The following is a 57,671-nucleotide window of genomic DNA, read 5'->3' on the forward strand; positions in this document are numbered from 1 at the left end:
CAAAAGTCGATTGCATGGACTGCATTCATTTCCATACCAGCATTTGCCATGCGTTTCAGTGTATCACGGTTAGCGTTGTTGCTATTGTTCGTGACTGAGGCGGATTTTGTGATTCCGAATCCGGCAAGCCCGAAAAACCAACGAAGCGTTAAAAACACAACTGTGGTTACGGCGATGATGGTCAGGCAAAAAATCATGCCAGCGGCAAGGTTCAAACCATTTCGACGGATCATTGCACTACAAGCAAGATACGCTACCCCGCCGCCCACGGCGAGCGACGAGAGGCTCACGAACCAACCGACAATCGTAAACCGACTGAAATCGATATCGAGTTCATTTATCGCAGTGCCAATTCTCTCAGCGATGTCTGGTTTGTCACTCATGCCTACTCTACGGAGATTCACGGTTGCTGACGATCGGCGGTCGTAACCGGGCGTCCGCGACTGACTTTCCATTTGAAAACACGCTGCCGGTCGCTCCGGTTCACGACATGGTTACGACGTTTTGATCGGTTCAATGGCATGCAGATGTTTGAGTCGCGTCGTCCGCGTCGTCCGCGCCGTCCACATTCCGGTGCCCCCGTGAATCCAGGTTCTCGGCCTTACGATAACGCATCCATTCTTTGTCCAGTCGTTTCAATTCTTCGTCGGTGATGGCGTCAATCTTTTTCAATGCAAAAAGAAGAGAGCGTGGCGAAATCGGCAGCAACGTCATGGCATGTTTTACGCCGCAGGACAGACACATCATCATCGGTGACCGAATATCCCGTTGATCTCGAATGTCTGTACGGAGGGATGTCATCCGCTCGCAGAACGCGATGACTTCACTCCAGGCCGGATCGTTGGCCCAAAAGCGGTCCAGTTCGGTGAGCATTTCCGGAAACCAAGCTCGTTGGGCGTCACCGGATGGCATGTTAAAGTTCCCTTCAAGTCGTAACGGCAGTCGTCACCGAGGACCGCCAATGTAGTTTCCATTTCTAAACGTGCCATGCGGTCTTTCAGTTCATCGCATGGTTCCGCAAATTCTTGGTTACCAAGATTTGGACGATCGTCGCCATTTCCTGTCGGACTCGTCGGGAGGTAGCCATAGCCTTGGTACGTCTGCATCACCCAAGGTAACGCCTGGATTCGCAAACGAAAGCATAAATCCCGATTCGTGCGGTCGGACAAGACACAGTATACCGGACATTTGTCCGTCGAGCGTTGAGAACCAACTGTGAATGAGATTTGTTTTCATACTCTGGCGTTCTAGAGTTGGTGTTACGATACTTGACGAGCGTGGAATTCCGCGTTTGTCGATACTCGTAAGGCATTTCGCAACAGCGCCACCAACGAGATCAGGGATTGCACAAAGGTCTTCTGCCCGCCTGCCGTCATCAAATTTCCCTGCAACCCCAAGTCGAATCTGTGGCATGCCGAATAGATATTCGTTCAGCTTCCCATTCCGATAACACGCCGGGGCGGTCAGCCAGTAAGAACGTCAAGAGTTGATAGCCTGATGACTGATGGTCGCCAGAATAGTCCTCTTTGCCCAGGACATCGCGATCAGGTCGGTCAAACCCTTGGGACTCGCCAGGGGATGTTGCTCCGTGAAAAGGTTGAAATCTGCCCAGTTCACATAGCTGCTCTGGCTTCGACGGCTCAAGTGGCGTTTCGCCATCCGACGAACCTTGCTGTGGAACACCATCAGCATCGGCCAATTGTCATTTCCTCTTCAGTTTGAAATTCCCGGCTCGCGATCGGCCGCAGTAGTGAGTGAATCCGAGGAAGTCGAATACCGCTGGCGCGCCTTCACCCAGTCGCTGGCTATCGCGACGGGCAAAGCGGCCAAACTGGATCAACTTGGTCTTCTCCTCGGCGATTGATAACGAGAACCAGGCAAGTCGCTTGGGCAGGACCGCTTGGTATCTCCTCGCATCTGATTCCAGCTCGAGGCCGCACACGAAATCATCGGCGAAACGCACCAGGTACGCTTCACCGCGAAGCCGCGGCTTGACCTCTCGCTCGAACCACTGGTCCAACACGTAGTTCAAGTACACATTGGCCAGCAGCGGGGAGAGACTCGCCCCTTGCGGGACACCGTCTTCGGTTGCCGTCAACTTGCCATCGATCATCACGACAGCGCGTTGGACAAGTTTGTCCGTCACTGAGTACGGCCGGTGCCAAGTCTGAATCGCGTGAAATCCCGACCGCCTTCCCTCGATCGATATTACTCGACTTCGTTCCACTTGATTGGCCTTCAAGCTTCAACGGTAGTATTCGGTCGTCCGAATCCCTGAGTGTCATTTGTCTTCGTCGCTTATTCCACTTCTCGGACATACTCACTCGACCACGATTGGAGATCGCGGATCGATCAAGAACTTCAGGGTCTCACCGGTTACCTGACTGACGTGATGTGTAGCGCGCGTGAGCCGACCAAGGTGAACAGCAAGCGTTCTTCGGGCGCCGACTCCGGGTCTCTCCACGAAGCTCGCCAGTGACGCGTCGCGGAGTGTTGCCTTGGGGCATGCACAAACCTTGGGCACTGTAATCACCTGATTGGGGCCAACAGATACCAAATTTTGGAGCTATTCCCGTCCACAGCCGCGCACACCACCCACAGTCCATTCATCCTCACTACCTTTCTGCCTGTCTCGATCCCAACAGTCCAGTGCTTCAACGACTGACTTCGACCACCAGTCCTATACAGCCGCTGCAACACTCAATACTGGACCTGTGGCTAGCAGCTACCCAGGCGGGATCTCCCCCCGCTCGTCAATCAGACCTTGCCAGTCCGCACGTGCATCCCATTGCTCTGCAAGCTCTTTCGATTTGCAACGGTTGTCCCCGTGCTCTTGCAGGCCTGATTGAAAATCGCTTGCGCCCCTAACAAACTCCTCATCGCCTGCCGTAACCGGGCACGAACGGAAGACTTTGATTTCAGTTGCCGCGTGAATGAGTGCTCCGGTTCACGGCTTTGTTATGCATCTTCTTCGAGAACGGCCATTACGTGCAGCGGATGAAAAGAGATCGTGTCCCCGCATTTCAGTTTATCGAAATGGTGTGGATCATTCTCGACGGTGCCGACGTAGTAGCCATCATCATCAAGGTCAGTAATGAGAACCCACATGCGTTCTGTTTCGTGATCGTTTCGCTCTGCGTCCTCCGCTGCAAATCGAAAGAGCAGCTTAACGTATTCACCAACCGAAAGATCATCCAACTCGTTGGATTCGTTGATCAGGTTGATTCGATGCGACCATCGAACACTGGACTCCAACGCGGGCTGCTCGATGGGGTGAGCGTCTCGGAGAGACGCAGATTCGTGATGTGGTGTGTTGGGGTTCGTGCCCCCTCATCCCCAGCCCTTCTCCCCCAGATCCTGACTCGCTGGAAGCTCGCCAGGATCCGGGGGAGATGGGAGCCGTGGTGGGAAGATCGGTGCATTACCGGCATTCGCGAAATCCGCGTGACCGCAGGATGCATCGTCACCATTTGCATGAGGACATCAGCACCACGATGATCTACCTGCACTGCTTGAATGACCCTGAAAAGAAAGTGGTCAGTCCGCTGGATCGACTCAATGAGCGGAACGCGGAGCAGAGTGAAGTGCAAGCGAGTGTTCCGGAGCGGATGGCAATGCCGGAGGGCAATCTCAGGATGCCCGAAGCGGACCTGGAGGGAGTCCCATCTAACGAATTCAACAGTATCTGTCGCTGCCTCCGCAGCTTGATGGGGTGATTGTCGGTTGGACGTGGGGCTGACGCCCCACGCTTTATGCTGTCGCTGCTTCCGCAGCTGGAAGCGGTCGCACGCAGAGGAAGCACAATAACTCAGGGCGACGCTGCGATCTGCTCTGGGCTTTTTGTCATTTCCCTTTGGGACGGAATCGATTACGTCCAGAGGGACGTGAATAATTCCCACCTTCTCGCAGAGACGGTGCTACGTGATCCACTGAAGAAACCGTGTGGCTTGTATGGTGGTTGGTCGAGGCCTTGCGGGTCTGTGACATCATCCTGCCTTCGATTCTCTTGCCGGTAGATTCGAACTGGGTGACGCTAGCCCAGATTATTCATGCGGATGATTGATTATAGCGCAAACAGATCCTTGACAATGAGTTGTGACATCGTTGGGAAATGCAGATTGTTTTTCATAACCCGACGCGTAAGCGAGGGATACTCGGTAAATCCCTCGCTTACGCGTCGGGTTATGAATAATCGGGGCTAGGCGGTTGGCTACCTCGCTGCGCTCGTTGCGTTAGCGTCTCGGAGAGACGCTTCTACGTGACGTGGTGTATTCGGTTTCGTGCATCTTCGTCCCCCAGCCATTCTCCCCAAGATCCTGACTCGCTGGAGAAATCGACGGCATTCTGCAACGCTGCCAAAACCATTCTCGATACGACTTTGCAACACGGAACGCAGCTGTGCTTGGAATGACTGGTCATCAGCCGTTAGAAAATTCCGGCTCCGAATCCTTCATCACCGTTCCCTTCACTGCTGTCCGATTCCAACGGCGGTTGCCTCGCCCTGTCATCGGACTGCATGATCTTTTCGGTGGCCGGAGGCTGTGTGGTCTCCGATTTCGGTGGGCCGACCGACGAATGAGCCGGTTCGATGATGTGATCGACCAACGTGTCCTCGTAGTCAAAATCGTCATCGTAGCGTGACCGATAGTCGGGTTGCTCGTAACGCTTTAACTCCGCAAGAAACTCGGTAATGACGGCATTCTGAATCAACTCTCGACACTGACTGTTGATCGGATGGGCGACATCCGCGTACAGCTTCTGAGGTGAATCGAATCCGCCGTCGGCTTGGAAATCAAGCTTGTTTCCACAGTTGTTGCAGTACTGGGCACGCAAGTGATTCTTGTGATGACACCGATTGCAGTGCCCGGTCAACTTGCGACTGGGCATGGCGACGAAAGGACCGTTGGTCCCGTCAATGATTTTGAGATCGCGCACGACGAAGCAGCCGTCGATCGTGATCGAGCAAAATGCTCTCAAACGATCCTCGGAGGACTCCATCAACTTGATCCGAATTTCCGTGATCTCCACGAGCCGAACTCCCTCGCCGACAAACCCACCCGTGCAAAGTTGGCTCGTCGATCTAATGACATGGCGTCTGTGATCTTGATCAGCAATGCTCCCCAAAGGAGCAATCCCTTATGACGCGTGCCGCACCCTTGGGGCAGTCGTTGTGGTGTGTGTGGCCCAAACGAGTGCCCCCGGTTGCAACATCGCGCGTAGTCTCGCTGCGGCCCTGCGTGCCTGCCCGATCGTATCGGTAATCGCAAAGCATGCCGAACCACTTCCCGTTAATTGACACGTTTGCAATCCAGACCGCCACATCGATTCTAGCATTTCATCGATCTCAGGCCGGATTTCTCGTGCCGGCGCAGTCAGACGGTTTGTCATCTTCTCGCCAATCAATTTACGGTTTCCCGACGACAATGCTTTCAAAAACGGCTCTGGATCAATGGTTTCCGAAGGAACAGTGAGTCTTCCGTAGACCTCCGCCGTCGATAAACCATGCCGCGGGTATGCTACGACCACCGGCAAGGGTGAACGCAAGGACACGGGGTTGAGCAACTCGCCTCGGCCACGGGCGCGAGCCGCCACGGTTGATTCCGATTGTCCTGGAAGCCCGAGGAAAAACGGTACATCACTGCCAATCGTCGCCGCGATCGCGGCCAACTCCTCGACACGTTCGGCTGCGGGGCCAAGCTCCGGTTCGCACAAAAGGGATGCGCACCGAAGTGCACTGGCCGCATCGCTGCTCGCTCCACCCATCCCAGCACCCGCAGGAATGCCCTTGAACAAACGACTGTGAAATCCGCACCTGACACCAAAATGTTTGCGGAAAGCCGCCAACGCTCTGATCACCAAATTATTTTCATCGCTGGGGATCTGCGCAAGATGGGAGGACTGGGGTGATCCGGAAAGTTTTTGCGTCCAAATTTCGCTCGATGGCATCCATTGAGCTTCCATGCTCAGTTCGTCCGAAGAATCCAACCGTTGGATGAGCAGGTGATCGCGGAGATCGATTGGAACCATGACGGTATCGATCTCATGAAAGCCATCGCAGCGACGAGCGGTGATCTCGAGGAACAAGTTCAGCTTGGCAGGTGGCGACGTTTCAACAGCGGTCTGGACGTTGGTCGGAACGGTGGTTGCAAGTGGCATGACGTCGTGCTTTGAGAAGAGCAAAATCGCAGAAACCGGGAGCGTTTTCTAGCGACACTTCTCTTAGTCTACGTTTTCGACTTGGAACGTCGAGCGACAAAAACGTTTGCGACTTGGAAAGTCGAACGACTATGTGGAGACGCCCAATAATCGCTCATCCCAACTCGGTCAGTCGCCCGCTGCTATCACCGATCGATTCGGCTGGTGTACCCATCTTATCCAGCATGGACAAGAACAGGTTGCCCATCGGCACTTCTTTGCCTGGCACAATGAAACGACCTGTTTCAATCTGACCGCCAGCGCTGCCGGCGAGTACGATGGGCAAGTCATCGTGCCGGTGACGATTGCCGTCGCTGATGCCGCTGCCGTAGAGCACCATCGATTGATCGAGCAGCGACTGCTCTCCGTCTGAGATCGAATCGAGTTTTTGCAAAAAGTAAGCGAATTGCTCGATCAAGTAGTGGTCGATCTTTTGCAACTTTGCAACCGTCTCCGTTTTGTCACGATGGTGACTCATCCCGTGATGGTCATCGTTGATCCCAAGTTGCGTGTAACGACGATTGCCGCCTGCGTTGTCCAACATCAAGGTGGCAACTCGTGTGGTGTCGGTTTGAAAAGCAACCGCCATGAGATCGAACATCAGCTTGGCGTGTTGTTCGAACTGATCAATGGGGCCGAACGGGACCTCCAAATCCGGCATCGCCGCCGCGTCTTCTTTCTCGGATCGTTCAATACGTTGTTCAATTTCGCGGACCCCCGCAAAATACTCGTCGATCTTTTGCCGGTCGTTTTTGCCAAGTCGCCCCATGATCTTTTCCGCATCGCCACGAACAACGTCCAAGATGCTGCTGCGAAAACGATTGGTTTTGCGTCGCTTGGCGGAATCCCCGTCGCCAAACAGGCGTTCAAATGCCAGGCGTGGAATCGTCTCCTTGGGCATCGGCTGGTTCTCATTTCGCCAAGAGATATTGGACGAGTAGGCGCAACTGTATCCCGAGTCACAACTGCCGGCGTTGCGGCTGCCGACCAAACCGAGTTCGATCGAAGACAACCGAGTCTGTCCTGAGAGTTGTGTCGCAGCGACTTGATCGACCGAGACGCCCAGTCGGATACTGCCACTGGTCTTCAGGGGGCGTGCGGCTGTCAAAAAGGTCGATGCGCACCGCGCGTGGTCACCCGCGCCATCTTTGTACCCGCGTCCGTTGTCATGTGCCAAATCGGAGATCACATTGAGCTTGGACTTCATCGACTCCAGCGGCTGCAACGACTTCGAGAGCTGCCAGTCCTTGCCGCTGCCGGTCGGCTTCCAGTCCGGCACGATAACGCCGTTGGGGACGAATACAAATGCCATCCGAACAGGCCGTTGGATCGAATCGGCGGATGCGAATGCGCTGCGACTCAGCGGCGTCATGGCTTCCAGCAATGGCAAGCCCAATGCAACGGCGGAGCCACGCAGGATCGTTCGACGATCCATCAAGGGTTTCAGTGATCGGCTGTCCATGATCAGTTCTCCGTTGCAGGTGTTTGGAATCGAAACGGTCGACTGAGCACGACTTGCGTGATCAGGTCGACCAATCGGTGATTGTCTTCGCGTGTGTTTTCCATGATTTGGTCGATGACACATCGATCCGTGGGGGCCAGCTCGCGGCCGATGGCAAAGGTCAACAGCCGCCGGGTGAGTGTTTTGGAAAACGCGGTTTGCTCGCTCTGGCTCAACATCCGGCTGAGCTCACTCGCCGAGTTGAATTCGCGTCCATCAGGCATCTCACCGGACGAATCAATGGGGTGTCCATTCTCCATCGTCCTGAACCGGCCAATCGCATCGAACTGATCCAAACCGAACCCCAGTTGGTCCATCACTCGATGGCAAGACGCACAGGTCGGTGATTGCCGATGCAATTCCAACTGCTCTCGAAACGTTGCATCAGCCGATGCGACTTTCGCTTCGTCCAGCAATGGAACCCCGGCAGGCGGTTCCGGGGGCGGTGTTCCAAGAATATTTTCAAGGATCCATTTTCCGCGTTTGACGGGACTGGTCCGAGTCGGACTGCTGGTCAATGTCAGAATTCCGGCGTGGGCAAGCAGTCCGCGACGTGGGGTAGCGGCAAGCGAGACCCTTTGAAATCCGTCCGCATCGAAATCCAGCTCGTAGTGTTTGGCCAACTCGCGATCGACAAAGGTGTAATCCGCGGTCAGGAATTCTGAGACCGGCTTGTTTTCGTGCAACACATCCAGAAACAGCAACTCGGTTTCGCGAGCCATTGCGTTCCTGAGCGACGGTGTCAACGCAGGAAACTTCTCAGCATCCGCCGTGTGCTCCTCCAGGTTTCGCAAACCCAACCACTGGGCGGCAAACTGAGACGCCAACGCATCGGACTTTGGGTCACGCAACATGCGAGTGATCTGCGAACGCAACATCGCCTCGTCCAGACGCCCCTTGTCGGCCGCCTGCAACAGTTCGTCGTCAGGAGTGCTGCTCCACAAGAAATAAGCCAAACGTGTCGCCAACTGATGTTGCGTCAACGCGACGTCTCCGCTGTCGTCTGGTTTTGCATCGGCGGGCGGTGTCTCGACACGATATAGAAAACGTGGGGAGACGAGGATCGCCGAAATCGCGACTTGCATTCCGACATAAAACGACTCTCCTTGATCGGTCGCCATCTCGACCAACTGGGCATATGGCGCGACGTCATCGTCACTGACCGGTCCTCGGAACGCGAGTCGCATCAGTGGTTGCAGGGAGTATGCCGCCGTCTTGCTCACATCGCTGTATCGCCCTCGTCGGCGGGGAGCGACACGGCGGACCAGCTTACTTTGGAATGGCGGCAGTACATCGGGCTCGTATCGCGACGGCCCGTCGATCGAAATCGCACGAAACATGAACGGATGGTCGGACTTGTCAAAGTTGCGTTCGGGCGGAACCGGTGTGCTGAGCTTTTCCAAGACGGATTTCATTCGCTTGCCGTCCAAACGATCCAGCTCTTCGAAACGCGACTCGCCAACGACAAGCTCTCGATCGTCATGAATCACATCAAAGAACAAACGTTGCTCGCCGGCGGGCAAATCCAACTTGGCAGAGAAACTCTCTGACCCTCCGCTGCCACCGTAATACTTCAGCTCACCGGTTGCTCGCAGGATTCCTGCTGCGTCAAAGATCGCGACGGTGCGTGGCTTATCATCAGGCAACGTGTTGCCGCCACGCACAGAGATTCGATACTCGCCAGCAAAGGGCGGTTTGATGTCCAGCCAGATAAAACTTTCTTTGTCGAGAAATCGACCGTTGAAGCTGCCGACTTTGAAATTGCCGTAAACCGGTAAACGATCCGGCGCGACGTCCAGATCAAGTCGTGGCAAGGTGTCTGGATCAACGATCGCCGCGGAGGCGACTCGTTCCGCCGCCGCCATGTATTTTTCCAACAGCATCGGCGACAACGACAGCACATCGCCGTTGTTATCAAATCCCGCGCCAACTTCATCGGACGGGAAATCATCCGCAGGTTGGATGTCGATGCCGAACAGATCTCGAACCGAATGGTTGTACTCCGCTCGATTCAATCGACGCGCGGTGACCTTGCCCGATTTGGGCGTCAGATCACAACCGACGGCGTAGAGTGTCGACTCGATCGAATCCACAAACCGCTTGCGTTCGTCGATACTGGGCAGTTCGCTGTCATCGGGCGGCATCGCTCCAAAGCGAACCATTTCCAAGACGCGGGCGGTAACGGCGGTCGCATTGGAGTCCAACGTTTCGAACCCGCTCAAATCCAAACCGGCCTCCAGATTGTCCTCGCTATGACAATCGATGCAAAACTGCTGCATCAGTGGCCAGCCGGTGGCTTTCCAATTCTTCAATGCGTCCCTGCTATGGTCAGAGCTCTCATTAGACGACTCGGATGTGGCATTGGCTTGGGCAGGAGCAGCGAGATCACCCGACGGCTCGCCGGCTTGAATGCCGATGCCGAACGAAAGAATCACCGCGATCACCGTTGAGACGGCGATTCGGCGAACGCCACGTCGTGGCGCAGCGCAAACAGATGGAGAGATCCGTTGAGCGGACAAAGGCGAGTCTGCAGGTTTGAAGGCAGGACCGAAGTGTGATCAAAAGGGCGATAGAGCCCTCGCCAGAACATCAAGGTGACGTCTGACCAGCACGCATCGGCTGAAAGGGGTAGGTTTGAAATCCCATTGTAGCGCTCTGGCAAAAGGTTTCCAGCCAAGCAGCGGCAATTGGGCAAAATAGGAGGATGCTTACCAGGCTCTTATCGTCGAATCTCAGGTAAAACGCCCTGTTTATGGCATTGTTTCCAGCAAAACGCCCTTCAGAGGGGGGGCTTGGATAAGGGGAATCGGCGAAAACCGCCGCTCCGAACTACTGTCATGCATCAACTTCAACAGATGACGTGTGCACAGGGCCGGGACTTTGACGCTCCCATGACTGAATCATTGAGGCTCAGAATGGAGCGATTTTGTGTCAGGAAGAAAAAGGCAAGACAGCCAAGAAGGCTTTCTCAACATCACTTCTGATCAGCTGCAGTTGAAGCGTCGGCAGCGTAAGATTCGAGAAAGTTGCATTCGCTACATCGGTGAGTTTCAACTCGCCGCCGATCCCTGATGTGTTTCGTTTGAAAGAATCCGTGCTTGTCAAAATACTCTGGATCGATTGACACCCACTCTGTCGGGGTTAGATCGACTTCAAGGACAGGCATATTCTTTTCAAGAAGAAATCCCGCAATCATCTCACCACCGCACTTTGGGCACACGCGTTTTTTCATCGGTTCCTCCAATGACATCGTTGAATGTTTCTGGATGGGCAGCTACTCATCCACATCGTACTGATTGGCTCAAGGCTTCTCGTGCAATCAAGTATACATCACCTGCTCCGAGCTTGCCTTTGCACCCTGACTGAGCGGCTATCCATTTAGGGCGGCTGCTTCCATTTTCAAAGCAAATGAAGAGTTGGTCACTTTCCAGGATCCCCGGGATCTCATTATCGTTCTCTTTAGGAGGAACGTCTGTTCTTACGAGTCCGACGTTCTACATAGCACATTCCAACGAACACCAACGCCAGCAGAATCGTTGACTGAGGAAGTCCGAGAGGGCGTGGTAGCAGATAGAGAAAAGGAAAAACAGAATCGATCGTTCGAATGCATCCCGGAACACAAAAACTGATCACGCAGAGAAACAGCATTCGCTTGTCGATTTGAGAGGCGGGCTGGTTCATTATTCTGGTTCATTTCTCGGCGGAGCGTGTTTCTCGGTCGTGGATTCGCCAGTACGCAAGTGACGGTTGAGAAAACCCAGGACCTGCTGCCGGTATGCTTCGCGGTCATGATTCAGCAAATCAACGTGTGCCGCACCGTCGGCCAGCCAAAGACTTTTGGGTTCGGGGGCCGCCTCGAACATCGCACGCGTTTCGGATTCCGTCGTGTGTCGATCCGATGTTCCAGAGGCGATGCACACTGGGCACTCGATCTGAGAAAGGTGGTCGATGGGACGAAGATCCGATGGAGAAATCCCCAGACGCAGTTGAAGCTGAATCAACAAGAGCGATGTCGGGATTGGCGAAAGCGGCCCCAGTTTTGCGGAAACGCGATTGTCGATTGCAGCGTGTATGTTGGGATAAACCGACTCGAGCACCAGTGCGTCGAGGTCCAACGGTGAAGCCAACAAGGCCGCCGCGCCACCGAGGGAAACGCCAATCACACCGATCGGTTCGCCCGGATGTTCACGGCGAGCGTATTGAACCGCGGCGCGTACATCGTGTTGTTCCAGATGCCCAACCGTGATGACCTCGCCAAGGCTCTCGCCGTGCGATTGCAGATCAATCATCACCGTCGCGTATCCCGCGTCGTGAAGCAACCTCGCACGCTCGACCATCGACAGACGAGAACCCCGGATGCCGTGTAACAATACAACCACCCCATGACCGCGATCGGGTCGAGTGTGCCAACCAGAGATCGTCGAACCGGAATCACTGGTCAGAGCAATGGTTTTTGTGTTCCATCCAATCGGAGCATCACCGATCACACAAGGACACGGCGCCACGAGGGCGCCAGCGACGAACCAGGACACGATCAAACCACCGGCGCACAGACACGACGCAACCGTCAGTAAACGTTTGATCGTTTTTCGTGTGGGTGACATCGCTTTGTTTTTGTTCTTATCGTTTGATTGACCAGCCCAAGCGTGGGTTGGTCAAAAGTTGGCGTTGACATTGTTTTTCCAGTCCGTGTTTTTGTCCCATGCATCGCAATCAGAGTGAGCCTCAGGCGCTAGCCGTGGGCCGGCACCACAATCCGCCTCAGGCCCACGGCTAGCGCCTGAGGCTCACTGGGGGCCACCAGCTGCGCCGGGAGAGGTGACAGAAACTCGCGGAACGCCATAGTGCCACAACCCCGAATTTTGAACAGCCCAGCGTAGGCCTGGGCTGTCAAAGCATTGGTCTTGACAGGCAACTTCCATTGGCCGGTTTTGTTGCTCCATTTGGAAGATACGCCGAAGGCGTTTAACAACATAGCTCAGTGAATCGCGTGCATAATCCAGAACTAGCCTTCGTTGCCGGTAGCTCCGGTCTCGACTGCTGGGGCTGCGGAGCCCTTGACGGCTTGGCGGACGGTGCGGTCGGCAACTTCTTTTTGCAACCTTGCGATCGCCTGGGCGACCGGCATGCTGCCGAGATCGCCGTCGATGCGGTCTCGCAATGCCACGTGCCCCGTCTCGGCTTCCTTGGGTCCGACGACGGCCATGTAATTGACCAAGTCGAGTTGCGCGTTGCGAATCTTCGCTTGCACTTTGCCGCCGGTGGAGTCCACCGTCACCTTCAAACCGGCTTCGTCCAACTGACGGGCCACCGCCACTGCGTAGTCGAGCGACTTGTCGCTCAGCGGCAACACGCGGATTTGCTCGGGCGAAAGCCACATTGGGAACGCACCGGCGAAATGCTCGATCAACATGCCGGTGAATCGCTCCAACGATCCGAACGGTGCTCGGTGAATCATCACCGGGCGGTGCGCCGAGTTGTCGCTGCCGTTGTACTCCAACTTGAAACGCTCGGGCAGATTGTAGTCCAGTTGCACCGTTCCCAATTGCCACGATCGTCCGATGCAGTCCCTGACCATGAAATCGGCTTTGGGGCCGTAGAAAGCGGCTTCGCCTGGCTCCTCGTTGAACTCCAACCCCGAGTTCTCCAGCACGTTGCGTAGAGATCCTTCCGCATTGTCCCACTGTTGCTCAGAGCCGACATACTTGCTGCTATCCGGGTCACGCAATGAAAGCTGGACACGGTAGTCATCCAGTCCGACCGACTTGAGAACAAACTTGGTCAGTTCGATCGTCGCACGGAATTCATCTTCGACTTGATCGGCGGTACAGAAGATGTGCGCGTCGTCTTGGGTCAAGCCACGAACGCGGAGCATACCGTTGAGTTCACCGGTTTGCTCATGACGATAGACGGTTCCAAACTCAAATAACCGCAGGGGCAACTGGCGATAGGAACGCGGTTGAGCTTTAAAGATATGACAGTGGTGCGGGCAATTCATCGGCTTGAGCAAGTATCGCTCGTTATTGTGCTGCCATTCGTTGAGCACAGCGATCTTTTGCTCATTGGTCATCGATGGTTTGTAGTTGGGCAACTCGACACCCAAGGTCTCGACCGCCGCCATCAGTTTGTCTTCGCCATCGGCATCGATCGTGCCGGATTCCAATCGACGACTCCAGGCGTCGAGCAGTCCGCCGACCTCGCTGCCGAACAGTGGCGCGAATTGGCTGTCACGATAATAGGGAAAGTGGCCGCTGGTTTCGTACAGTTCCACGCGTCCGATGTGCGGGCTGTAGACGGGATCGTAACCTCGTGAGAGCAGTTCGGTTCGCAAAAAGTTCTCCAGGGTGACACGAACGCGAGCCCCCTTGGGTAACCACAAGCACAACCCCTGGCCGACTTCGGGATTGATCGCGAACAGCCCATGCTGCTTGCCCAGCACACGGTGGTCTCGACGCTTGGCTTCTTCGATCTGCTCGAGGTAGTCCGCCAATTCTTTCTTGTCAAAGAACGCGGTGCCGTAGAGACGTTGCAGTTGACGCCCGGAGGTATCACCTTTCCAGTGAGACCCCGCGATGCTCATCAGTTTGATCGCTTTGATCTTGCCCGCATCGGGAATGTGGGGGCCGCGGCACAAGTCCACGAATTCACCTTGGCGATAAAAGCTGACGGTGTCTTGATCGGCCAAGCCGGTGTCGATGTGCTCGACCTTGAGATCTTGGTTCAGATCGTCGCACAGTTTTCTGGCTTCGTCGCGGTCGATGACGAAACGCTCAAAGGGTTCCTTGTCCTTGATGATCTTTTTGATCTCGGCTTCGATTTTGGGAAAGTCGTCTTCGCTGATCTTTTCCGGGATGTCAAAGTCGTAGTAGAAGCCGCCTTCGGTGGTCGGGCCGAACGCCAACGAGACTCCCTCGTAAAGTCGCATCACGGCCCGAGCCATCACGTGGGCCGCCGAGTGACGCAGCACGTCCAGGGCGTCGGGGTCGCGGCTGGTCAACAATTTCAACGAGAGCGGTCCATCACCGGTGGCCAGCTCACCCAACGGACGGTCGGCATCGACGATCTTGCCATCAACTTCGGCTGCGATGACGCTGCGAGCCAAGCCTTCGCTGATCCCCTTGGCCACATCCATCGACGTGGTTTGGGCGGGGTGCTCGGCGAGGGTTCCGTCGGGCAATTGGACTTGGACGCTGGGGGCTGCGGTGCTCATGTTTTTCTGGTGTTTTGAGAGGAAATAAGTCCTGGCGCTCGGAACGATTGAGGCTGGACCAGACTCAAAGGATGATGGGGGTAACCGACTAACGTCAATCCCGATTGATTCACGTTGGAGGGCGAGGCGGAGCCGGACCTGACAACGGCCCTTGAATCTGCGGTCTCGCTAGGCCTTTTGGAGGGTAAAATAGGTCGAATGGTTCGTTTCCAGGGATCGCGACGGGCTATCACTTGCCTGGCGGGGTTTCAAGCGGGTGGGGTTTCAACGGGCATCGTTTCAACAACCAGGGTTTCAGCAGAAGGTGTTTCCGCGTGATACACTGAACGCACCGCTTTTCTTTTCCCGTTCTCTGACCAGACCTTGCTCTGCGTATGGCGTCCGCTCCTGAAACACACGAGTTCCTGGATCCTCCTAAAAATCCTGGTGACCTGGGGACGCTGGGAAAGTACCGCGTCATCGACCAGCTCGGCAAAGGAGGAATGGGGTATGTCTTTCGCGCCGAAGACTCTCGGCTGAAGCGGACCGTGGCGTTGAAGGTGATGAATCGACGGATCGCCGCAACGCCGGGGAGCCGCAAACGGTTCATCAGCGAGGCCCGTGCGATGGCCGCGGTCCACCACGATAACGTGGCGACGATCTTTGAAGTCGGGGAGCATAACGGCACGCCCTTCATGGCGATGGAAATGCTCCGCGGCGGCACACTGGAAACGATCAAGAAAGGATCGGCGTTGCCGACCTACGAAGAATTGATCGGCTACGCCCGCGACATGACGCGTGGCTTGGCCGCTGCACATGCCAACGGAATCGTCCATCGCGACATCAAGCCCGCCAACATCTGGATGGAAGAAGGCACCAAGCGGATAAAGATCCTGGACTTCGGCCTCGCCCTGGCTCACACACCCGTGGATCAACTCTCTGGTCGCGGTGCAGTGATCGGAACACCAGGCTACCTGTCGCCAGAGCAAGCCAGGAGCGAACCGGTCGACGACCGCAGCGATTTGTACAGTTTGGGCGTGGTGCTGTACGAGTTGGCCACGGGGAAGTTGCCTCTGCAGTCAAAAACCGTTGCCGAACAATTGATCGCGATCCTGGCTCATCGCCCAAGACCCGTTCGCGATTTGAATCCAGACATCCCGCAACCCTTGGCCGATCTGATCGAGCGACTGCTCGAAAAAGAACCTCGCGACCGCTACCCTTCCGCAGCGATCCTGGAAACGGAATTGGAGAAGGTCGCGGTGGAATGCGAGTCCAAATCCGAAGTCGCTCAAGCGATCAACAAACTGCAACTGGGACTTGAGCAAGTCGTCAACAAGAAAGAATCCGGTGGTTCGCTGGATGCTGGAAAGCTGGATCTGGATGCAGTCTCAACGGCGTCGCAACCCGATCCGTTTGCGGCCATGCCCGATCCGTTCGCTGCCTTGCCCGATGTGTTCGCGACAGCACCTGTCGCCGGCGGCAGCGGAGTGACCCCGGGGGCCCCTTTGGCCCAAGGGACGACTGCAGCCATGCCGAGCGGTTCGACATCCGGCATCCATCCCGCTGTGAAGCCTGGATCAGTCGCCGCGTCCGGTGCTCACCCGGTTCGTCCCACCAACCCATCATCAAAGTCCGCGACAACGCAAGGCGTTTCGTTGCTGAAGAAGTTCTTGCCTCTGATTGTGATCGCTGTCTTGGCGTTGGTCCTGATTCCTATCTTGATCTACGTTTTCACTGTAGGCGGTGAAAAAGAAAACCGGATCATCACTCAGGACGGCAGCCCCGCCGCGGTCTCGAACACGGCGAGCCAACCGACACGCCAACCAAACCCACCCAATCCGACTCCCAACGCAACGCCTAAATCACAACCACCGGCTGATTCGCAACCACGTGATCGAAATCCACGTCGAGACGGCAACAAGAATTCTCCTCCACCCGCTATCGAGATCACCGTTCCGAGTATCGACAGCGTGATCGCGCCCGGTGCGATCACCCTCATCGATCCGTCAATCCAAAACGGCTCTTTTGAACAAAACCGCCCCGGAAATCGAGGCGACGGAACCGGCTCCGTTCCCGGTTGGAACGCGATCATTCGCGGCGAGGATGCTGGGTGGCAAGAGGTTGGCAGGGAAGGAGCAAGTGAAGGAAAGGCCGCCGCGTACGTGGGCGCCGACACGGCGATCGAACTTTTCAGCGATTCGCTCAAGCGAAATGTTGCCGTCGGTGATCAGTTGCGATTGACGTACGACGTCGGAGGAATCGGCAAAGGAAGCAGTCACTACGTGGTGATCTTGGGTTTTCGCGGCGGAGGCAGCCATCGATATCGATTGGATGAATTTGACGATTCGACGGACGTATCGCAGGGGCTCCGAACAAGAGGGCACTTCTACACCGTCACCGAGAAAGAAGCCGGCAAGACACCGTTTGTCAGGTTCATCCTTTCCAATAAAGGCAAACCACGTGAGCGAGCGTTCCTGGACAACATCCAGCTCACCGCGCAGTCGGCAGAGGACGCCAGCGTCGCGTCCGCGTCGACACCTGCCCCGTCAACCATCGCGGCAAATTCGCAGACGCCGCCAATGGAATCAGAGACGCTACCGACTCAGCGCCCCGATCAGCCTGATCCGACGAATAACCCACCGTCCGATGCTCCAACCTCCAACGTGAACACTCGAAGCGTGACGATGAAAACATCGGACGAGGGCGGAGCGGACGCGACCGTCAAGAAAGGCGCGAGCGTAAAGAACCCGCTGGGCGAAAGCAATCACTTGGTCGTGCAATCACGCAACTCCGTCGAACTGCAACACATCTACTTGCGATTTAACCTCGATCCCTTGCGAGGCGGCAGTGATACCTCAGAGAATTTCGCCCAAGCCAACCGACGTCAGGGCAACAAGAAAGAAGCCGATGAGGTTCCACTGGCATCGGCGTCATTGCTGATGGAATTCAACATGCCCCAACGCCCCGTTGGCGCTACACTTCGCGTGTTCGGTTTCGACGATCCACGCAGTGACATCTGGCCCGAAGATCGTTTGGTGTGGACCAATTCGCTGTCCAACGAAGGCCTCGAAGCACTCACGCCACTGGCTGAAATCACCGTGGGATCATCCGACAGCAACGTGCTCTTGATCCAATCTCAACCATTGACGGATTTCTTATCCAAATCAAAGAACCGAACGATCACGCTGATCGTCACAGGGGAACTTGGCAACGCCGCCGTTTCCTTTGCCAGCCGAGAGAACAGCGACACTCAGCCGCCCACACTGACCGCCGACGTGATCGAGTAAACACGTAGCCGCGTCCCTTGGGTCGTGCGGAAAACAAGTGTCGCGAAATCCACGAAGCAATTATCGCTCCGCGTGGTTTTTGCAAAGAGCCAGAACACCTATTCTTCTCCACGCCCCGAAGGGGCCGAACATGAAAGCCCAGGGCAGAGCGCAGCGCCGCCCTGGGGAATGGAACACCTGCTCCTACCTTGCCCTGAAAGGGCAAAACACCGTTCTCAATCCCAAAACGTACCGTTCGTCAAACTCAATTTCGCGTCGAGAAAGACATTGTGACGCCCACTTCGGGGCTTGGTGGGGTAACGACGCACAGTAACCCAGGGCGACGCTGCGCTCTGCCCTGGGCTATTTTGTCATGTCCCTTCGGGACGGAATCGAATACGTCGCTTTGGGACGAAAATAGTACCCACCACAAGTCTCCCGAGACGCGAACTTACAAGCCTCGGCAGAGAATCTCAATTCACCGCGATCGTCAGCCAGCCGTTCTCGGCGGTGACGTATCGCGGACGATACACGCGATTGCGAATCGCGTCGTTGGTCACGGTCGGTGGAACCGTCCACGGTTGATCCATCAAGTACTCCGGAAACACATCTTCAAATCGCTTGCGGATCGTGTTCCGAATTCCGGCCTGAAAGATCTTGGAGCTTCGCGAACCGGGAAACTCGATGCTCACGTCCCCGTCTCGCTTGAGCAACACCACGCCGTCGGTCGTTTTCACGGGAATGTAATCGGCGGTGATCTCCAATGCGGGGATCCGTCCTTCAGTCGACTTCTTTCCTTGAGAAAACCGTGTGCCACGCACGCCGATGCGGATCTTTCCCTCACGGGCTTCGAACACGACCGGGCGACTGCGAGTGAAATCAATTTCAAACGGTTCCTTGGACTCCTCGTCGTCACTGTCGGCATCACGGTTGCTCGCCGCCGAGGCGTTCTTGCCCCGTCCCTCCAGCAGTTTTTGCAATTCCTTTTCTCCGATCGTTCGGCCGGACAGCACGTGTCCGATGGAATTGTCGATCAGCGATTCGTGGATTTGAACGACCGCCTCGTATCCGCCCGGCGCAGGTGGCGCCGATGTGGGTGAGGCCAACTGCCAATCATGACGCAGCATCGCATGGGCATAGACACTGTCGCTGGTGGAACCGATGTTTCGCGAGGGTGTCGGCAGATCCAAACGCAACAGCCAAGGACGCAGTTGGTCCATCGGATTGGGCAACGGCTTGGACAACGCCTGCGAAGTTTCGTCGGCAAACTGCGTTCCGACTTGGCTTTGCAGTTTTCCCAATGCGATTTGGTCAGCCTTGGGCTTTTGCTCGGCAGCCTTTTTTCTGGCGATGCGACGCACCAGACGCAACGGGTGCTCGATGGCGTTGATTTGAGTGGACAACGTTGCGGTGGTCTGGGTCGGACTTGCCACCACACCACTTTCACTGACCGTGATCGTTCGATACGAGTAAACTTGGCCCAACCCCGTGGTTCGCAAACGCACCGGGCCGTTGACGCCGGTGTTGTTGCTGGTGACCTGACCTGTCAATGCGACTTGCACGCGAACCGCACCGTCGCTGGGAATCAAACTGGCGGTCACGTTTCCCATCATGTGCGCCGTTCCGCTGATCGACGTGCCAAGGATGCATTCGCGAACCGGTCGGCTTTGGTTGATGCTTCTCTGCACCGCCCGCTGCACGAATGCTTCACCCACCATCACGTTCGCATTGGGCCTTGAGAACTGCTGACGCGCCTCTTGGAGCAGGCTGACGTCTTGGTTCATCTGTTGCAAAATGGACAAGACCAACGTCAGCCGCGCCGCGTCGTCGACCGATGGAACCGAATCGACCTCGGACCATTTTTCCGCCAAGGCCTCCAACTGACGCGTGACCAATTTGACCAACGCTTCTTTCTTGCTCAATCGATACGCATTGGCCAACCGCTCGGTCGCGTCCCGAACGCCACGCACGGCGGTGACTTCTAAACCAGGGGCGACGCCGATCGATCGGTCACGAATCTTTTGGGCGGCGGAGAGCACTCTCTTTTCGTCTTCTGCCTGCAACGCTTTGATCATCTCGGTGATCGCGAGGTAGTCCGTCCAAGCCTGGGCGTTTGATGCGTCTGCTTTTTGCTGCAGATGTTGCTGCAATTGGTACAGAGCCAGATGCAAAGCCTCTTCGGCGGCATCCTTGTCGGGAATCCGATCCGCATCCAACTGCTCGATGGACGACTTTGCGGCCTCAACCATCCGGTCACGCTGCCACTGAGACAATTGGGCAACCGCCGGCTGGCAGCACGCGACCATTCCGATTGCAACGATCGCCAGGGTAATTCGATTCATATCTATTGAGAGTCTGTAGAAAGGTCGCCCCGAGGGTGCGTCTGGGTACGCCACTGGGTTGCGCTACTGGGTTACTCGATGGATGCAGTCACGCATCCACAGCTGGAAACATAGCGAATCCTGGTTAACTTTGCAGGTCCCGTTGGGTTTGCCAGCGATTCTCGGTCAGATGACTTCACATTTTGGCAAAAATCGCCACGGAAGCTTCATCGAAGAGCTTTGAACCCGTTGCACAGGTCAGCCAGGGGGCCTTCTTTCCAGTCCCGGCAGGCAGCCGGTCGTCCCACACAGACCTGCAGCAGGAAGTTGCCTTGGGGCATTTCGATGCGTCCGTACAGGACCCGTTGCCGATACGGAAATCGCCACGCTGAAGCTTTTGATGGCAAATCCGACGACGTTTTCTGCTCTCTCTCATTTTCCTCCATGTCAACCATCCAGTGCACGGTGACATCGGTGTACTGGATTTCTTGCCAGGCCGCAGGAGAAACCAATTCGTTCTGTCCGATCGGTTTCAATCGGGCCAAGCAACCGCTGGCCGGATGTATCACGACCAACCCCAAATCAGGTTCCCCTGTCACCTGCAGCACCGTCCATCCACCTGCCGGTGTGAATTGCAGTCCGCCGCCGTCAAGAGGAACACTCTCGTCATCAATGCGAGCGATGTTTCGGATCGGCTCGTGGTTTCGTTGCGTCAGCATGTCTGATTCTTGGGACTGAATCTGCAGTCGCCCAACGAACCCGATCCCCAACAGGATGATGGCAACCATTGCTCCGACAGGGCTGAACGTCAATTTCTGTGGTTGATCGGCTGACATCACTTTGGCAATTCGATCACGCCGTCCCAGGTCGCGGGCGGCACGCGATTGTGTCCCAGCATGGTTGCGATCAAGACATCCTTGGGGCGATCCCACGGTGGCAACTGATGCAAGTGAACCATGGCACTTTCCCAGTCGCCCACAACCATGGCATCCAACCCACTTTCGTAATCCGCAATGTTTTGGTCCGTCAGCACCTGCTCGCTTTGACTGGGGGACGACAACAGTTCGCTGATCTCCAGGACGGACGCAAAACCGGCCGGACGCACCCGGGCCAATCGCCGCAGTCGGGGACGCACAATGTTCTCACCCGAAAAACTCAATCCCAGCGCAGCGATGGCGGTGTCGTCGTTGAGTTGATCATGTAGCGATTGCGCAAAGACTTCGTCGACGATGATCGCCGCACCAAACGCTTTGGTCATCCCCTCCAACCGGCTGGCCAAATTGACCACCGGCCCGAACGCGGTGACCTTGACTTGATCCACCGTGCCGATTCGTCCGGCGACGGCTGCTCCCGAGGCGAGGCCGATGCCGCATCGAAATCCGTCGGCACCTTGCGCGGCGTACTCTTCCCGTATCCGTGTCGCCGCGATCATCGCTCGCAACACGGCATCGGACTGCTCCAGAGGCCAGCCCCAAAATCCCATCGCGGCATCTCCGTGAAAGTCACCGATGACGCCGTCCATGCCCAGGATGTGACGCGTCATGACTCCCAGGGCGTCGCTGACGTTCTCCAAGAGTTTCAGCAACTGCCCCGAGTCACGCTCGCTACGTCGGGAAAAACCTCGCAAGTCACAGAACATTACCGACAGATTGGCTTCACGCGGCCGCAAGGCTTCGTCACTATCTCCGCGTGCCAACGCGTCCATGACAACGGGCGCAAAGAAATGACGCATCGCCGACTGCCTACGTTCCAGACGCCTGCTCTGTCTCAAATTCGCGATCGTTGTTCCCACCAGTTCGGCGAACTTGACGTCGTCCTCCATCTGTTGCGGTGCGGCTTGAATTGACTGCTCCAGATTCTGTCCCGGTTGCGTCGCCAGTTGGCCGGTGACGTACAGCGCCCAGCCTGGACATGCTTCCGTCCGTAGCGGAACACAAAAGGCCCAATCCACGTCTTCGCTTGCAGTGAAACCGTCTGGGGCACCTTTCCCCGAAGCCCAAATGTTCAAAACACTCTCTCGTTTCTTGATCGCATCACGAACGAGCTTGCCACTCACGGGTGTCGACTGATTGGTGACCACTCGACTGTCGTAGTGCAGAACCTCGATCGCCCCTCCCGGTTCTCTGACCGGTTGCCCGCCCGTGGAGTGACCCGACCGCTGCCCCCCCCATGAACCCGCCTCTGGGCAACATACGATCGCGACCGCGGACGCCGCCGGTGTGGCTTGCAGCAACACGCTCGTCACTCGAACCAACAGTTCTTGATCGCTGCCGCTGCTGGTGATCAGATCGGGCAGTCGGCTCAGCATGTCGATTCGAGTCGACGCGTCGCGAAAATGCCGACGTTGCAACGCCGCGTGATCAAACGCGTGCTCGGTCATCTCGCCGACGTGCCGCATTTCGCTGGCACCGGGTCGATTGGCCAAGGTGAACGTGGTTTGGCCGATGACAAAGTGGTCTCCGGGCACAAGCGTGAATCGCCGCGTGGCGCTGCCGCCATGAAACACCGGATTGCGAGCCGTGGGCAAGCAAACGACTTCTAGACGATCGGACGGCTGCGGAATAATCCGTATGTGCTGACGGGAGATTTGTGAATCCCATGGGACCTCCCAATCCGCGCCAGAACGACCGATCACCACCGGCACGCGCGACGTCGGCGACGGAATCTCGCGACGCCAGCGATCTTGAGGGGACGGTCCTTGGGCAATCAAATCAGGCATGCTCTCAATCTACCTAATCAGCGGACTTTGCGGAAACGCAGTACAGCATTGACTTGCTTCGCAAAATCATCTCATTGCCAACAACGGCGGGTGAGGCCATGAATCCATCACCGAGCTTGCCCTCGCCGAGCACCTTGTACTCGACTCCAGGGGCGATCGACAAAATGTCTCCTTCTCGACTGAAGAAATAAATTCTGTGATCGGCAAGGATCGGCGAAGCGGCATATTCCCCGTTGAGTCGCTCCTGCCAATGGATTTCGCCCGTCTTGGCGTCGCGGCACGTGGCCACACCGTCGTCGCTGATCATGTACAGCAAACCATCGACGACCATGGGCGACGATTTCTTGGCGACACTTTTCTTTGAGTCCCAGACGATGCCGGTCTCTGTTACGTCTCCATGGCCACCGCTTTGCACCGCAACCATTGAGCCCATGCCGTTGGTCAAAAAGATCAAACCGTCGGAGTAGATGGGGCGCGCCGAAGCGTTCATTCCGCCATGGTAAACTTTCCAAAGCTCTTCGCCGGTCTTCGGATCGTAGGCGATGGTCGCCACTGCACTGGGATAAACCAATTGCTCCACCCCGTCCACGCGGATGACGTGCCCGGTACAGTACGCTTTCATCAGGTCACCGTTGTCAGTGCCATAATCAATGTCGCGGTCCCGACGCCAAACGGTCGCTCCCGTCGCGGCATCCAACGCCACAACGTATTGCTGGTCAAACCCGTCATAGGCAATGTACAGCTTGCCGTCATACAGAATCGGCGAGGACGCTGGTCCACGATGGTGGTCACACGACAAATCGAGTCGTTGCCAAACCATCGACGCATCGGACTTGTTCAGGCAAGCCGTCAGGTAAGAACCGAAATGCACGAAGACATGCTCCGCTGTGACGACCGGTGTAGGTGACGCGTAACTGTTCATCGGGTGACAGAACGCAGGTTCCGCGTTCTGTTTGACCACCACATCGTGCAGAATCTTGCCGCTGTCACGCGCCACACAGATCACTGACATCGTCTTGCCATCGGGCGTTGCCGTCGTCAGCCAGATTTCATTGCCCCACACCACCGGAGACGACCAACCCTTGCCGTGGATCGGTGTCTGCCAGCGAACCGTCGATTCGTCAATCACGGCAGGCAACTTTGCCTCGCCGGCGATGCCATTGCCGTGCGGTCCGCGAAACGTGGGCCACTGCTGAGCGGTCGTCCGATCCGTGTCTTCGGCAACCAACGTCATGGGCGACACCGTTGCCGATGCCACCATCGAACAAAACATCAAACGGACCAGCATCAAACGGGCCAGCTTCAAACGGGCCAGCTTCAATTGGGGCGGCAACAAATGGGGCAGAAACAATCGGAGCAGAGCTTGGACGGTCGTGACAGGATTCTTCACAGCAGGTACTCGATGCCGATGCAAGGTTTGAAATGGGGGGAGGTGAGACCATCATGATAGCTCCGCTGGATGCCTGCAGCACGTAGCGTTGCTGCTACCGGAAACGCTCGCCACGGAGGGGCGTTCGGTCCACTTGAAAGTTTTTTTGAAAAAACCACCTATTGGTCTGGATTTTTTGTTCACTAATTTTCTAGTTTTCCTTTTGTCTTGGAAATGGCGGTCCGAGAAGCAACGCTCGGCTCCAAGTCGAGCGATTCGACGGAGCAGTGGGGCAAACTGCTCGATGAACTGCTCGATGAACTTTGAGCATAACGTAAGCTCACAGGCCGCGCATTAGGCCAGGCAACTTCACTAACGACACTCTACAAACTTTGGGGCAAGAAGTTTGATTCAGTCTACTTTCGACGGTTTTCCGTCCGTGGTCGCTGCGCGGCCCATCGCAGTCGTTCTCAAAAGCGATCGACTCAGCTTGGCGACACTGCCAGATGCACTTCCCTTTCAACTCGTGGAAGTCGACACGTGGGAGGAAGCCATCGATCGACTCAGTCGTTTTCGTGCCGGTTGTTGTCTGGTTGATTTTGACACCCATCGTGACGACGTGATCGGCGAGATCGCACGGATCTCGTCATCAGGCATTCGCCTCTCTATCGTTGCATGCTGCACCAACATGTCACCTGCGGATATCCGGCAAGCCATCCGAGCAGGCTGCTTTGAACTCACGGGGTTTCCGTTGGACCACGAAGCGCTCTCGCTATCCGTCCAACGTGCCATCGAACATGACACCAACGGTATCGACTCGCCGTGCGAGGTACGCAGCCGACTCTCAACGCTCACCCCGCGTGAACGCGAGATCATGAACATGTTTCTGGAAGGCGCGAACACAAAAGGGATCGCGAAGCGACTTTCGGTGACGAAGCAAACCATCGACAAGCATCGCAAGAGCGCATGTGAAAAGATGCAAGCTCCCAATTTCATCCGTGTCGCTTGCCAGCTCTATCGCGCGTAACCACAATGCCGTTCCTTGGTTGCGTATCCCAATCAGCCGAATGGCGATAGCTCGGTTTAATCTCTAGCCGCAACGCGATAGCGTCACTATTCATCAGCCGCAACGCGATAGCGTCCGGTTCCCGAGTATAGACGTGAGAACCGGACGCTATCGCGTGCCCGCTGATATGGGCAGACTTTCTTTCGCACCTTGTCCCATGGTCGTGTAACCAAACGCTGGGTGGTGTCATACGCCCTGAGCCGCTGGCCGTCAGACCACGGGTTTTGCATTTTGCAGTGGATACTCGATGCGTGCAAGACCCGGCTTACGCGTCGCGGCTCACGGCGTTTAATAGCGTCACCCGCTTGGGTACGCATCCTGAGATCATTACCCCTCTGGCATCGCTAGACCTTTGCGTCAAAACCATGTCGTAGCAATGCGACGCGTGCAAACGTCTGCTGCTGATTCTTGCCGGTGTGATTACACGTGCGTTCACGCACATCCAACACCGCGCACTCTGATCGCTTGTTGCATGACGTTCGTGCAACATCAACCGCACGCCATCTCGCGAACTGACGGTAAACCCTCATGCGATTTGCAATGCAATCGATCGTGGTTGTCTTTGACGCGGGTGTCGATGTCACCTGCGCAAATATCACCTGTGTGCATGACACCCGCGTAAAGTACGCAGTCGAGATTGGTGAGGGAGAACGCTAAGAGTGCCGATTCAATTCAATGTCGCGACACGGACATTTGACCATGTCGCAGTACTCTCAATTCGATCCGTCCATTGTACACCTGGGGCCTCTCATGTCGATTCAATCAAAGTTCATCAGTGTGATCAGCAGCAACGATTACTGGGTTGCGAAGGTAAACCAAGCAGCCGCATCGCTTGACATGATCGTGCAGTCGTTCCCAAGCGTGACGGCTTATCTGTCCAGCGTTACCGATCAACGCAACTGTGTCTGTGTGTTCCTGGACTATGATGCGAACATCCAAGACTGGCAGACATTCGAGTTTGCTTTGTCCCAACGTGAGACTTGCGTTCCTCGTGCATTGGTGGTGAGTGATAATGCAACCATGGCGTCGGCCGAGGCGATCAAGCATCTGGCGAACCTGGTCGCCACACAGTCGATGGAACGTGGTGAAATCGTCGACCTGATCCGTCAGGCCGAACACGTCAAGAAAGTTATTGAGCACCACGCGGATGTGCGTCGATGCCACGAACGACTGGGCAGCCTGAACGAGCGGGAACGCGAAATCGTCGACTTGGTGGTCGACGGCGCACCCAACAAACAGATTGCGACGAAACTGAGTTTGTCCGTCAAAACCATCGAACGCGATCGTCAGTCGGCCTACAAGAAACTGGATGTTCGCAGCACAGCAGAGATGACCCGCGCGGTCATCTTGGGCGATTTGCATGATGTGGTGTTCGATACGCCGCAGACTGCAAAACAATAGTTGCCCCGATGTCGCATAACCCTCGCATACGGTAGACGCGGCAGACAATGTTGAACCTAGGCTTTCACTGGCCAAACCTAGATCGTGTCAGGCGACACGACGGCTCACTTGATCACGGACTTCGCTTCGGGGCGGGACTGGGATTTCAAAGCGAACCATCAGTGAATTCCAATGTTCAAAATCGGCGTCAGAAACTCAGCTTCGTCACAGCCGATCTTCTACGACGGCCTCGTTGATCGTTCTGGTATCCCCGTCGCATGGAGCGAGGCACGGACCGCAGAAGACTCCTCGGGCAATCGGCTACTGAGCGATCGATATCGAATCATTCGTGAACTGCAGGATGTCCCCTCTGTCAATTGCTGGCTGACGCTCGATGAAACGACGAACACACGCTGTGTCGTTCGCGACCTGCCTCAAAATCTGTTTTTCCAGGGACTAAAAGCGCGGTTGGAGAACGAGGCCGGTCTGCTGGCGGAGGTCGATTGCGCATCTTACTGCGCGATGCAGCAGTTTGAACTTCGCGACCAAAAACTACGCTTGGTCTATCCGTGGATCGAAGGCCAATCGCTGCAACGGATCGTCGACAGACAACCGCCAACCGCCCATCAAGCGATGTCGTGGATCTGCGACTTGTTGACCGCGCTTTGCAAGATTCACGAATTGGGAGTCGTGCATCGAGACGTCCGTCCCTCCCATGTCGTGATCCGCCAAGGTGGCTCCGCCGTCCTGGCGGGATACGGCCCCGTTTGGCGAGCCGCGTTGATGTCCGGAGATAGCCACAGGGGGCGTGAAATTGCTTCCTTTGCTTCGCCCGAACTCGCCGGAATCATCAAACAAGATATCGGCCCCACGTCCGATCTTTATTCCATCGGTTTGCTGCTGTATCACATGCTGACGCAACGGATGCCGTTCTCTGGCGACACCGTCAGTGAAATCCTGTTTCAGCAATCAACGATCGGACTCTCCGTCGCCAATGTCCCCGTACAAGCTCCTCCGTATCTCATTTCGTTCCTCGAACATCTGACCCGCAAGGAACCCAGGGAACGCTATCAGTCGGCCGAATCTGCATTGCGTGATGCGGAAAGCATCCGTGACGCCATCGAAAGGGGTGATCTGGAATGCCCGCTCGCTTTGGGACATCGCGACTCCAGGTCGGTCATCATCGACCCCGCCTTCATCAGCCGCGAATCCGATGTCGACACCATTCATTCCTGCCTCGGTGATGCCCTCTCGGGTGGATGGCAGCGTATCGCCATCAGCGGTGTGCCCGGTATCGGCAAAAGTCGCCTGATCGAGGAGTCCGTGCAACGCGCCACGCGAATGGGGTTTCAAGTACTCATCGGCGAAGCATCAGGATCCGAAGTCGAGGAGCCCGCAGGCATCTGGCTCAGGATGGTCAATCAGCTTGCGGATCTGCTTTCCTCTGAGCGGGAATTGCGTAGGCGGGTTGCTCAGGTCATGGCGGATCACCGTGACGAATTGTTGACCGCGATGCCCCGGCTGGCCAACGCACTGGACTGGACGGAATCATCGGACAAACCCCGTTCTCGCTCGGCAACGGTTGCCTGCGATCACGAACTGGAAGGCCCCTATGAACTCGGACAGTGCCGAATCGTCACCGCGTTCGCAACTCTGATGACTCATTTGGGGGCGATCGACCATCCCGTGTTGATGGTGCTGGACGACTGTGAACTGCTGGACGAAATGTCACGCAGGATTCTGTCTCAGGTCCTGAACGCTGATGCGACTCACCAAACGCTGATTTTTGGATTCCGCGACGATGTTGAATCGGCTCAGCCCTATCTTGCGATGCTCGATTCGTGCACTCACTTGGCTCTCAAGCCGATGAATGATGAAGGCATCTCGCAGCTCTGCGAGTCCATGGCCGGTCATCTACCGGCCAGCGCGATCAAAGTCGTACGCGACTACGCCAAAGGAAACCCCTTCATGGCAGCCACCGTGCTGCGTGGCATGATCGACTCCGAGGTCCTTCACCCCGAAAAGGACTGCTGGAGCATCGACTCGGAAAAACTCCGCGAATTTCAAGTCGCCGAATCTGCAGGCGATGTTTTCGAGGGACAGTTCAGCCAACTGCCCGCGTCCTCGCGTGATTTTCTCGTCGCGGCCGCAGTTGTCGGCAATCAGTTCTCAATGGAATCGGTCGTCGCCCTGACTGAAATGGATTCCTTCGAAACCCATCGACACCTTGCGATCGCCCGCGAGCATCGACTGATATGGAGCAAACCTGATGGCGGGTTCGCGTTCGTCCAAGACAACGTCCGCCAGACGATTCTTCATAGCGTCACCGAAGATCACTTGCGAGAACTTCATCGACGCTTTGCCAGGCATCTGCAAGCCACCCAGCCGACCAAGTGCTTTGAACTGGCTCACCATTTTGACGCCGCCGGGATGCATCGGGAAGCATTGCCACACGCGGTCAACGCGGCGATCCATGCTCGCCAACGTTACTCCCTCGACGGAGCGACGCGATATCTGCAGATCGCGATCCGCGCGTTTCCACATGCTCAGTCCGTGACGCGACACTTCGTCGAAATGATGATGAGCGAAGTCTTGTTGCTGCAGGGCGAATTTGATCAGGCCGAGCGGTGGCTTGATTGGTCCGCCGCCAGCGCCATCAGCGAATCTGACAAGGCAGCGGTCGCCATGCGTCGAGGCGAATTGAGTTTCAAACGCGGAAAAAAAGGACAGGCAATCGCCTATTTCGAAACCGCTCTGAGACAACTTGGCCAACCGGTCAGCAATAGCCGAACCGCCTTGTTGAAGAACCTCATTTGTGAAATCTCGATTCAGATGATCCACACGTTCCTGCCGTCACGCATCTCGCGACGGGAGCGAGAGCCGGATCCCACTGAAAAGCTGTGCCTGCACTTGTACAGCAAACTCGCTCATACCTATTGGTACACTCGCGATCGGTTTCACACGCTTTGGGCTCACCTGCGAGGGCTCAATCAAGCGGAGCGATTCACCGAATCCACCGAACTGGCTCAAGCCTACTCCGAACACGCTCCGGTGATGAACCTGATGGGCATGCACCAACGGGGGCTTCGCTATGCACAACTGGCTCTGGACATGCGGCACGACCGCAACGACGTTTGGGGACAAGGACAAACGCTGAATTTCCTCAGCATGCTGCTGTACTCGTCATCACAGTTCGAAAAATGTATCGAGCAGTCGCGTCAGAGTGTCGAAATCCTGACCCGCACCGGCGACCGCTGGGACATCTATGTCGCCCGATACCAACTCGCAGCAGCTTGTCTCCGGCAAGGTAGGTTGCGTGATGCATTGGACGAAGCACGGGCGGCTTATCGATTCGCGATCCAGAACGGTGACGATCACGCAACCGGAAAGCTCATCGACATCTGGGCCCAAGCATCGCTCGGGAAACTGCCCGCCGACGTGCTGAACACAGAGTTGAGCCGGGATGTCTATGACCCTCAACGGCTCTGTCAAATCAAGTTGGCAGAAGGAGTCAATGCCTTCTATCAAAATGACATGGACCACGCTGTCGACGCGTTGCGTGATTCCGTTGCGATCGCCCAGCGAGCCTCCCTGGTCAACGCGTACACAGCTCCGGCATCCATCTGGTTGGTCACGGCAATGCGTCGGCGGTATGAACTGTCGACGCCGATCAGTTTGCGCAAACGAAACCGCAGCCTGCGCGAGATAGAGGCCGCAGCCAAGCGAGCACTGAAGATCGCGAGGCGTTTCACAAATGACCTGCCTCATGCGCTACGTGAATGTGCCGCAGTCGCCGGAATGCGTGGTCAATTCCATAAGTCAAAACGATGTTTTCGGGAAAGCCTGAACGTCGCAACACAGCAAGACGCGGATTGGGAACACGCGCAGACCGTGCTGATGTTTCAGCAATACGCACAAGAACTGGGATGGACCGTCGACCAACGAGTGCTCAGGCACGCCGAGCAAACAAACAACCGGGTGCGGCTGTCCGTCGGTTGTGACGATGACGATGGCTCGCTCTCGCTCGTTGATCGCTTTGACTCGCTGCTGGATGCCGGACGACAAATCGCCACCAGCCTGTCGCCCGACGACATTCGCAACCAAGTCCTGCTTGCAGCGACCAAGATCTTTCGTGGCGATCGCGTGCTGATCGTTGAACAATCCGTCGACGGCGGACGGTCCGTCACCACGCCGATCGATGCCCCCTTTGACGCAGCAATCGTCTCTCGCGCGGAACGTACCGGCGGAACCGTTATCACCGATCGTGAAAATGTTTCTTCCAACGAATCGCACTCGCAAGCCTCAACGGCTCGAACCGACAGCTACGGGGCATTTTTGTGTACGCCCATTCGTGCTCACGGTGACATCATCGCTTACCTCTACGTCGCCAACTCTCACATGGCCGGCATGTACGGCGATGACGAAATTCGAATCGCCAACTACCTGGCCTCCGCCGCCGGCGGGGCAATGGAAAAGGCTGATGGCTTCGCGCAGTTGGAACGACTCAATCAAACGTTGGAAGTCAAGGTTCAAGATCGAACCGCTGCCCTGGTCAGGCATTCCAAAGAACTGCAGGAAACGGCGGACCGATTGCAAGCCGCTCAACAGGATCTGAACGCGGCCAAAGAAGCAGCGGAAGCCGCCAACGACGCAAAAAGCGAATTTCTGGCGCGGATGAGCCACGAAATTCGAACCCCCATCACCGCAGTCCTCGGATACACCGAACTCATGCTACGCGGAATCGACTCCGATCCTGACAAGCGGCGACACGACTTGCAAACCATTCACGCCAACGGCACTCACTTGCTGCACATCGTCAATGACATCTTGGACCTGTCCAAGATCGAAGCCAAGTGCATCGACGTTGAGCAACTGCCATGCTCCCCGGCAAAGATCGTCGGTGAAGTCGTCGAGTCGATGTCGGCCAAAGCATCGGAAAAACAAATCGAGTTGCGACTGGCTTTCGACTCAAACATTCCCGAAACCATCTCCTCCGACCCGACACGTCTGCGACAAATCCTGATCAACTTGATCGGAAACGCAATCAAGTTCACCCATCGCGGCAGCGTCCTGGTCTCCGTCAGCGGCTCATCGACGACGATCAAAGTCGTGATCCAAGACACCGGCATCGGGATGACTCCGTCGCAGATGGAACGAGTGTTTGACCCGTTCACTCAAGCCGACACCTCGACCACACGTCGATACGGCGGAACAGGCCTTGGACTGTCGATCAGTAAACAACTTGCCACCTCCCTCGGCGGCGACTTGACGGTCTCCAGTCAGATGGGCGTGGGCAGCTCGTTCACATTGACCGTCGCGACGAACACCAACAAATCGGTTCGAATGCTGAGCAAGGACTCGGCAGCCGAAGTCGCCGGTGGGGAATCGGACGCTGCGTGGGTTCGAGTCGATTTGACCGGCATCCACGTCTTGGTGGTTGACGATGCGCCGACCAACCGCGATCTGATCACGCGTCTGCTGTCCGTCGCGGGTGCCAAAGTCCAATCGACCGAGGATGGCCAACAGGCGATCGAGGTCCTGAAAGAAAGGGACAGCCGCATCGATGTCATCTTGATGGACATGCAGATGCCCGTGTTGGACGGGTATACCGCAACACGATGCTTGCGAGACTCCGGATTGAATACACCCATCATCGCAATGACGGCCAACACCATGCTCGGCGACGACGCTAAATGCAAAGCCGCCGGTTGCAGCGACTACCTGTCCAAACCACTCGACCTGGACCTGCTGACACGTCGAGTCCGCGATTGGGCCAAGGGCAGACACTGCATCCCCATCAACCCCGTGCCTCACGAATCCACTGACGAGTCGTCGCTCGCCGACGAAACTCTCCCCTCGAATTGGTTGCGGAAATATGCCGTCGATTTCGCCAGCAAAGTCCTGGCCGAGTTGCCCCAATTGCAGCAGATGTGTCGCACCGGGGATTTTTCGGCTGTCGCCAAACGGGCTCACTGGATGAAGGGGTCCGGTGGAACCGTGGGACTGAAAAACATCACCGTCCTGGCAAAGGCTTGCGAGGAATCCGCCAAACGCTCCAGTGAAACAGACACTCTCGACGCACTCGATCGAATCGACCAGTACATCGACAAATTGCTCAATGAGCACACGGTGAACATGCATTGTGGTTAAACTGGTCGACTCCCACCGACCGACCCACACTCTGATGTACCGAGCTTCCCGATGTATCGGCAAATCGTTGCTTGCTTTGTTGGATTCCCCTTGCTGCTGAGCGTGTTGCTATTAAGTGTGCCATCCCCAAAGATCGCACAAGCCCAATCTGCTGTAGATCAAGCCTCTGCCTCCCAAGCTTCTGCGTCCCAAGCTTCTGCTGCTCAGCGTCCCAACATTCTCCTCGCCATCGCAGACGACTGGTCCTACGGCCACGCCACCGCCTACGGATGTCAATGGGTTCAGACGCCAAGCTTTGATTCGATCGCCCGCGAAGGCTTGCTGTTCCAAAACGCATTCACGCCCAACGCCAAGTGCGCCCCCTCGCGGGCAACGATTTTGACCGGCCGCTATTCCTGGCAACTGGAACAAGCCGGCAACCACATGTGCGTCTTTCCACCCAAGTTCGGCGGCTATGTGGAACGTCTGACAGCCGATGGTTATTTCGCCGGCTACACGGGCAAAGGCTGGGGGCCAGGCATCGCCAACGACGTCGATGGCAAAGCTCGCCAGATCACCGGCAAACAATACTCCAAGCTCAAGTCCAAACCGCCGACGAAACAAATCTCCGGCATCGACTACGCAGCCAACTTTGCCGAGTTCCTCGGCGATGTGCCCAAGGATACGCCCTGGGTGTTTTGGTACGGCGCCACGGAACCCCACCGCGGCTACGAGTATGGCAGTGGCGTTCGAGCGGGTAAAACGCTTGACTCGATCGAACGGGTACCGGGCTACTGGCCTGACAACGAAACCGTCCGCAACGACATGCTGGACTATGCCGTGGAAGTCGAACATTATGACAACCACCTCGGACGCATTCTCAATCACTTGCGTGAATCCGGACAACTCAACAACACGCTGATCGTCGCCACGTCGGACCACGGGATGCCATTTCCTCGTGCGAAAGGTCAAGCGTACGAGCATTCCAACCACGTTCCGCTGGCCATCCGCTGGTCAGCAGGAATCCAGGATCCCGGTCACGAAGTCGACGCGGTGGTGAACTTCACCGATCTGGCACCCACGTTTTTGCAAGCCGCGGGTATCAACAATGCCGGTCCGATCATGCAACCGATCAGCGGAAAAAGCCTCTTTGATCTTTTCGAGAACCAAGACGACGCCGCTGCCTCACGCGATCACGTTCTGGTCGGCAAAGAACGCCATGACATCGGGCGTCCTGAATCGGGCGGCTATCCCATCCGCGGAATTCGCAAAGGCGGCTTGTTGTACCTACGCAATTTTCAGCCCGATCGCTGGCCCGCAGGCAACCCCGAAACGGGATACCTCAACTGCGACGGTGGAGCGACGAAAACAGAAATCCTGAACATGCGACGCAACGGTCAAGCACAAACGTTTTGGCGATTATGCTTCGGCCAACGCCCCGCAGAAGAACTCTATGACATCGAAAACGATCCCGACTGCACCAACAATCTGATCGGTTCGGCCCAACATGCCGAGGCCGTTGCCAAGCTGAAACAACAGATGACAACGGAATTGTCCCAGCAAGGTGACCCACGGATGTTCGGCAAGGGCGATGTCTTTGATCGCTATCCCTACTCCAGTTCCGCAACCGACAACTTTTACGAACGCTATATGGCGGGCGAAAAAGTCAACGCGGGCTGGGTCAACAAGTCTGATTTCGAAACCGAACCGGTGAAACCCTGAGATGAATTCGACACCAACACAAACACTCTTGTCCCTCGTCGTCGTTCTCGGTGCACTGACATCAGTGACATCAATGACGTCATGGGCCGATGACGACAAGACCGACCGGGTTCGCTTCGTCGTGGGTGACTATCTCACCAGCGAGAACGGCAACTGGGATTTCACCAGCAGTCCTTTGCAAGAACCCTTCGGCATCGATTTCGACGACTCCGATGCGATGTACATCGTCGAATTGACCAGTGGAGCTTTGCACAAACGATCCGCCGATGGCAACCTGCAAACCTTGCGTGATAAACATGAGCAAGCCTATGTGGGCGACGGCGGGCCTGTCGACAAAGCATCCTTCAACGGACCGCACAACTGCGTGGTCTCGGCAAACGGGCAACTGTTGATTGCAGACAGTTGGAATCACTGTGTCCGTTCGATGGATCTGAAAACACGAAAAGTTCAAACCATCGTGGGAGTCCCCCGAGCAGGTTTCTCCGGCGACGGTGGGCGTGCAACGGACGCCCAGTTTGATTTCATCATGTGCATCGCCCTGTCGCCCGATCGCCAACGTCTGCACATCGCCGATCTTAAAAATCGGCGGATTCGTGACGTCGACTTATCTACCGGCAACGTCACTACGATTGCCGGCAACGGAAAAAAGGACGTGCCCATCGACGGAGCAGTCGCAACGGAGAGCCCGTTGGTCGATCCACGCGCGGTCTGTTCCGATACCTTGGGAAACGTCTATGTGCTGGAGCGAAACGGCAACGCCTTGCGAGTCGTGCGTCCTGACGGAACGATTCACACGGTCGCCGGCAACGGCAAGAAAGGGTATGTCGATGGCGAGGCCCTGCAGGCTCAATTCGGGGAACCGAAACACCTTTGCTGTGACCCCGAAGGCAACGTCTACATCGCCGATGATCGCAACGGAGCAATCCGCAAATACAGCCCGTCATCAGGACAAGTCACCACGATACTGGGGCAAGGCAATGGCGATCCTCGCATCACACTGCTCCGCCCCCACGGCGTCCGCTGGCACAACAGTCAGCTCTACATCGTCGACACTGGGCATAACCGCATCCTCAGTCTCCCCCAGTAAACTCAGACTCCTCGCGCCGCGAGACTCCATCTTCGTTGAACGCCAAGCCGCAGGCGCAATCTCGTTTAACGCCAAGCCGCAGGCGTCAACGAATCCGCGCCTCACAACCAACCAACCAACCAACGCGGATCGCAACGTTGGAGCTGACATTCAAGAAGAGAGCCCTTTGTTATCCTGACCTCCCAGCTTGCGACGATTTCACGCGTTGCCCCAAGAGATGGAAGCAGTTTCTTGATTTCGAATCCATACAGACCACCAGCGGCGACAGAAGATCTGGAATCGCGATCAGCACCAGATACCGTACTCCCGATTGACCTCCTCCGGCGAACGCAACTCGTCGTCGGAGCATTTGGCCTGTACCAATTATTATGGCCAATTGCAGTTTTACCTTTGACCGATTCACTTCGAATCGACCCTGTGCCATTTTTCATCGCCGCAAATGGATTCACAATGGAAAGGCGGTCGTTCCGTACATTCCCGTGGACGGCGCTGATGTGCGCGATCTATGTTTTCGCCTTCCCGGCAAGCTTGATACTGTTTGATCCGACCGATATGCGAAACTGGATCCCAACACGGTCGTCACCGGTATTGGCAATGCAACTGTTGTCTACGATTGGTGCATTGTTCTCGATCGTGTTCATCACAAGGTGCCATCGCTACCATCGTTCAATGAAACAGAGCAGGCACTAGCGATCCGGTCCAACCGGGCGGCGAATTTGGCCGTCAGAACTTAAAAATCCTCCGCCACCGTCGCCTGATGGGTAACGTACGCCGAGAGCGATACATCGATAGACCATATGAACCAGCCCCAGCGTCATCCAGTCGTAGAGACGATCCCTGACGATCTACTCGATTTGTGGAAGAAGGGTCCGCTGATGCTGGCACCACGAGCTAGCCTGCCAATTGTCGAACTTTGCGGCCGGATGCTGACCGTTCGATATCGCTGGTCATTGAAGGATCCACTCGTACATTCCGCACATCCGTCACTGGGGACCTCGGTCACACGTGGCAACCGACCGTGAAATCGCTCGAACAGCGCAAGTGAGGACCCATGATTGCGCCAGCGTTCCTTCCTGCCCGCCTCAGAACATGCCCACATCGTCTCCCCATTCGATTCCGCCAGTCGCCGGTCAAACGGCGTCCCCTCTCGTTGCGCAACCAGCGGTTGTTCCACCGGAGCTGAAGCAGCCACCGCGTACAACAGCAACGGGGCAACAGAGCGTTCCCCGCGGAAAGATCATGATCGTGGACGACGAGATTGCGAATGTTCTGGTCGCAAAGAAACTGTTGACACAAGCGGGATACACTGATTTTGAAACGACCACCGATTCGACGCTCGCAGTCGGAATGGTGCACCATTGCATGCCGGATGTCCTGCTGTTGGACATCAACATGCCCCATGTCGACGGCATTTCGATCCTCAAACAAGTTCGCCAGGTCGAGAGATTTCGACACCTGCCGGTACTGATCTTGACCGCCAATGGCGATTCGGAAGTCAAACTAAAGTGTCTGGAACTGGGGGCGACGGACTTTTTGGTCAAGCCGGTCGATCCGGTGGAGTTGGCCCCTCGTGTTCGCAACGCCTTGCTCAGCAAAATCCACCAGGATCAGTTGGCACACCACGCCGCAAAACTAGAGGAAACCGTTCGGCAGCGGACACGTGAGCTGGAGCTTTCTCGCCGCCAAGTGATCTACTGCCTCGCCCGCGCCGCAGAGCTTCGTGACAACGACACGGGCAACCACGTCATTCGCGTCGGACGATACGCGGGCATCATCGCTGCAAGTCTCGGTTTGCCAAAACGATTCGTCGCCGACATCGAACTGGCGGCACAGTTGCACGACGTCGGCAAGATCGCTGTGCCCGACGCCGTCTTGCTGAAACCCGGGAAGCTTGAACCGGAAGAATTCGAGATCATCCAAACGCACGTCAAGCACGGCCGGCAAATCATCAATCCATTCATGGGACATGACGCACGGGCGATGCGTAGCCATGTCGAGTCGGGTGCCGAAATGCTGCGTGACGGCAGCTCCCTGATGCGTTTGGCTGCGACGATCGCTCAAACTCACCACGAAAAATTTGACGGATCTGGGTATCCGATCGGACTTGCCGGAGAAGACATCCCGTTGGAAGGACGCATCACAGCGGTGGCCGATGTTTTTGATGCACTTTCGTCCGAACGCCCCTACAAGAAAGCGCTCGCTCGCGAAAAATGCTTTGAAATTCTTGAAGAGGGACGCGGAACCCACTTTGATCCCAAAATTCTCGATGCGTTCTTTGCAAGCGCAGCCGAAATTGTGCGAGTCCAAGTCGAGTACATGGACTGCTGATCGCCCACACGGGCCTTCTGATCAGCGATAATGCTCCCGACCAGCCATCCTCTCCGGCCGGCGATTCACCCCAGGAGCCCACGTCATGAATACCAACGAACCCAAACGCTGCCTGCCGTTGGGACAGAACCGTTCCGTCAGTCGTCGCGATGCGTTGATCGCGGGACTCTCCGCGTCTGGCGTCGCCGCTGCATCACTGATCACCACGCAGTCCAGCTCGGCACAGGACAACGCAGACACACCAGGGCACAGCAAAGGCGACGATCGCAAGTCATCGCCCAAACGCTTTGCGGCACGGAAATCGATCAACCTGTGGGCGTTTCCTTATCCTGAACGCATGACACTACGCGAGTGCCTGCAGTTGGCCAAAGACGCCGGATTCGACGGCATCGAACTGAACTATGACTTGGACAATGATCTGTCGCCCAAAGCAAACGGCAAGGAGCTCGCCGCGATCCGTCACATGGCCGACGAGATCGGCATCGAAATCAGCGGCCTGTGCTCATTTCTATTTTGGCCCTATCCCCTGTCGAGCCTCGACCCGGCCAAACGCGGACGCGGAATCGAATTGGCAGGCATGATGGCGGACGCCGCCGCAACCATGGGCGTTGAGAACTTGCTCGTCGTCCCAGGTGCAGTCCATATTCCCTGGCGAGACGACCACCAACCAGTGCCCAACGACGTCTGTGAAAAACTCGCACGCGAAGCCGTGGGCAAGTTGGTCGCCGGCGCGGAGAAGAAGAAGGTTTCCTTGAATATGGAGAATATCTTTTTCAACGGATTCTTGATGACGCCGATGGAAATGAATGACTTCGTCGATGGATTCAGCAGCGAAAACGTGCAAGTGCACTTTGACACCGGCAACATCTCGATGTTTCAACACGCTGAGCACTGGGTGCCGATTCTTGGCAAAAGAACCAAAAACATCCACTTCAAGGAGTTCACCAAAAAGGGCACCGACTACTCTCTGGAAACCTTTCGACCGCTGCTGGACGGAACCACCAATTGGCCGGAGGTGATGACGCAACTCGATGCGATCGGCTACGAGGGCTATGTCACCTTCGAGTACTTTCATCCCTATCCGCATTACCCCGAAGCCTTGATTTACCAGACTTCCGATTCGCTCGATCGAATCCTAGGCCGCGTCTGAGCTTGTGTACGTCAGCCTTTCCAGGCTGACACGCCCCAAACTCAAACCGGCACTAAAAACCCCCCGGTTACCTGCACAGCACTCACTCGGGTCGAGGCTGATTGCTCCAATGGCCACTGGGGTCAGTGCCCCGCACGTGCACTCCTTTTTGGCTCCAGCCAAGATCCGCTCGGACGTCGGCACTGCAATACCTGAGCGTCAAACCGCATCGTCGTCGGTTCGACTCGTTGGCTTCGCTACCGTGCAGTAACAAGTCGCTGTGAATCGAAAACTCCCCAGCCGCCAACGGATCGTAAACTAACGTACCGTACTGTTCCGGATTGTCGATGGTCTGATTCAACACGTTGTGTTCGGTCGAATCACTGGGGCGGTAAGTCATGTGTCCCGACGTGTGTGAACCAGCGATGAACTTCATGCAAGCGTTCTCCCGATCCGCGTCGTCGATCGCGAGCCAGACCGTAACCGCTTTGGATGGAGAAAGCGGCCAATAGCTGGCGTCCTGGTGCCACGCCACTGCTTTGCCGTCGCCGGGCATCTTACAGAAGAAATGCGACCCCCAGCCGATCACGTTCTCACCCAATAAATCTGCGACGCGATCGACGATCCGTGAGTCATGCAAGATGTCGTAGACACGACCATGTTTCAGGTGCGCCGAACTGATCGAATAACTGTCGCCTCCCGCCGCGGTGACTTTGGCCAACAGGTCGTCAAAGTATTCACGTGTTTGCTGCACTTCTGTTTCGCTGAAAACCGAAAACGGTGCCAAGTAGCCATCACGATTGAATCGCTCGATTTGGTCGGAGGCCAGTACCTTGGGCGATGGATTCTCCGTCGGGTGAAAGCTCAAGTCTCTCTGCAACGAGGCCAATTCGTCTTCGGTAGGAATCATGCTAAATTCTTTCATCGGTTTCTCTCGGTTTGGTCGTGGTATTTAAGAATAGCCCAACATTCAAAGACACAGATCGCAATGGGATTCGCCAGAATTCCCCGCAGCTCATCCTTCATCCTTCATCCGCCTTGCTCAACAACGCGACTCCAATATCGCGACGACGCAGCGATGTGACGCGACAGGTGCCTGACTGCGGCTTTGGAATCCTTGCGACGTAGCGATTGCACGATGAGCAGGTGTTCGGCTGCCTCCTCGGCCAGCCGATCACTGTCGTTTCGCGAACTGGCATCGTTCCAGGAAGCGTCGCGAAAGGATCGGAACAGATGCCCAAGTCGCTCCAATTCACGGATTAAAAATGCATTGGCACAGTTCTGTCGGATCGCGTCATGCAGTTGCGTGTCCAACGTTCGTGCCTTGTTGATGCCGCGTTGTCCTTTGATGGGTGATTGTGACAACCTTTCAAATTCGGCTTCCAAATGCCGCAACTGAGACGGTGGAATGCGCCCACATGCACCTCGAATCGCTTCGCACTCCAACGCACGTCGGACGCGACTGATGTCACGTATTTCCCGGCGAGTGAATTGGTGAATGACCGCACCTCGGTTGGGCAGCAAGTCCACCACGCCGAGCCCGGCCAAGACAGCAAGAGCTTCACGCACCGGAGTCGCGCTGACGTTCAGCTCGTTCACCAAATCCTGGGTGACCAAACGATCTCCGCCGGCCAAGTCGCCAGAAATCACTCGCGCAATCACCGCCTGAACGACGTGATCACGACGATCCCCATGAAGGGGCGAACGGGTACTGGCTGAACTGGGCAAGGGCAAACCTGAATGGGATCTATCGAATGTCCGTCAGATTCTATAGAATCTGACCAGGCCAGCAAGAGGGATTCTGCGATGAACGCGCAAATCCGCAATCCCGGCTTGCTGGGCTCAGAATCGGTAGGTCATGCTGTGCATGACGCAATACGGTACGCTCACCTTTACGTCCGGTGGATTGTTTTCGGAGAAGACTCTCGGTGACGTCCAGGGTGCCCGAGTTGCGTTGAACGCAATGCGTCATGCATAGCATGACCTACGGCCTTTGAGTTTGAGCTAGAGAAGTTCGATAGAGATCGCTTCACCTCGATCCCGATAGCTGCTTAGACAGATTGACATGGGGTCACACTAGACTCACCGCATGGTGGTCGCACTAGTGCATCGTCCAGTCTTAGAACGTGGGTTCGGTAGATGAGCCGTTTTGGCGTTAGCCACGGTTTTCGTGACACAACCGTGGCTAACGCCAAAACGGCTAACCCCAAAATCAAGACCGGACGATGCACTAGGCTGAGTTCTACTGAGTCAAACATAGACATTTCACTTAATCCTCAAGCCGACTCCGTGCCACAGTACTTCCATATCTTTCTCAGTCCATTCCTCTAAGCCTACTGATGGGTCACCGATCAGGACACCTCCATTCGGCCCTCGACCTAGTGCGACAACGGAATGTCCCATGCCAGGGATCCAGCCCCATTGTTCCACGTAAGTACGATCCTCCTCACCATACGCCAACTCGACCGCGAGCAAGACGGGCCAATCATCGGAAGAGAGCAAATCAGGGATCGAACCATCAAGTAGCTCAACGTCGTGGCCGTTGCGATTCGCAATCAGCTTCACGCCGCGGTACAGACCCAGCGTCGGCGTTCCGCTGGAGTCGGTCAAGCAGAGCGGGATCATTTCCGACTCGCTGACGTCGATTTCCTCCGCACGAAACAATGTAGCTGCGGCGGCTGGACTACACGTTGCCCAAGACGTCTGCATTGCGACGCCGTCTTTCCATTGGTCGCCTCCTGTCGGAGGTGGCCGAACAGCCATCGACAGCAGCGGCCAAAGGATCGCGGCGAGGGAGCCGCAAGCCAGGAGGACCGTCATGATGGAACGTCGCCACATGGGCGTCTTCGGTAAACGCCAAGCCCAGCCGGCCGCCAGGGCTGCGAAGACGGCAGCCAAGTTGGTGTAGATGATCGCTGCCGACGATGGCACTATCTTGGCCCAAAACAACTGACCTGATGCGTAAAACAGAAAAAAGACCATTCCGATCACTGCGGTCGCAAGACAAGCGATCGTCCGTTGGCCTTTGTCGGAATAAAGATACCGCCCCGTAAGCAATCCGCTCGCGAGCGAGACAAGAATCATCACGACGATCGCGGTCAGTAGGTCCGTTCCCATTGATCCGCCTTAAGGATAGACCACGATTTGGTGACGACAACAAGCGGGAAGGTCATTGCGGTTCCTTCTGCTGCGAACGACTGAGCTCGTTTGCCGTGATCCTCAATTGCGTCGACTCCGTAAGCCTGATTCCTGAATCGCTTTCTGCTAAGGAAATGGTCGTGGGAAAACAACGCTTTAACGTGACGATCGCCCTCGATGGCAGCTCGACCTCATCTTCACTGTCATTTGACGTGACGATTAGTGTTCGGCTGTCACCAGATTCGTTGGCTATTTTTAACTTGATCGCGGATGCCTTTGGGCGACCGAACAATTGAACCGCGTAGAACGTGACGTCGTCTGATGTCGCAACACCGACGCCCGTTTCCGTCACGTAATCCGCTAACATGTTCTCGCGGTGCGGGGGCGAGTCGATCCAGCCTTCGACAAAGACATCAATCAGGCTTTTGGCAGTCACCTCGCCGGTGTTGGTTCGATACGCAATGTTTTCGCGGACGACGCAATATTTGTAGCCAGATGCCTTGGCTCGTTCAGCCGGAGTGCGACCATCGGCATGGTGCCCGTATCTGTCGGTGTCAGCCATGAACTTGGCAAACTTGGATGCCGCCTCAGACAATTCCGCGTTCTCGCTGACAGGCGATGCATCATTTTCTTTTCGAAAGTCATTAGTTTGTGTGACGATCGCTCGTTCCACCTTAGTGACCATTGACTCAGCCGATGACTGAGCGCTTGCGGGTCCGATCATGGCGAGAACAAATAAGAGCGTTGAAGAAAGCTGCCGCATCATGAATACCCTTGTCGATTTGCTTTTTGGTCTCCGCTGCGTGGTCCGTCACCCTGCTGGCGTCTCGGATTGGGACGTCAACAGGGAACGCGCATCGTTCGCGATCGCAACTGATCATTCGTCCTCGGGAAGTGTGATATCCACGTCCGGCGTCTTGATTTTCTTTTCCTTCATATCGACATCGACGTCGGGCACTTTCATGGTGCTTTCTTCCATCTTTACATCCACTTCGGGAGCATCGACGTCGTATGCGGGCAGTTGCCCAGGTTCACCGCTCACATCGACGTCAACGTCAGGGAGTTCACCTTCACGAGTTTGGTCGACATCACAGCCAACGGCACAAAGAGTAATGGCGACTGCGAGGGAACTGTTCAGGAGTGCTTTCAACATGAGATTACCTAAGGTGTGTTTGGAGAGAGGCGGTGAGCTCCAAATCGGGAGGTTCTATTTACAACCGCCAAAACGTCGAACCGCGGGAGTCAACAGTCGCGAAAATGTCGTCAACGCCCGTGATCAAGCAAGGCTATCAAGCAAGGCTTTGATCAGGCACGATGACACGAGTCGTTGAGCCCGTGCTTCCGTCTCCAGCGTGGGTGCAACCCCCATGCCAAAGGCCTTAACCCGCCCGCATTCACTCGGTTTTGAGGGCATTCACTCCGTTCTTGGGGGAAGGGGAGTGGAAACCGGAAGCTCGCCGAGCACCTTGGATCAATTTCGGGCACCGCGCCAAAACAGAATCACCTCGCAAAAATCACGTCGCCCCGATCTCCAATCGACGATCGTCGATTATTCATGTCGATCATTGATCATTCATGGTCATGTGCGATCGTTCCTCGGAACGACTTTCCGTTGATCGTTAGGACAAGTTTTGGTTCGGCCCCTTCTTCATCCAGATGTACACCGAGTTCCGCGTCAGCCGAAACAAAGCGTGACGACTTGCCTTGCGGATCGTTTTCATCAGGCGATGCGGCCAGCTTGAATTGTTCCGGCTTTCCGTCGTGTTTGACATTGATCGTAATCTCGGTTGATTCGATCGGGATTTGCTCCGTCGCGGCTGCGTTGAGCACGTAGATTGTCACCGAGCCTGTGTCTTCGTCGTGAACGAGTTCGGCGTGGTATTCCTCGTTGCCCAGTTCGATCAATCCGCCGTGATGCGGCCCTTCGGTGGGATGGGCGTGATCGTCATGGGCGTCAACGGTGGCCGGAGGTGGCGACGTTCCCACGCCAGTTCCAGCGTTGGTGCCGCCGTCTTTGCATCCAACAAAGCCGAAGGTGACGGAAACGAGCGCGAGCGTGAAGAGTTTTGTAGAGCGTTTCATTGGTTTTTCCTGAATGGAGCTGGTTGATTTGAGATTTCTAGTGTCCTCGCCCCCGTGGTCGCGTGGTCGTCGATCTTGGATTCGCATCCCAGATTCTGCACGGCCGCGATGTGCTGTTGTGCCTTGGCCGAATCGTCAAAGTGCGTCTCTTTCCACTGGGGCAAGCCGAATGTGATCGACTATTCGGCACAGGCAGCGCTGCCGACAGACGCGAGTGCGACGAAGCACAGTAGTCTTGGAATTTGTTTCAATATCAAACTTTCCTTCATGAGAGATGATCCGTTCCCCTCCTGTCTTAGGTCGCGGATTCGGAATGGGGCAAGGTGGTCTCAGTCGTCCGTGACGGAGAAGGGTTGATCTGTTGGTGAGTTTCCTTGTTTCAGGATTCTTCAAACAGAGGAGTCTCAGTTTTCGATTCGTTGACAACTCGCTGCGCCGCTTTCAGTCCGATCAGCCAGAACAATGCCGGGTGAACGAAGAAGTCGAGCAACGTCGAGCTAATCAGACCCCCGAGGATGACGGTTGCGACTGGATACAGGATTTCTTTGCCGGGTTCGCCCGCCGCCATGACCAACGGAACCAACCCGATTCCGGAAGTGAGTGCAGTCATCAGCACGGGAGCGAGACGTTCCAGTCCGGCGCGAACGATCATCTCCTTCGACCAGTCCTCGCCTTCGTGCTGCACAAGATGCAGGTAATGGTTCAGCAACAGGATGCCGTTGCGTGATGCGATCCCCGCCAGTGATATGAATCCGACCATTGCGGCAACCGTCAGCGTTTGACCGGTGATGACCAACGCGGCCACCGAACCGATAAACGCCATCGGCAAAGCCATCATCACTTGCAGCGACAGATTGACGCTGCGGAACATTGTGTACAGCACCAAAAACACGCCGAGGAGTGAAACCGCGAACAGGATGCCGATCACCCGCGAGGCCGACTGCTGGCTTTCAAACTGACCGCTGTACTGAACGAAATAGCCCGGCGGCAGTGATTCGACGATCGGCTGGACCTTTTTTTGAATGTCTTGCACCACATCGACCACACCGCGCTCGGACACATTGCATTGCAACACGATCCGCCGCCGAACATTTTCTCGATTGATCGTGTTTGGCCCGCCGGATTCGTAAATGTTGGCGACCGATTCCAGTGGCAGCTTGCCGCCATCGGCGAGGTCAATCGTCAGGCGACGCAGCGTTTGCAGGTTTTCGCGATAGTCTTCATCCAGACGCAGCATCAGGTCGAATGTTCGTTGTCCAATCAAGATTTCGGAAACCACCTGTCCGTTCAATGCCGTTTCGATGAACTCATTTACCTCCACTGCGCTAAGGCCGTAGAGCAGCAACTTGTCGCGATCTAGTTCGATTCGCATTTGCGGAATGATGACTTGCGGTTCAACCAACAAGTCGGTCACGCCCGGCACAGCTGACATCGCTGCTTCCATCTCCCCCGCTTTGCGACGGAGCAAGTCGAGATCATCACCGTAAATTTTGATACCGATCTGTGCCTTCACGCCGGAAATCATGTGGGAGATCAAGTGGGCGATGGGTTGTTCCACAGCGGTCACAATGCCGGGAATGTCGGCCATTGCTTCACGAATTTCTTCGAGCTGTTCTTCACGGGAACGCGGTGAATCTGGATCGAGTTCCAGGATCAACTCGCTCATGTTGACGCCCTCGGCGTGCTCATCCAACTCAGCACGACCGGTTCGCCGAACAAATCCTTTGATGTCTTCGATCTGACGCAATCGAGTTTCAATGCGACCGGCGATGTCGTTGGAAGTTGTCAGCGAAGTTCCCGGAGGAAGCACCACGTTTAGCTGCACCGCACCCTCGTTAAATGGCGGCAAAAAATCGCGTTCAAGACTCACTAGGAACATGCCGGCCAACGCAACCAACACCGCCGTAACGGCGAGGTTCAGTCGCGGCACCGTGAGACTGAAGCGGATGACTTTGTCGCCAACCCATTTGATCGCTCGCAAGACCAAGCCGTCTTTCTCCTGTCCCTTGAGTTTCTGCTTGCCGAGCAACCAGTACGAGAGCACGGGAGTGACGGTCAAGGAGACCAGCAGCGACGATAGGATCGAAACGATGTAGGCGACACCGAGCGGAGCAAATAGACGCCCTTCCATGCCCGACAGTGCGAATAGCGGCAGGAACACAAGGATGACGATCATCGTGCCGAACACGATCGAGTTACGGATTTCGATGCTGGCTCGAAACACGACCAACAGCGGATGCTTTGGGTTTTCGCTCGCGCGGTTTTCCTTCAATCGGCGATAGATGTTTTCCACATCGACAATAGCGTCATCCACCAATTCACCGATCGCAACGGCCAAACCGCCCAAGGTCATGGTGTTGATCGACAATCCAAAAACGGAAAAAACGATCGCGGTCATCACCAAAGAAAGTGGGATCGCCGTCAACGTAATGAATGTGGTGCGGACATTCATGAGAAACAGGAACAGGATGATGACGACCAGGATACCGCCATCGCGAAGTGCTTCGGCCACATTCTCAATCGCTCGGTCGATGAACGACTTTTGGGTGTAAAGCGGTTCGATGCGAAGGTCACTGGGAAGCGAAGGACGCAAGTCGTCGATCGCCGCCATCACATCTTCGGTTACTCGCCGCGTGTCAGCACCGGGTTGCTTGTTGATGGTGAGAATGACGGCTGGTCCTCCGGACCACCCAGAAGTGGAAAACTGAGAATTGAGAGGGGGAGAGTTCTTTTCGTCTCCATTCTCTGTTCTCAATTCTCCATTTCTTACAAACGCCGAACTATCGCCACGTTTCACCTGCGGGCCTTCGATGACATTTGCAATCTGCCCCAGCGCGATCGGACGTCCTTCTTTCAGCGTGACGACGACTTTTTGCAGGTCTTCAATTTTCTGAACGCGACCCAATGCACGAACGAGCAGCTCGTTCGGACCTTGTTCGTCCAGGTATCCGCCGGTCGCATTCTGGTTGCTGTTCTGAACTGCTTGCTTGACTTCGTTCAGCGACACACCGAAACGCAGCATGGCATCTGGATCAACCAAAACTTGAAACTGCTTTCGCCCGCCGCCCATGGTGAATACTTGCGAAACACCAGGTATCGTGAGTAGCCGTTGCCTGACCACCCAATCACCAAGCGTTCGTAACTCAAGCGGTTCGGTCACACCTTCGTCGCTCCACATTCCCAACATCAGGATTTGACCCATGATCGAAGAGATCGGTGCGAGGGTTGGTTTGACGCCCTGCGGCATCCGTTCTTGAACGAGTTGCAATCGTTCGTTGACGATTTGACGGTCGTTGTAAATGTCCGTGTTCCAGTCAAACTCGACATAGATGACCGAGATACCGACGCCGGATGAACTACGAACCGCTTGCACGCCGTTGGCCCCGTTGACCGCTGTTTCAATCGGGAACGTAATCAGGGTCTCCACTTCTTCCGGCGCCAACCCTGGTGCTTCGGTCATGATGACCACGCGCGGCCGGTTCAGGTCGGGGAAGACGTCAATCGGGGCCTGCATCGCCTGCCAAGTCCCGTAGCCCACCAGGAACATGGCAACGGCGATCACGAGCAGGCGTTGTCGGAGTGCGAAACGGATGATTGAATTTAACATTGCACAATGATGATGATTGGAGTTTGCAGATTGTTTATGTCTATCTGCTGCTGTGGGTTTTTCTTAAGGCGATCATGATTGCGGCAACGCTTCAATCATCTTCATCACACTCAGAGCAAACACCTGCGTCCGCTGTTTCAACTCACGACCATCCATCCTTTATTCTCCGATCTGCAACCAACAATCTTCAATGGTTGTGTCCTGCGTGTGGATCAACGCCACCGCCAGACTTGTTCTTGAGAGCCATTTGCATCTGATGAGCGCCACGCATCGCAATGACGTCACCGGGGAACAGTGAGCCATCGTTGTCGATCACGGCGGAGTACTGATCGCGGTACTTCACATGAACTGGCACTCGGTCGAAGTGACTGCCGTTCTGCTGGAATACGAATGTTTCCGCTCCTTCGCTCGCCACCGCTTCGACGGGAACCACGATTTGCTCCGGCATTTCTTCGACCGGTACTCGCAACTGCATCCGTTGACCGGGGACGTAGCGCCATTCGACATAGCGATTGCCGTCGTTGCGACGATCCTTCGCAACTTCGTTTGGAAGCCGAACATAGAAGTTCAAGGTGCGTGACGTGGCATCCACTTGGTTGGCCAGGTAGGCAATATCCAAGGCTTCGATAACGTGGGATTGGGAGCCTGGTTGTTCGATGATCGCTTCGACTTTCCAACCGTTTTGTGACGCACTTCGGAGCTGTCGAATGTCTTGCTCGAACGCAAGACCTTCGATGAACAACTCGTCGTAGTCGGTCAGGATACAAAGTGTTTCGCCTGCGTTGACGGATTGTCCTTTGTGTACGGCCAAGTCTTGCAGGATCAACGGGCCAGTGTGCTGAGAGCCAGTGTGCTGAGAGCCAGTGTGCTGAGAGCCAGTGTGCTTGGACGCATCTTCCAGAACGTAATTCGCCTGGACGAAATGCCGAGTCAATCGCAATTCGGCTTCACCGTGGCTATCCACGCTCGGGGTAAAAACCTGTAGCTCACGCAGCAGCCGTCGCTCGCGTTCGATTTCATTCACTTGGTCGTCCGACAGGCCGTGCAAACGCAACGCTTCACGCTGAGCACCGAGATTCGCTTTCAGCTTGTCGCGGGAGTATTGCCGCTCCAACAGAATCTTACCCGCGACCGCACCGCTTCTGGTGACTTGCTCCAAACGGGTGATCTCGCGATTCTCCACATCCAGCTCACCGAGTGTACGGACAAAGTCGGTTTGTGCGTTGACGAGGTCTTCGTGGGTCAAACGAATCTGAAATAACAGGCTTCCCGGCTCAACCGCTTCGCCTTGCACGGCGTGAACATGGGTGACGACACCGGTCATCGGCGTGGCAACTTGGACTCGCGAGCGACCGGGGCGTTCGACAACCACGGCGGGGACCGTGATGGAGCGGCGGAACGTTTCCAGCGTGATGGGGCGGATCGTTTCGTCGGACAATCCGATGTTTCGGATCGCTTGCGGTGACAATTCGAGCGAAGTCGCCTCGTCGTGCCCAGCATGCGTTGCATGATCGTGACCGGCATGTGAATCAACCTCGCCAGCCGCTTCACCCACGTGCGATTCGCCGTCTCCATTGCGGAACGATACCGCGGTTCGATCGACCCACGCCTTGGTGGCCGGGAACCAATGCTGCCAAGTAAAACCACCGATGATCACAATGATCAGCGTGGCGACGAACCAAACCCACTTCATGGGGACTTTGGGCATTCGGATTTTCATGGTATCGAAACCAATGGAACAACTGCCGGAGAAACCGATCCACGATTCGGATGCGTGTGGATCAAAGGAATGTCAACGCCAAGAAGCGTCCGTAGCAGATGAACGGCGAACACCAGCCACACAGGTCAGTGCTTGCGGGTGTCACCAAGAGTGTTGGAGCTGAGGCACGAGGATCGAAAATCTTTACGACTTCCGCATCGGCAAAGAGGCACGAACACTCTCATCCAATCACGGACGAGAGCGGACCATTACAGACGCCAAACTTGAGTCTTGAGGCGGAGAGGCGACTGCACGCAGTGCGGATCGGGCGGCGAGCCATACGGCTTGCGTGGTGTGAGCAATTCTTGCGACGACAACGACAAGCAACACGTCAGCAAGGGTGACCAATCAACGATCAACATCAACGAAATGTCATTGTCTCGTTGATCCGCAACAATATTGCAGTCCGCTTCGTCGCAGGATTCATGCGGTGCATGTGAACCCGAACAAGGCAATTCTGAGCAAGGATGTTCGGAAACAATTTCATTCGTGTCGTCATCAAAGCACGGAGCCCGGTGGCCTTCGTGGGCATGTCCGTCATGATCGTGGCCAGCGTCGTCAAGTCCAACCACGTGCGGAACGTCCAACATCACCTGGTCAACATTGTGACGGTGCGTGTGACCCGCGTGAGCGTGATGCACGCAACAACCCAGCAGCGCGTGAAGCACTACGGCGATCATCGTCGAATAGGTGAGGAGCTTGTGAAACATGGTCGCTTTGAAAAATGCCCCGACGACTGGCAAAACAGTACGAATCGTCGCAGTATTACTATCGAAATTTGGCCGGTGGGTCTACAGCTAAACTACGCAGGAAGGGCAATGCACAACCTGTACCAATCGCAAATTAGCGGTGAATCATTAGGAAAAACGGCAAAAACGTCGCCCAGCACCGTTTGAGGTTGTCGTCAACCTGACCGCGACAGTGTCGCGTCATGCGACATCAGCGCAACCGCTGGGGCCGAAGGTAGCTCGTCCGGCGGAGGCTTTCTCTATCCCGGGGGGACAACTTGTCGACCTCCATGACTTGGTCGAACCGGGGTCAGGCTTTATTGTCAGACCTGCCGCTGTGATTAAAGAACTTTGACATCGCAGCAACGGCATCCATCAATGGTGAATCGCACGGACTCTTGTTCCTGACCAGTGCCCCACCGGTATTGATGTGAATGACAACGTCGCTGTCAAGCAATCCTCAACTTGACGTCGCAGTGGTGTCACGCACTGGACCAGCTTTTGTCGCCGCAAGTCGCTTTTTGCAAAGACTTAAGAATGGGCGTTGAGGGACTCGAACCCCCGACCCTCTCGGTGTAAACGAGATGCTCTAGCCAACTGAGCTAAACGCCCGGGTCGTCAGGTCAATGAAATTCGATTGACCTGGATTTGTCTGCTGATTCTATGTCGCCAGATTTGACGATCGGGTTCACTTCTTTTCCATAAACACACAATGACGAGCTAAATAACGCACGATCAATAGGTGACGCATTTCGTAGTGGACGACGTTACGATTCCCGTGCATTAGGACTCGTAACCTCGTCCACTACCCCAGTCAATGATCGGTTGTTGCTACGTATTGGCCGATCATGCGGTGCTTGTTCGCCTGGGAAATGCTTTTGAACTCAGAGTCTTGAGCTCGGATTCTTAGACGCTGGGCGACTGCGCGGTCGCCAAGGTGGGTCTATCGGCCAAGCATTCGGGCTCGACGGTTGCGACGTTCCGCTTGGATCTTTTGGCGGCGGCGGATTTCGCTGGGCTTCTGATAATGCTCCCGGCGACGCATTTCTTTCTTGATCCCGCTACGCTCAACCAATTTACGGAAACGACGGACAGCTTCTTGGATTGTTTCGCTGTCACGAACCATCAACTTGACCATTTTTTCTCCACTAACATTTTGAGTCCTCTTTCAATAAGTACGAAGTTTCACAAGCAAATGCTCAGACGCCCCCCGAAAAGGGATGTCCGAAGCGCAGTCGTGTTTCGCAGGGCCACGAAGTGTAACGATCGTACTGTGGTTCCTGCAACGGCCATCTTTTCTTGTTCACCCGGTTTTTTTCGTGTTTTAGGCCGTCTATCCACCGCCCCCGGCCCCGATCCGGTGCGAATCGCTCGGTCGGCAGAATCGATACCGCCGGACAAGCCTTCAAAATCCGCAATCTTTACCCGACCGGTGTGACAGGATTGATCGGAACGACAGCGGATTGAGCCCCCAGGAAGGTCCGATTTCACGGGAGTTCTCGGCCTGTAACCGTCGGCTGACAGGGGTTCAGGCCCGAGAACGCAGACCGCCCGACCGGCTTGGTTCAAGCCGATCCTCAACACGGACCGCCGATGTCTTCTCCTGCTGCTGCCAACGCCGACCCCTATGAACCTGGACAATTGCTGGCCGAATTGGAGCAACGACAGGATGATGTTCTGGCCCAATTGGACGCATTGGACGCTCAGCTGAGCGAAGTGCTAAAGGGGTTGGAGATCTCGGTTGATGAGGATCCGGAGTTGGGCGACGAGGATTCTTGAGGCGGGCGGTCAGTTGACTTGCGGGTCGAAGGTGGCGCCGCCTACGCCTGCGGCTTCGGGTCAAACAGGGGGGGGCGTGCGGGGCAAACAGGCTGACGACCGCCCTCTCAATCGTCGTTGTTTCTTGTCAGGTGGCCGCTGCGACCGATCGCTAGCAGCAGCCACGACATGACGCTGATGCTGCCGCCGACGCCGAGAATGCCCAGCAAGCTGACGTTTTGCATCCCCATGAATTCGGTCTCGGTAAACAGCAGCGGCGGTACGTTGAATGCCATCATCAGGGACGAACCGAGAAAGACGGCGCTGGTCATCATTCCCAACACCAGCCGGTTGACCGATGGGCTGAGTCGCTGATGGTCCAACGAAAGTTTGATGTCGCCACGTCGAATTTGTTGGATCAACGAGATGGCTTCGTCCGGCGCGGTCTCCAGGAAACTCTCTGCTTCCAAGTAGATGCGTTGGGCTTGTCTCAATCTGCGTTTGGGGCTGATGCGGCGAAGTGCGATTTTACGTGCAAGCGACCGGACGACTTCCAGAGAGTCGAAACTCGCACCGAGTTCGCACAGTGTGCCTTCCAACGAAATCAGCATCTTCAGGACAAGCGCCGACTGATTGGGCAGCTTGATCGAGTGACGGTGCAGGATCGCGGTCAGCTCGTTGAGCGCGCCGGTCAAGTCAAAACCGCCGAGACTTTGTTTCCCATAGGTGGCAACAAAATCCGCGACATCGATGGCCAAGGCCGACTCGTCGAGTGTCGGTGGTGTGCTGCCGACTCGCCTTATGAGACGAACCAAGCGGTTTTGATCGGCGCGTCCGACCGCGACCAGCATGTCTTCGATATTTTCTCTCAACATTTCATCGATGCGTCCGGTCATCCCGAAATCGAGAATCCCGAGTCGACCGTCATCCAGGAGAAACAGATTGCCGGGGTGCGGATCGGCGTGGAAGAGCCCCTGGTCAAAGATCATCCCCAAGTACACTTCCGCGAGCGTTTCGCTGAGTCGCTGTTTGGTGCCGGCGTCGAGCGTGGCCAGCTCTTGTTTGGACCTGATCACGGTGTGTGACTTGGCATCGGTCTTTCCTGGCTCGCCCTCAGTGTCTTTCACGCGACCATTGGCTGGTCGTGATGAAGTGGATGGTGATGGGGCAGAAGTCGTCGAGGTGGTTGGCGTGTCCGGTTGGCAGGCATCATCGGTGCCAAAGTAGGCTTCCAGTGAATGACCGACCATTTCGTCCATCACCAGGACACGTCTTGTGCACAAGGACGTCACCGGAACGGGCACGACGACCTGAGGATGATTTTTGGCGATCCAATGGGCAAAGTGCTCCAAGCTCTGGCGTTCGCGATCGAAATTGAGTTCACGCGTGATCATCGGGGCGAGCTGATTGGCGACATCGCTCGGTCCCCACGCCGCGAGAGCTTCGACACGTTCGGCGAGTACGGCTAGGCCGGAGAGGACTTCGATGTCCTCACGGACGGTCTTTTCGATTCCCGCCCGCTGGACTTTAATGACTACGCGACGACCATCTTTGAGCCTTGCACGGTGGACTTGTCCGATCGATGCGGTCGCTAGCGGTTTGGGGTCGATGGACGCGAAATGCGACTGGTAGTCTTCTCCCAGCTCAGCGGCGAGCGTTTTCTGGACCGTTTCGATGCTGTCGGCACGAACGTTGGCGCGAAGGCGTTTGAGTTCTTCGCCGAGTTCCGGTCCGGTCAGGTCGGGGCGTCCCGCGAGGACTTGGCCGAGCTTGATGAACGTCGGCCCCAGGTCGGTCAGCGCCATGCGAACGCGTTGCTCGCGTGAATATTCTGCCAGCGGCGTACCCGAGGGGTCTTTGAAGAAACCTCGCAGGGGAAATCGCTCATACTGGCTGAACCAATCCGCCAAACCATATCGCCTCAAGACCGCCAGGATCTCCCGCCATCGGCGGAGGTTGCGGTACAGTTGTGGGATCGCGGAGATTTTCATGGTGAAAACATTGTGATTGACGCAACGTGAACCGAACACAACCCGCAGGAACAAATCCTTGAATTGGTGGCAACCTCTCCTGCTGACGCTGCAACTGATGGTCGGTTCGGTCCTGATATCAGGATTGGTCGGATTAGTCGGAGCATGGGGCGCTACCGTGGCGACTTCATCGCTAGGCGTTGCGTTCAAGAGAGGCGGTCGAGGGAACGGACTTTTGGCGGTCGCAAGTCGGTTCGCCGGCCACCTGTTTTTCTTGGCAATGGTGGCGGCGATCGCGACTCCGATGGTTTTGCACGCCGCTGCGTGGGAAGCCGCTGCGGGAAAGTTCGGCTGGCTGTCGCTGACGCAGTCTGGCAGCCGGACGTACGAAGGTTTAGCGGGGCGATACAGCGGCATGGTCGCGTGCGTGTGGGTCCATGGATTGCTGGGTGCCGCGATGGTTTCCCTGGCGACGTGGGTGGGAATGCGACGCATCCCAAGCGTTTTCTTGAGGCAAGCTTCGTTGGAGATGGGGCCATGGCGGCGATGGTGGACGGTGCAATTGCCGCTCGCGGCTCCTTGGACGATCACTGCTTTGTTGGCCACGGCGGCGTTTGCGGCGACTGAGATGACGGTGGCGGATTTGTACGGGGTGCGAACGTTGGCGGATTCGTTTTATCTGTTTCACGCGGCCAATCCAGATGTCGGTTCCGTGCTGAGCACGCTGGTGCTGCCGGCCGTCTTTGCTTTGACGATCATCGCCCATTGGTTCTTGGGAAAACATCGATCGTTTGACTTGCAAGATCGAGTAGCAGGTCCGTCATCGGAGGCATTTGCAGAGTTGTCAGATGCGGATCAGGGCGACGCCACGCGGATGGATATCGGCGAAGATTCAGCTGCAAGTCAAGCGATGGCGATCGTCGCGTTGTTCGTTTGCGCGAGCTTGATCACGTTGATCCCGATCGCCAGCTTGGTGATCAAAGCCGGCCACGATGTGACGTTGATCACGGCGGCGGATGGCTCAACGGTGGCTAAGGTCACGTGGTCGGCAACCGAGTGCATCAGCCGCTTGCTGCGTGCCCCGTTGGATTTTGCAAAAGAATATCAATGGACGATCGTGATCGGGCTGGGGGCGGCTTGCTTGGCGACGATGGTCGCATGGCCGCTGGCGATGTTCGGGCGCGGTCGACCAGTGTTTCGGCGAGTCGTGGATGTGTCTGCGGTGGCGGCGTTCTTGATCCCAGGGCCGATCGTCGGTTTGATGATCGTGAAATGCTTTGCGATGGGTTTGCCCGGCATGCGAGCGATTTACCAGCAGACATTACTGCCGACTTGGATCGCTCTGAGTGTTCGAGGAGTGCCGATCGCGTACTGGATATTGCGAACGGGTTATCAAGGAATCGGACGAGATGTCGTTCATGCTGGGCGGCTGGACTTGACTTGGGCGAAGAGGATTTGGAGCATCGATCGGCCGCTGCTGGCGGGGAGTTTGCTGGCCAGCATGCTGGCGGTAGCTGTTTTTGCGACGGGCGACGTTCCTGCGACTCTGCCGGTGATTCCGCCGGGGGTGACGAGTGTGGGGACACGCCTGTTTGCATTGCTGCATAGCGGGGCACGATATCAGGAAGCGTCACTGGCGATCTGGTACTTGATCTGCATTTTGTTTTTCGCGGGCTGGGCCAAACGACGTTGGATGCGGTGAGTCATTCCGGTCAGATGCGTGATGATCGTCGGATTTGCGGCAAAATCGAAAACGTCGGGCCAGTACTCCGACAGGCTCGGCTAAACTGTTGATGTCCCGTTGTTTTCATCTCTGTTTGTTCCCGTTGCTCCATGGGCATGAATCAAACCACACGGAATCGTGACGTGATCACCTATCGCTTTGGAAAGCATTTGACCGAAGGCCTGTATTTTGTGTCGTCGTTATCCATTGTGATGACCAGCATGATGGCGGTTTCGCCCTTTGTTGCTTCGTCCTGGGCGGTCGAGACCGTCACGTTTCGCTCCGGCAAGGACGACTTGGTCAACGGCAAGCCTGAGCCGACGCGGACGGTGGTCGGCGAAGCACTCGTGGAAGCGATTGATGGTGGATTGTTGTTGCAGTCCGATGATGGGCGAATTTGGACGATCCAGCCCGATCAGATCATTTCCAGAGAAACAGACGATCGACCGTTGGTGCCGATCACGGCAGATGCGATGCACGAGCGGATGCTGGAAGAGTTGCCAGCGGGGTTTGCCGTGTATCGAACCGCCAACTATTTGATCGTGCACAACACCTCCGAGGCCTACGCTCGCCAAGTCGGTACATTGTTTGAACAGTTGCACCGCGGCTTCTTTGCATTCTGGAACAATCAACGATGGGATTTGCCCGAACCACGGTTTCCGTTGGTCGCATTGGTGTTGTCCGATCGCAATGAGTTTCTCAAACACGCCGGGGCGGAAGTCGGCAGCACGGCCAATTTGGTCATCGGCTATTATCATCTGTCGAGTAACCGAATGACGACGTTCAACGTCCCTGACTTGGAGCGAAACGTTGCCACAATCATTCACGAAGCCACGCATCAACTGGCGTACAACTGCGGAGTACAGCAGCGGTTCGCGGACAATCCCAAGTGGGTCAGCGAAGGATTGGCGATGTTCTTTGAGTCGCCAGATTTCCGTAGTGCATCCATGTGGCGAAGCATCGGGCGTATCAATCAAAAGAATCTTGCGCGATGGCGAGAATACTTACCGCGGCGTCCTGCCGACTCGCTGGCAACGCTGATCTGTGATGACAAGCGTCTCAGCAGCGAAGCGACCGCCGAGGCAGCGTACGGTGAAAGCTGGGCGCTGACGTACTTTTTGCTCAAAACGCGGAGGGAAGAGTACGTCGCTTATCTTAAGAAACTGAGCGAAGGCAAGCCGCTGGCAGAACTGTCCGGTCGCGAGCGTATCAAGATGTTCGAAGAGTCGTTTGAGACCACGCTGCCAAAGCTAGACAAAGCGTTCGTGATGTACATGCAGCGAGTACGCGGCTGACGTCAGCGGATGAGTGCCGATGCCGCGTCTTCCGCTGCGGCGCAACCTTCTAGCCCGGATGATTCATAACCCGACGCGTCAGCGAGGGATACTCGGTAAATCCCTCGCTGACGCGTCGGGTTATGAAAAACAATCTGCACTTCCCAACGATGTCCCAACTCAATGTCAAGAATCTGTTTGCGCTAAAATCAATCATCCGCATGAATCATC

The 57,671-nt window shown here is 56.0% G+C and carries 40 protein-coding genes, 1 tRNA gene and 1 pseudogene (1 of these 42 running past the window's edge); 16 read left to right on the forward strand and 26 right to left on the reverse strand.

What is annotated here, in order from left to right; all coding sequences use genetic code 11:
- The 4 genes from Pla52nx_RS25725 to Pla52nx_RS25740 form a co-directional block, all read right to left on the reverse strand.
- Positions 1 to 383, reverse strand: partial view of a ribonuclease E inhibitor RraB gene (locus Pla52nx_RS25725; RefSeq protein WP_197454342.1) — the 5' portion only. The gene continues 235 nt to the left of window position 1, outside the view; only the first 383 of its 618 coding nucleotides appear in the window; its start codon is at positions 381 to 383; its stop codon lies beyond the left edge, outside the window.
- A 130-nt stretch (positions 384 to 513) separates the two neighbouring features.
- Positions 514 to 912 carry a hypothetical protein gene (locus Pla52nx_RS25730; RefSeq protein WP_146518779.1) on the reverse strand — a complete coding sequence of 133 codons (399 nt, stop codon included), beginning with the start codon at positions 910 to 912 and terminating at the stop codon, positions 514 to 516.
- 790 nt (positions 913 to 1,702) lie between these two features.
- Positions 1,703 to 2,146 (reverse strand): reverse transcriptase domain-containing protein, encoded by a 444-nt coding sequence (locus Pla52nx_RS25735; RefSeq protein ID WP_146518780.1) that lies wholly within the window; start codon positions 2,144 to 2,146, stop codon positions 1,703 to 1,705.
- A gap of 812 nt (positions 2,147 to 2,958) precedes the next feature.
- Positions 2,959 to 3,255: a DUF2314 domain-containing protein gene (locus Pla52nx_RS25740; RefSeq protein WP_197454343.1), complete on the reverse strand. Its 297-nt coding sequence runs from the start codon at positions 3,253 to 3,255 to the stop codon at positions 2,959 to 2,961.
- Positions 3,256 to 3,455: 200 nt separating this feature from the next.
- Here Pla52nx_RS25740 and Pla52nx_RS25745 point away from each other — a divergent pair, with 200 nt between their 5' ends.
- Positions 3,456 to 3,716, forward strand: coding sequence for a hypothetical protein (locus Pla52nx_RS25745; protein ID WP_146518782.1), 261 nt, complete (start codon positions 3,456 to 3,458; stop codon positions 3,714 to 3,716).
- 709 nt (positions 3,717 to 4,425) lie between these two features.
- On the opposite strand, the gene Pla52nx_RS25750 is transcribed toward Pla52nx_RS25745, so the two are convergent.
- The 4 genes from Pla52nx_RS25750 to Pla52nx_RS25765 form a co-directional block, all read right to left on the reverse strand.
- Positions 4,426 to 5,028 (reverse strand): SpoVG family protein, encoded by a 603-nt coding sequence (locus Pla52nx_RS25750; protein WP_146518783.1) that lies wholly within the window; start codon positions 5,026 to 5,028, stop codon positions 4,426 to 4,428.
- Positions 5,029 to 5,136: 108 nt separating this feature from the next.
- Positions 5,137 to 6,156, reverse strand: coding sequence for a 4-(cytidine 5'-diphospho)-2-C-methyl-D-erythritol kinase (ispE, locus tag Pla52nx_RS25755; protein ID WP_146518784.1), 1,020 nt, complete (start codon positions 6,154 to 6,156; stop codon positions 5,137 to 5,139).
- A gap of 154 nt (positions 6,157 to 6,310) precedes the next feature.
- Positions 6,311 to 7,657, reverse strand: coding sequence for a DUF1552 domain-containing protein (locus Pla52nx_RS25760; protein ID WP_146518785.1), 1,347 nt, complete (start codon positions 7,655 to 7,657; stop codon positions 6,311 to 6,313).
- Between the two features lie 2 nt (positions 7,658 to 7,659).
- Entirely contained in the window at positions 7,660 to 10,131 is a 2,472-nt protein-coding gene (locus Pla52nx_RS25765) for a DUF1592 domain-containing protein (protein WP_146518786.1), read from the reverse strand.
- Positions 10,132 to 10,624: 493 nt separating this feature from the next.
- Here Pla52nx_RS25765 and Pla52nx_RS25770 point away from each other — a divergent pair, with 493 nt between their 5' ends.
- Positions 10,625 to 10,768 carry a hypothetical protein gene (locus Pla52nx_RS25770; protein WP_197454344.1) on the forward strand — a complete coding sequence of 48 codons (144 nt, stop codon included), beginning with the start codon at positions 10,625 to 10,627 and terminating at the stop codon, positions 10,766 to 10,768.
- A 10-nt stretch (positions 10,769 to 10,778) separates the two neighbouring features.
- Here Pla52nx_RS25770 and Pla52nx_RS33050 read toward each other — a convergent pair.
- The 3 genes and pseudogenes from Pla52nx_RS33050 to thrS all read right to left on the reverse strand — a co-directional run.
- Positions 10,779 to 10,946 (reverse strand): annotated as a pseudogene (locus Pla52nx_RS33050) (hypothetical protein); the annotation flags it as partial.
- A gap of 430 nt (positions 10,947 to 11,376) precedes the next feature.
- On the reverse strand, positions 11,377 to 12,300 hold the full coding sequence (locus Pla52nx_RS25775; RefSeq protein WP_146518787.1) for an alpha/beta hydrolase: 924 nt from the start codon (positions 12,298 to 12,300) through the stop codon (positions 11,377 to 11,379).
- A 401-nt stretch (positions 12,301 to 12,701) separates the two neighbouring features.
- Entirely contained in the window at positions 12,702 to 14,906 is a 2,205-nt protein-coding gene (gene thrS / locus Pla52nx_RS25780) for a threonine--tRNA ligase (protein WP_146518788.1), read from the reverse strand.
- Between the two features lie 374 nt (positions 14,907 to 15,280).
- Here thrS and Pla52nx_RS25785 point away from each other — a divergent pair, with 374 nt between their 5' ends.
- On the forward strand, positions 15,281 to 18,172 hold the full coding sequence (locus Pla52nx_RS25785) for a serine/threonine-protein kinase (protein WP_146518789.1): 2,892 nt from the start codon (positions 15,281 to 15,283) through the stop codon (positions 18,170 to 18,172).
- Between the two features lie 452 nt (positions 18,173 to 18,624).
- Here the strand turns inward: Pla52nx_RS25785 and Pla52nx_RS25790 are convergent, their stop codons facing one another.
- From Pla52nx_RS25790 to Pla52nx_RS25805, 4 genes are all read right to left on the reverse strand, one after another.
- Complete coding sequence (locus tag Pla52nx_RS25790) at positions 18,625 to 20,493, reverse strand: hypothetical protein (RefSeq protein ID WP_146518790.1); 1,869 nt, start codon at positions 20,491 to 20,493, stop codon at positions 18,625 to 18,627.
- A 206-nt stretch (positions 20,494 to 20,699) separates the two neighbouring features.
- On the reverse strand, positions 20,700 to 21,308 hold the full coding sequence (locus Pla52nx_RS25795) for a hypothetical protein (RefSeq protein WP_146518791.1): 609 nt from the start codon (positions 21,306 to 21,308) through the stop codon (positions 20,700 to 20,702).
- Positions 21,308 to 23,191, reverse strand: a complete 1,884-nt coding sequence (locus Pla52nx_RS25800; protein ID WP_146518792.1) for an adenylate/guanylate cyclase domain-containing protein — start codon at positions 23,189 to 23,191, stop codon at positions 21,308 to 21,310. Before Pla52nx_RS25800 ends, Pla52nx_RS25795 begins: the two co-directional genes overlap by 1 nt.
- A gap of 13 nt (positions 23,192 to 23,204) precedes the next feature.
- The gene (locus Pla52nx_RS25805; protein WP_231741767.1) at positions 23,205 to 24,581 is read right to left on the reverse strand and encodes a PQQ-binding-like beta-propeller repeat protein; all 1,377 of its coding nucleotides are present in this window, start codon (positions 24,579 to 24,581) and stop codon (positions 23,205 to 23,207) included.
- Positions 24,582 to 24,966: 385 nt separating this feature from the next.
- Between Pla52nx_RS25805 and Pla52nx_RS25810 the strand changes: the two genes are divergently transcribed.
- From Pla52nx_RS25810 to Pla52nx_RS25845, 8 genes are all read left to right on the forward strand, one after another.
- Positions 24,967 to 25,587, forward strand: coding sequence for a LuxR C-terminal-related transcriptional regulator (locus Pla52nx_RS25810; protein ID WP_146518794.1), 621 nt, complete (start codon positions 24,967 to 24,969; stop codon positions 25,585 to 25,587).
- Positions 25,588 to 26,154: 567 nt separating this feature from the next.
- Entirely contained in the window at positions 26,155 to 26,283 is a 129-nt protein-coding gene (locus Pla52nx_RS25815) for a hypothetical protein (protein WP_261344235.1), read from the forward strand.
- A 93-nt stretch (positions 26,284 to 26,376) separates the two neighbouring features.
- Entirely contained in the window at positions 26,377 to 27,027 is a 651-nt protein-coding gene (locus Pla52nx_RS25820) for a response regulator transcription factor (RefSeq protein WP_197454346.1), read from the forward strand.
- Between the two features lie 171 nt (positions 27,028 to 27,198).
- Positions 27,199 to 33,156 (forward strand): ATP-binding protein, encoded by a 5,958-nt coding sequence (locus tag Pla52nx_RS25825; protein WP_146518796.1) that lies wholly within the window; start codon positions 27,199 to 27,201, stop codon positions 33,154 to 33,156.
- Positions 33,157 to 33,207: 51 nt separating this feature from the next.
- Positions 33,208 to 34,857 carry a sulfatase family protein gene (locus Pla52nx_RS25830; RefSeq protein WP_146518797.1) on the forward strand — a complete coding sequence of 550 codons (1,650 nt, stop codon included), beginning with the start codon at positions 33,208 to 33,210 and terminating at the stop codon, positions 34,855 to 34,857.
- 1 nt (position 34,858) lies between these two features.
- Positions 34,859 to 35,944: a hypothetical protein gene (locus Pla52nx_RS25835; RefSeq protein WP_146518798.1), complete on the forward strand. Its 1,086-nt coding sequence runs from the start codon at positions 34,859 to 34,861 to the stop codon at positions 35,942 to 35,944.
- Between the two features lie 1,089 nt (positions 35,945 to 37,033).
- On the forward strand, positions 37,034 to 38,272 hold the full coding sequence (locus Pla52nx_RS25840; RefSeq protein ID WP_146518799.1) for an HD-GYP domain-containing protein: 1,239 nt from the start codon (positions 37,034 to 37,036) through the stop codon (positions 38,270 to 38,272).
- 85 nt (positions 38,273 to 38,357) lie between these two features.
- On the forward strand, positions 38,358 to 39,422 hold the full coding sequence (locus Pla52nx_RS25845; RefSeq protein WP_146518800.1) for a sugar phosphate isomerase/epimerase family protein: 1,065 nt from the start codon (positions 38,358 to 38,360) through the stop codon (positions 39,420 to 39,422).
- Positions 39,423 to 39,504: 82 nt separating this feature from the next.
- Here Pla52nx_RS25845 and Pla52nx_RS25850 read toward each other — a convergent pair whose 3' ends face one another.
- The 6 genes from Pla52nx_RS25850 to Pla52nx_RS25875 form a co-directional block, all read right to left on the reverse strand.
- Positions 39,505 to 40,326 carry a phytanoyl-CoA dioxygenase family protein gene (locus Pla52nx_RS25850; protein WP_146518801.1) on the reverse strand — a complete coding sequence of 274 codons (822 nt, stop codon included), beginning with the start codon at positions 40,324 to 40,326 and terminating at the stop codon, positions 39,505 to 39,507.
- A gap of 104 nt (positions 40,327 to 40,430) precedes the next feature.
- Positions 40,431 to 41,135 carry a GntR family transcriptional regulator gene (locus Pla52nx_RS25855; protein WP_146518802.1) on the reverse strand — a complete coding sequence of 235 codons (705 nt, stop codon included), beginning with the start codon at positions 41,133 to 41,135 and terminating at the stop codon, positions 40,431 to 40,433.
- A gap of 531 nt (positions 41,136 to 41,666) precedes the next feature.
- Positions 41,667 to 42,518, reverse strand: a complete 852-nt coding sequence (locus Pla52nx_RS25860; protein WP_197454348.1) for a peptidase C39 — start codon at positions 42,516 to 42,518, stop codon at positions 41,667 to 41,669.
- Positions 42,519 to 42,570: 52 nt separating this feature from the next.
- Positions 42,571 to 43,263: a CAP domain-containing protein gene (locus Pla52nx_RS25865; protein ID WP_231741768.1), complete on the reverse strand. Its 693-nt coding sequence runs from the start codon at positions 43,261 to 43,263 to the stop codon at positions 42,571 to 42,573.
- Positions 43,264 to 43,416: 153 nt separating this feature from the next.
- Positions 43,417 to 43,692, reverse strand: a complete 276-nt coding sequence (locus Pla52nx_RS25870; RefSeq protein WP_146518804.1) for a hypothetical protein — start codon at positions 43,690 to 43,692, stop codon at positions 43,417 to 43,419.
- A 416-nt stretch (positions 43,693 to 44,108) separates the two neighbouring features.
- Positions 44,109 to 44,621 carry a hypothetical protein gene (locus tag Pla52nx_RS25875; protein ID WP_146518805.1) on the reverse strand — a complete coding sequence of 171 codons (513 nt, stop codon included), beginning with the start codon at positions 44,619 to 44,621 and terminating at the stop codon, positions 44,109 to 44,111.
- 62 nt (positions 44,622 to 44,683) lie between these two features.
- Between Pla52nx_RS25875 and Pla52nx_RS25880 the strand changes: the two genes are divergently transcribed.
- Positions 44,684 to 44,854 carry a hypothetical protein gene (locus tag Pla52nx_RS25880; RefSeq protein ID WP_231741770.1) on the forward strand — a complete coding sequence of 57 codons (171 nt, stop codon included), beginning with the start codon at positions 44,684 to 44,686 and terminating at the stop codon, positions 44,852 to 44,854.
- A gap of 146 nt (positions 44,855 to 45,000) precedes the next feature.
- On the opposite strand, the gene Pla52nx_RS25885 is transcribed toward Pla52nx_RS25880, so the two are convergent.
- Both Pla52nx_RS25885 and Pla52nx_RS25890 read right to left on the reverse strand, forming a co-directional pair.
- Positions 45,001 to 48,228 carry an efflux RND transporter permease subunit gene (locus Pla52nx_RS25885; RefSeq protein WP_146518806.1) on the reverse strand — a complete coding sequence of 1,076 codons (3,228 nt, stop codon included), beginning with the start codon at positions 48,226 to 48,228 and terminating at the stop codon, positions 45,001 to 45,003.
- A gap of 187 nt (positions 48,229 to 48,415) precedes the next feature.
- On the reverse strand, positions 48,416 to 49,948 hold the full coding sequence (locus Pla52nx_RS25890; protein WP_231741771.1) for an efflux RND transporter periplasmic adaptor subunit: 1,533 nt from the start codon (positions 49,946 to 49,948) through the stop codon (positions 48,416 to 48,418).
- 506 nt (positions 49,949 to 50,454) lie between these two features.
- On the opposite strand from Pla52nx_RS25890, the gene Pla52nx_RS25895 reads away from it, so the two are divergent.
- A complete protein-coding gene (locus Pla52nx_RS25895) occupies positions 50,455 to 50,883 on the forward strand; it encodes a hypothetical protein (RefSeq protein ID WP_197454349.1) in 429 nt (142 codons plus the stop codon).
- Between the two features lie 370 nt (positions 50,884 to 51,253).
- Here the strand turns inward: Pla52nx_RS25895 and Pla52nx_RS25900 are convergent.
- Both Pla52nx_RS25900 and rpsU read right to left on the reverse strand, forming a co-directional pair.
- A tRNA-Val gene (locus Pla52nx_RS25900) sits at positions 51,254 to 51,327 on the reverse strand.
- Positions 51,328 to 51,658: 331 nt separating this feature from the next.
- Positions 51,659 to 51,853: a 30S ribosomal protein S21 gene (gene rpsU, locus Pla52nx_RS25905; protein WP_146518808.1), complete on the reverse strand. Its 195-nt coding sequence runs from the start codon at positions 51,851 to 51,853 to the stop codon at positions 51,659 to 51,661.
- 455 nt (positions 51,854 to 52,308) lie between these two features.
- Between rpsU and Pla52nx_RS25910 the strand changes: the two genes are divergently transcribed.
- On the forward strand, positions 52,309 to 52,494 hold the full coding sequence (locus tag Pla52nx_RS25910) for a hypothetical protein (protein ID WP_146518809.1): 186 nt from the start codon (positions 52,309 to 52,311) through the stop codon (positions 52,492 to 52,494).
- A 107-nt stretch (positions 52,495 to 52,601) separates the two neighbouring features.
- Here Pla52nx_RS25910 and Pla52nx_RS25915 read toward each other — a convergent pair whose 3' ends face one another.
- Positions 52,602 to 54,464, reverse strand: coding sequence for an ABC1 kinase family protein (locus Pla52nx_RS25915; protein ID WP_146518810.1), 1,863 nt, complete (start codon positions 54,462 to 54,464; stop codon positions 52,602 to 52,604).
- 58 nt (positions 54,465 to 54,522) lie between these two features.
- On the opposite strand from Pla52nx_RS25915, the gene Pla52nx_RS25920 reads away from it, so the two are divergent.
- On the forward strand, positions 54,523 to 56,145 hold the full coding sequence (locus Pla52nx_RS25920) for an ABC transporter permease (protein ID WP_146518811.1): 1,623 nt from the start codon (positions 54,523 to 54,525) through the stop codon (positions 56,143 to 56,145).
- A gap of 233 nt (positions 56,146 to 56,378) precedes the next feature.
- Positions 56,379 to 57,461, forward strand: coding sequence for a DUF1570 domain-containing protein (locus Pla52nx_RS25925; RefSeq protein WP_146519610.1), 1,083 nt, complete (start codon positions 56,379 to 56,381; stop codon positions 57,459 to 57,461).
- Positions 57,462 to 57,671: the final 210 nt, after the last annotated feature.

It is taken from the genome of Stieleria varia (assembly GCF_038443385.1).
Classification (GTDB): Bacteria; Planctomycetota; Planctomycetia; order Pirellulales; family Pirellulaceae; genus Stieleria; species Stieleria varia.

Bases quoted from the DNA above. Each gene is read 5' to 3' on its own strand.
- Pla52nx_RS25760 (WP_146518785.1), bottom strand. From the start codon at position 7,657: ATGGACAGCCGATCACTGAAACCCTTGATGGATCGTCGAACGATCCTG.
- Pla52nx_RS25730 (WP_146518779.1), bottom strand. From the start codon at position 912: ATGCCATCCGGTGACGCCCAACGAGCTTGGTTTCCGGAAATGCTCACC.
- Pla52nx_RS25870 (WP_146518804.1), bottom strand. From the start codon at position 43,692: ATGTTGAAAGCACTCCTGAACAGTTCCCTCGCAGTCGCCATTACTCTT.
- Pla52nx_RS25875 (WP_146518805.1), bottom strand. From the start codon at position 44,621: ATGAAACGCTCTACAAAACTCTTCACGCTCGCGCTCGTTTCCGTCACC.
- Pla52nx_RS25895 (WP_197454349.1), top strand. From the start codon at position 50,455: ATGTTCGGAAACAATTTCATTCGTGTCGTCATCAAAGCACGGAGCCCG.
- Pla52nx_RS25745 (WP_146518782.1), top strand. From the start codon at position 3,456: ATGCATCGTCACCATTTGCATGAGGACATCAGCACCACGATGATCTAC.
- Pla52nx_RS25890 (WP_231741771.1), bottom strand. From the start codon at position 49,948: ATGAAAATCCGAATGCCCAAAGTCCCCATGAAGTGGGTTTGGTTCGTC.
- Pla52nx_RS25800 (WP_146518792.1), bottom strand. From the start codon at position 23,191: ATGCCTGATTTGATTGCCCAAGGACCGTCCCCTCAAGATCGCTGGCGT.
- Pla52nx_RS25825 (WP_146518796.1), top strand. From the start codon at position 27,199: ATGTTCAAAATCGGCGTCAGAAACTCAGCTTCGTCACAGCCGATCTTC.
- thrS (WP_146518788.1), bottom strand. From the start codon at position 14,906: ATGAGCACCGCAGCCCCCAGCGTCCAAGTCCAATTGCCCGACGGAACC.
- Pla52nx_RS25865 (WP_231741768.1), bottom strand. From the start codon at position 43,263: ATGATCGGACCCGCAAGCGCTCAGTCATCGGCTGAGTCAATGGTCACT.
- Pla52nx_RS25915 (WP_146518810.1), bottom strand. From the start codon at position 54,464: ATGAAAATCTCCGCGATCCCACAACTGTACCGCAACCTCCGCCGATGG.
- Pla52nx_RS25860 (WP_197454348.1), bottom strand. From the start codon at position 42,518: ATGGGAACGGACCTACTGACCGCGATCGTCGTGATGATTCTTGTCTCG.
- Pla52nx_RS25845 (WP_146518800.1), top strand. From the start codon at position 38,358: ATGAATACCAACGAACCCAAACGCTGCCTGCCGTTGGGACAGAACCGT.
- ispE (WP_146518784.1), bottom strand. From the start codon at position 6,156: ATGCCACTTGCAACCACCGTTCCGACCAACGTCCAGACCGCTGTTGAA.
- Pla52nx_RS25910 (WP_146518809.1), top strand. From the start codon at position 52,309: ATGTCTTCTCCTGCTGCTGCCAACGCCGACCCCTATGAACCTGGACAA.
- Pla52nx_RS25820 (WP_197454346.1), top strand. From the start codon at position 26,377: ATGTCGATTCAATCAAAGTTCATCAGTGTGATCAGCAGCAACGATTAC.
- Pla52nx_RS25885 (WP_146518806.1), bottom strand. From the start codon at position 48,228: ATGTTAAATTCAATCATCCGTTTCGCACTCCGACAACGCCTGCTCGTG.
- Pla52nx_RS25835 (WP_146518798.1), top strand. From the start codon at position 34,859: ATGAATTCGACACCAACACAAACACTCTTGTCCCTCGTCGTCGTTCTC.
- Pla52nx_RS25785 (WP_146518789.1), top strand. From the start codon at position 15,281: ATGGCGTCCGCTCCTGAAACACACGAGTTCCTGGATCCTCCTAAAAAT.
- Pla52nx_RS25815 (WP_261344235.1), top strand. From the start codon at position 26,155: ATGCGATTTGCAATGCAATCGATCGTGGTTGTCTTTGACGCGGGTGTC.
- Pla52nx_RS25925 (WP_146519610.1), top strand. From the start codon at position 56,379: ATGACCAGCATGATGGCGGTTTCGCCCTTTGTTGCTTCGTCCTGGGCG.
- Pla52nx_RS25830 (WP_146518797.1), top strand. From the start codon at position 33,208: ATGTATCGGCAAATCGTTGCTTGCTTTGTTGGATTCCCCTTGCTGCTG.
- rpsU (WP_146518808.1), bottom strand. From the start codon at position 51,853: ATGGTCAAGTTGATGGTTCGTGACAGCGAAACAATCCAAGAAGCTGTC.
- Pla52nx_RS25775 (WP_146518787.1), bottom strand. From the start codon at position 12,300: ATGTCACCCACACGAAAAACGATCAAACGTTTACTGACGGTTGCGTCG.
- Pla52nx_RS25850 (WP_146518801.1), bottom strand. From the start codon at position 40,326: ATGAAAGAATTTAGCATGATTCCTACCGAAGACGAATTGGCCTCGTTG.
- Pla52nx_RS25840 (WP_146518799.1), top strand. From the start codon at position 37,034: ATGCCCACATCGTCTCCCCATTCGATTCCGCCAGTCGCCGGTCAAACG.
- Pla52nx_RS25795 (WP_146518791.1), bottom strand. From the start codon at position 21,308: ATGTCAGCCGATCAACCACAGAAATTGACGTTCAGCCCTGTCGGAGCA.
- Pla52nx_RS25790 (WP_146518790.1), bottom strand. From the start codon at position 20,493: ATGAATCGAATTACCCTGGCGATCGTTGCAATCGGAATGGTCGCGTGC.